A 57,671-nucleotide genomic window follows, 5' to 3' on the forward strand; every position below is an offset into this window, starting at 1 on the left:
CAAAGCTGACGCCGTAAAACAGCATGAACCACCACGCATCGGGCTCTTTCAGGATGCTCAGATATTGCTCAAGCTTTTTGGGCGCGGGCTGATCCGGCGCATCCTTGGCAAAGAGCATGTAGATGACAAAGGCGATGATCAGCGGAATGGTCGCCAGACCAAACACAGTCGACCAGCCAAACATCTTGGCCAGGGACGGCGCAAACAAGGACGCGAACACGGTGCCGGAATTGCCGGCCCCGGCGATACCCAGCGCAATGCCCTGATACTGCGGCGGATACCAGCGCGACGCCAGCGGCAGGGCCACAGCAAACGACGATCCGGCAACCCCCAGCACAACGCCAAGTGCCAGAATGCCTTCATAGCTGCTGACATTCAAAAGCCAGGCCAGCAATAGGCCGGAAATCACGATCATCTGGCTGATGGCGCCGGTCATTTTCGGGCCGATACGGTCAACCAGCACACCATTGACCATGCGCAATAATGCACCGGTCAGGATCGGCACGGCAACCATAAAGCCTTTTTCGGCAGGTGTCAGGCCCAGATCGGCGGCAATCTGCACACCGAGGGCGCCCAGCAATACCCAGACCATGAAGCTCATGTCGAAATAGAGAAAGGCGGAAAACAGGGTCGGGGCGTGCCCGGCCTTAAGGAACTCTTTGGATATCATGACGAACCTGCGATGACATGACGTGCGTAAGCACGCGTGTGGGGGAATGTAAGGTTGAGTTACGACTGTCCGGTTCGTCCCGGAACACTGACCCTCGTTGGCCAGTTCCCCAATCGCTGTTATCTCTATCCATAAGCGATATGGCCCCCTCGCGTCAAGATGGCCTGATTTTTTTGTCACACAAGCGTCATTTGGTGAACCGTACCCTCTTGCGCAACGCAGCATTTTTAGCATAGCCCTAAGGGGCGATTCACGCCTCCCCGAAGTGCCGCCGATGAATGTTCTGATTATCGATCCCGATGATGCCCGCGCGGCCCTTGTGGCCGAAGGCATACGCGCGGACACGGCTCATCAGGACGCCACCATCCATCACTGGCCGCGGTTCGAACTGGCGCGCCTTAAGGACATCAACCCGGAGATGGTGATCATCGCCTGCGAGAGTCCTGATCGCGATACGCTTGATGCGCTCCAGATCGCCCATGAGCAGGCCCCGCGACCGGTGGCTATGTTCGTTGACCGCTCAGACGCCAACACGACGGCTGAGGCACTGGAGGCAGGCGTCGCCGCCTACATCGTCGATGGCTATTCACCGAACCGGGTCGCCTCGATCCTGACGGTCGCGACCCATCGCTTTAACCTGATGCAGACCCTTCGCAATGATCTGACCAAGGCTAAGGCCGACCTAGCCGCGCGCAAGAGCATCGACCGCGCCAAGGGAGTTTTGATGACCTCACGCGGGATCAGCGAAGACGACGCCTATAAGATTTTGCGCAAGCATGCCATGGATACCGGCCGGCCGATGGCGGCCGTCGCCGCCGATATTCTGGCTATATCCGGCCTTTTGAAACCGGGAGAAGGATAATGGTTCTAAGCCTGAAGATCGGTTTCAGCCCGCTCAACGACTCAGCCCTTGTGCTGCTGGGCGAGGCGCTGGGTTATTACACCGCCGAAGGACTGGATGTAACGCTCAGCCGCGAAGCCAACTGGTCGAACATTCGCGACAAGATGTCTTACGGCCTGCTCGATGCGGCCCATGTGCTGGCGCCCATGCCATTGTCGCGCGGGCTGGGCCTTGGGCCTACTTTGGGCAAGATCATCGCCCCGATGGCGCTGGGCGCCAATGGCAACAGCGTGGTGGTATCGTCACGTCTGATGAACGCGCTGATCCACGACGATAAAACGAGATTGCTGGATACTGCCCGCGCCCTTCGTGATGAGATTTCCAGGCGCCGTGCGGTCGGTGCACCCAAGGTCGTTCTGGCCATGCCCTTTGCCTATTCGCCCCACCATTTCGTGCTGCGTCACTGGGTGGCCGCCGGCGGCATTGATCCTGACCGTCAGGTGCAGTGGGTGGTTTTGCCGCCGTCGCGGATGGCCGATGCCCTGCGCGACGGGGTGATCGACGGCTTCTGCTCCGGCTCACCCTGGCCGCAGATGGCACAGCTTAATGGCGACGGGCAGGTACTGTTTTCCGACCCCGATTTCTGGACGCTCAAGCCCGAAAAGGTGTTAGGGGTGCGTGAACCGTGGGCCAATGAGAACCCTGATGGCGTGATTGCCCTGGTGCGCGCCTTGCTGAGGTCAGCACAGTGGGCAAAGGATGCCAGCACGTCCGATCTGGCTCAAATTCTGGCGCAACCGGGCTATGTCGGGGCACCGCTGGAGGCCATTGAGTTGGCCCTATCAACCGAAGGGGCCGGCCTGCTGCTTGACCCGCAAACCACGACCTTCCCGTGGATCAGTCATGCCAAATGGTTCATGGGGCAGTTCGTCCGCTGGGGGCTTACGACGCCGGAGCATGACTTTGACACCATTGCCCGCCAGATCTACCGGCCCGACCTGTGGCGACAGGCAGCAGCGTCTCTGGGGCTCGATATTCCTGCCACCGATGAAAAAACCGAAGGCGGTGAGCCCGTGCCGTGGACGCTGAACGCCACACCTAACCCCATTTTAATGCCCGCAAATGAGCTGTTTGACGGTGGTATTTTCCGCAGCGCCTGAGCGATTAAGTCGGTAATTTCAAACGTAACCATTTTCCCCGCGCGCCCGTAAAGGCCCCAAAGCCTTTGAAACGGCGGTTTTGATGACCCTTTCGTGACATTTTTGCTGCACCGCATCGTCCCATATGAAAAATATTTCGCAAATGCACGAATTCCCATTGACGAAATACAAATTCGGGATGAGGCTCTAAGTATAGCCAAGGACGGCTAAAGCGTTTTTATTCGCCAAGGGCGGCGTTTAAACCTCCACCATAAAGACATCGACGTCTCAAGTTTTTATCGCACCGGTTTTCGATGCGAAAAATTCTTGAGGCGTTTTTTTTTGCTCACACATTGGGGATATTGAAAGTGGCAAAACTTAAGCCTACCGGAAAACTGCGCCTTTTTTTCTGCGCAACCACTGCATTGACATGCAGCATCATCTCAAATTCATCTTTCGCCCAAGAGACAGTTGCTGAAGCTTTACAGGCGTCAAAGCCTATACTCGAATCCCGCCTGAGATTTGAGAACGTGACGCAAGCTGGCCTGCGTGAAACCGGCGCCTTAACGTGGCGCAACCGCGTCGGTTTTCAGTCCGGTGAGTTCAAGGGTCTGAAACTGCTGGCCGAAATTGAAGATGTTCGCGCCCTTGATGGCGACTATAACTCAAACCTGAACGGCAAAACCGCCTATGCGGTCGTGGCCGATCCGGAAGTGACTGAAATTAACCGCCTGCAACTGATCTGGACGCCGTCAGCCTTTACAACCGTAACCGTTGGCCGTCAGCGCATCGCCCTTGATGATCAACGCTTTATCGGCTCGGTCGGCTGGCGTCAGGATGAGCAGACCTTTGATGCCGCCCGCATCGACACGGCTGTTGGTAAGCTGAAACTGACCTATGCCTATATCACCGGCGTTAACCGGATCCTCGCCGAAGCCCGCGACTGGGATTCACAATCCCATGTCCTGAATGCCACCTACTCGATATCTGAAGCCTTGAAAGTTCAGGCGTTTGACTACGCGCTTGAGTTCGATAATGCCGCGGCCAACTCGACCAATACTTACGGGGTACGTGCCACCGGCAGCCTGTGGGCATCGATGTTCAAGCTGGCCTATGCCGCCCAGTACGCCGAACAAAAGGATTACGCCAACAATCCGGCTGACTTTAAACTGGCGCAGTATTCGGCTGATTTCAGCGCGACCTACGACATCTTTACCGCCAAATTGAACTACGAAGTGCTTGAGGGCAACGGCACGCAGGGCTTCATCACGCCACTGGCCACTGTCCATGCGTTTCAGGGCTGGTCGGATGTCTTCTCGGCCAACGGCGGCAACAAAACCCACGTTAACGGCATCAAGGACATGAATTTCAGCCTGATCGCGGCCACCCACACCAAGGTGCCGTGGCTGATCAACCCGACCTTTACCGTCATTTACCGCGACCTTGAGACCGAACGTACCGGTCAGGCACTGGGCACCGAATGGGATGCGCTGGCCACAGCCGGCCTGACCAAAAACCTCAGCCTGATGCTGAAATATGCTGACTTTGAGCGCGCCAATACGGCGGCCCCCGCCTCCCGCACCAAGGTGTGGGTCGGCCTTGAATATAAACTTTAACCGCGAAGACTTTGAAGGACTTAACCACCATGACCGATATTAAATCCAAAGCTGTCGCGGCCGAAATCCAGCCCTCACGCCGCACGCTGTTGACGGGCGCGGCGCTTACGCTGGCCGCCGCCAAGCTGGCCCTGCCCTCAGGGGCCTGGGCCGCCGGAAAGGGGCCGGAAGTCGCCTCGGCCCGCCTGGGCTTTATAGCGCTTACCGACGCCTCCCCGCTCATCATCGCCAAGGAGCGCGGCCTGTTCGCCAAGTACGGCATGCCCGATGTTGAGGTACTGAAACAGGCCTCATGGGGCGCCACCCGCGACAATATCGTGCTGGGTTCAAAGGGCGGCGGCATAGACGGGGCCCATATCCTGTCACCGATGCCGTACCAGTTTACGCTCGGCGTGGGTGCGCGCCCGACGCCGATGTATATTCTGGCCCGCCTCAACACCAACGGTCAGGCGATCAGCGTCGGCAACGACCTGAAGAGCGTCTCCGTTGGCCTGAATGCGGCAGGCCTCAAGGCCAAGTTCGCCCAGATGAAAGCCGCCGGTAATATGGCCAAGGTCGCCATGACCTATCGCGGCGGCACCCATGACCTGTGGGTGCGTTACTGGCTGGCAGCAGCAGGCGTGAACCCCGACACCGACTGCTCGACCATCGTCATTCCGCCGCCTCAGATGGTCGCCAATATGAAGGCCGGAACCCAGGATGCCTTCTGCGTCGGCGAGCCGTGGAACGGCCAACTGGTCAATCAAAAGATCGGCTATACCGCCACCACGACGTCTGAAATCTGGATGAACCATCCGGAAAAGGCGCTGGGGATGCGTGCCGATTGGGTTGATAAATATCCTAACGCCGCCAAGGCCTTGATCGCCGCCTGCATGGAAGCGGCCCAATGGTGCGACGCCAACCGTCAGGCCATGTGCGCTATCGCGGCCGGTCGTCAGTACATCAACGTACCGATCAACGACATCGTCCCGCGCCTACAAGGCAAGATCAATTACGGCGATGGTCGCAATGTCACCGGCTCTCCACACCTGATGAAGTTCTGGGCCGATTTCGCCGCCTTCCCGTTTAAGTCGCACGACGCCTGGTTCGTCACCGAGAACAAGCGCTGGGGCATCATCGATGATGCCGTGAATACGCAGGCGCTGGTGAATAAGGTCAACCGTGCCGACCTGTGGCGCGAAGTCGCCAAACAGTACGGCATCAAAACGCCAGCTTCCGATTCACGCGGTGTTGAGAAATTCTTCGACGGCAAGGTCTTCGATCCGGCCAACCCTGCCGCCTACCTCAACAGCCAACCGATCAAGAAGCTCAGCTAATCCCCCTCTCCCTGCGTGCGGGGAGAGGGCGGGGTGAGGGGCATTTTGATCGCAGGACTTGCCCCTCATCCGGCCTCGTTCCACTCGGCCACCTTCTCCCCGCTCTCGGGGAGAAGGGATAAAAACAAAGGTTTTACTCATGCCATTCGAAGTGCAGAAAATGCCTGATCCAGCGTCCACCTCTACACACCCGACCGCCGCCGCCCGCGCAACCATCCGTGATCCGATCGCGGTGGCCCAGCAAAAGCAGATCAACGCCGCCAAACTGCGTAAGTTTGCGGATAAGGTCGCGACCTGGCTGATGCCGGCCCTGACCATCGCCGCGTTCCTGCTGATCTGGGAGGTCATCTCCAATGCCTTTCCGGGCGGGTTACCCGCGCCGTCAATGGTGTTGCTGGAATCGCAGGAACTGATTTTCAACCCGTTCTATGATCGCGGCGGGGTCGATAAGGGCCTGTTCTGGCATGTGATGACCTCACTCAGCCGGGTCGGGATCGGCTTTGGTCTGGCGGCCATTGCGGGCGTGCTTCTGGGTGCGTTCATCGGTACGGTCGATCTGGCCCGTAAGGGTCTTGATCCGATCTTTCAGGTCTTTCGCACCGTGCCGCCGCTGGCCTGGCTGCCGATTTCGCTGGCGGCCCTGCGTGAAGCGGAACCTTCGGCCCTGTTTGTGATCTTCATCACCTCGATCTGGCCGATTGTGATCAATACCGCGGTCGGCGTGCGCAATATCCCGCAGGACTATCTCAATGTCGCCAAGGTGTTGCGCCTGCATCCGGTCGAGTTCTTTTTTCAGATCATGCTGCCGGCCGCCACCCCGCATATCTTTACGGGTCTGCGCATCGGGGTCGGCATGAGCTGGCTGGCCATCGTCGCCTCGGAAATGCTGCTGGGCGGGGTCGGCATCGGCTTCTTCATCTGGGATCAGTACAATTCGTCACGCATGTCCGACATCATCGTCGCCCTGATGTGGGTTGGCATGGTCGGGTTTATTCTCGACCGTCTGGTGGCCATGATCGGTCAATATGTGTCGCGTGGCACGACGGCGGATTAACGCAGTTAGAACCTCCCCTCTTGCCAAAAGTTTGGGAAGGGGAGGATACCCCCGCAGGGGGTGGTGGGGTAACCACCCGTTCGGTTTGCAGCCGAGTGGGAAATTAACCCCCTCTTGAGGCGCAGATTAAATCTTTGCCTCAAGCTCCCCCTACATCAGGGGGAGTTCTCAAGAAAACAGGAGCCCTCCTCATGCAAAAACCCATTCTTTCCCTTGAAAACATCTATGTCGATTTTGAGCGCGACGGGGTCATTTCCCATGTGCTCGATAATGTGTCCTTAAGCGTTAAGGCCGGCGAGTTTATCTCGATCATCGGCCATTCCGGCTGCGGGAAATCGACCCTGCTCAACGTGGTGGCGGGGCTCGTGCCCGTCACGATGGGGGCCGCGTTGCTTGAGAATAAAGAAATCACCGGCCCCGGCCCGGAGCGCGCGGTGGTATTCCAGAACCATTCCCTGCTGCCGTGGATGACGGTCTATGAAAACGTCAAGCTGGCCGTCAACAAACTCTATGGCCACACTGAGAGCATGAAAAAGGTTCATGAGCGCGTCATGAATAATCTCGATCTGGTCAAGATGACCCATGCCAAGGATAAGCGTCCCGGCGAGATTTCCGGCGGCATGAAACAGCGCGTCGGCATTGCCCGCGCGCTCAGCATGGAGCCCAAGGTGCTGCTGCTGGATGAACCGTTCGGTGCACTTGATGCCCTGACCCGCGGCCATCTTCAGGATACGGTCATGGAACTGCACGACCGCATCAAGGCTACCGTCCTGATGATTACCCACGATGTCGATGAAGCCGTGCTGCTGGCAGATCGGGTGGTGATGATGTCGAATGGCCCCAAGGCCACGATCGGTAAGATTGTTGACGTCACCTCACCGCGTCCGCGCGTCCGCCGCGAACTTTATGATGACCGCAGCTTTATGTCCTGCCGTCAGGAGATCGTCAGCTTCCTTGAGGAACATGACCGTGTGGTCAAGTTCGAGCCGGTACCTGCATAATATTTATACCTCCCCGGCTTGCCGGGGGGGGCCATGAGCGGAGCGAATGGTGGTGGGGGCTCTTTGCTGTTTTTACCTGACAAGTCCAAGCGACTTGCTCGCTGGCTTCCCCCCTCCGTCACGCCTCCGGCGCGCCACCTCCCCCAGCAAGCTGGGGGAGTATAATTAATTCACCTAATCTTTGAACACCTCACCCCAGCCTATCGAGCAAACTGCGCATCAGTTCCGGGGTGATTTGCAGCCCGCTGCCCAGCACCAGCAGCAGAACAATAAACAGGATCAGCGTCGTCAACTGCCAGAAACGCTGCGGATAGCGCTCAAAATAGCGCTGCTTAAGCGAAGTCGGGGCCGCCGCATAGGCCCCGCTTTCCAGCTTGAATGCCATCTCGAACCCATCCTGAAAGCGCTCGGTGGCATCAGGGGCCAGAGCCTGCACGATCAGGCTTTCCAGCCAGGCCGGCAGGTCTTTACGCTTTTTCAGCAATGAATCCGGACGGGTCAGGTTAGGTTTGGTGAACGGCTCCGATTCGCCATAAGGAAACGCCCCGCCGGAGAACATGCGGTAGATGGTAACGCCGAGCGCGAAAATATCGGATTGTTCATTACCCCATTCGCCGTCGAACATTTCCGGCGACATGTAGTTGGCCGTGCCCGGTGGAATAATGCCTATAGGCTGATCCAGCAGCGGCAAGCGTGCAAAGCCGAGATCGAGCAGTTTCAGACCACCGTCCTTCAGCAAAATAATATTATCGGGCTTAACATCGCGGTGGATGACGCCTGCGCGGTGCAGAGACCCCAGCGCCTTGGCGAGTTTAATGGCGATATCGAGCCCTTCGGACAGGGACACCACTGGCTTGCGCGACAGGCGTTTTTCCAGGGTTTCGCCCTCATAATAGGGCTGCGCCACATAGAGGCAGGTCTGACGCTTGGGCGGGAGCAACAGCACCGAACCGATCCAGATATGCTGCACACGGCTGGCCACCCAGGTCTCACGCACAAAGGCCTGCCGGGCCGAGGTATCGGCCTGAAGATTGTGGGGCTTGGGGAACTTGAGGATGACCGTGCGCGGCTCATTCAGATCACGGGCGCGGAAGACGCGGCTGTAGATGCCGTCCGACAACATGGCCTCTAATTTGAAACCATCAACCTCTTCGCCCACTTCCGGCGGGTCGCGCATGGGCAGGCGGGCTATAAAGGCATCAAGGTCTTTGACGGTCGCGGGCGGCAACTCGAAAATATCGATGACCAGCGCGGTCGTATTGTCATCCCCGCCCAGTTCCATCGCCAGATCGATCAGTTTTTTGGCCGTCTCATCCGGAGATAAGCGCTGCGCCAGAATATTACCGATCTGGGTATCGTTGAGCTTACCATGCACGCCGTCCGAGCAGAGCAAGAGCCGGTCATGAGGCATGACATCGTGGACACGGTAGTCAATCCGAACCGCTTCATCAAACCCGATAGCGCGGGTGATGAAGTTCGAGGTTTCCGCTCCGTCGGGCTTATGGTCGCGCGTCAAAAGCCCCATCGCCCCTTCGCGCAGACGATATAGGCGGGTGTCGCCGATATGAAAGCTGTGCAGCCTGCGCCCCTTGATGACAATGCCGGTAAAGACACAGGCCATGCCTTTCAGGTTTTCGTCCTTGATCCCTTGCAGGTGAATCCAGTGGTTGATGCTCTCCAGCGCCCGACCGGCGGTCTTTTGCGGCGACAGGGCCTCAGACTGGCTGAGATAGTCATCGATAAAGGAACGAACGGCCAGTTCGGCGGCCACACGCCCGCCCTTGCGGGAACCAACGCCGTCCGCCACGGCGGCGACCAAACCGTGGTGGGAGCGTGCATCAGCCAGACACGCCGCGGCGAAATCCTGATTTTCGGTGCGCCGGCCAATATGGCTGCTATAGCCTATGGCAGCCTTAAGACGTGTGGTGGCAACGACCATAGCGACATATCCCCCTGTCTTTTTTCAGTCCCTAAGACGCCGGGCACCGCCATCCGGCGGTTTGGCTCCTCACGTAAGTTCGGGCGGGCAGTCGCCCTTGCCAGATTTCGTGACTAGCCCTCACGTAATTTGGGCCCTCACGCAATCTGGAATTTGACGCCATCTAAACCGAAAACAACGCGCCGCACAATTTCAGTTTGACATTTTTGCAAAAGACAGGCGTAATAAAACCACAGACCAATGAGGGTCTAACGAAATTCGCCGTTTCCCGTCAATGATGACAGGTGATGGCTCCATAGGACAAAGATGTCCCGCAACCCGTAAAGGCTCCGCGCCCCAAGGGTTGCGGGATTTTTTTTGGCCAAAACGCAACCTTTCACCCCTTGAGGGCCGCCGTTATGGACAACAAACAACGCATCGTGGTGATCGGAGCCGGCATGGCCGGTGGCCGCATCGTCGAGGAAATCTTAAAGCGCGACTCGTCGAGCTTTGACATTTCGATCATCGGTGCCGAAGCCTGCGCCACCTATGACCGTATTCAGTTGTCGCCGGTTCTGGCCGGTGAGAAAAGCTTTGACGATATCGTCACCCACTCTCAGGAATGGTACGACTCCAACGGCGTTAAGACCCACTTCGGCTACTGGGTGCAACAGGTCGACCGTGAGGCCAAACAGGTCATCCTGCACGACGGTCAGGCCATCGGCTATGACTATCTGATCCTGTCGACCGGCTCCGATCCGATCCGCCTGCCCTTGCCCGGTTCTGACCTTCAGGGCGTAGTCGCCTTCCGCGATCTGCACGATGTCGATTTGATGCAAAAGGCTGCGGAGCGTGGCGGCGAAGCGGTTGTGATCGGTGGCGGTCTGCTGGGGCTGGAGGCCGCCTACGGTCTGGCCAAGCGCGGTATGAAATCGACCGTTATTCACCTTGTCGATGTGCTGATGGAACGGCAACTCGATGAGGCCGCAGGCCGCCTGCTGGAAAAAGCCCTGCTGGAGCGTGGTGTGATCTCGGTCCTCAGCGCCCAGTCCGAAGCCATTGTCGGGGAAACCCATGTCGAGGGACTGAAACTCAAAGACGGCCGCATCATTCCGGCCTCATTGCTGGTTATGGCCGTCGGCATCCGCCCGCACGTTGAACCGGCTAAATCAGCGGGTCTTACGGTCGAGCGCGGCATTGTGGTCGATGACCAGATGCGCACCTCAGACCCCAGCATCTTCGCGGTTGGTGAATGCGTGCAGCATCGCGGCGCCTGCTACGGCCTTGTGGCCCCGATCTGGGATATGTGCCGCACCTTGGCCGATGTGCTGACGGGCAAGAACCCGGACGCCGCCTATTACGGCTCAGAGCTTGCCACCCGCCTTAAGGTTTCCGGCGTCGATCTCTATTCCGCCGGTCAGTTCAATGGCGGCGAAGGCTGCGAGGACATCGTCTTCCGCGATCCGGGCCGCGGCGTCTATAAGCGCGTGGTCGTTAAAGACAATAAGCTGGTCGGCACCGTCCTGTTCGGTGAAGCGGCTGACGGGGCGTGGTATTTCGACCTGATCAAGAAGGGCGAAACCATAGAGGGTATCCGCGACACCCTGATCTTCGGTCAGGCGGTGACGGAGGCCCTGGCCGGCGTGGACCCTAATGCCGCCGTTGCAGCATGGCCCGACGACACAGAAGTGTGCGGCTGCAACGGCGTTACCAAGGGTACAGTGGTTGAAGCGATCTGTGGAGGCGCAGACAATCTCGATAAGGTGCGCGGCTGCACGAAGGCTTCGGCGTCGTGCGGGTCATGTACCGGCATTGTCGAGCAACTGCTGAAGGTGACGCTGGGTGATGCGTTTAAGGCCCAGACCGGCCCCAAGCCGATGTGCAAATGCACCGAGCACGGCCACCAGCATGTCCGCAAAGCGATCGTGGAACAAGAACTGAAAACCATCCCCGACGTCATGCAGGCCATGAAGTGGTCGACGCCCGATGGCTGTTCCTCATGTCGTCCGGCGCTGAACTATTACCTGCTGTGCGCCTGGCCGCGCGAATATCACGATGATCCGCGCTCACGCTTCGTCAATGAACGCAACCACGCCAACATCCAGAAAGACGGCACCTATTCGGTCGTGCCGCGCATGTGGGGGGGCGTGACCTCCGCCAAGGAACTGCGCGCCATCGCCGATGTCTGCGATAAGTTCGATGTGCCGATGGTCAAGGTCACCGGCGGTCAGCGGCTTGATTTGTTTGGTATCAAAAAGGCCGACCTGCCTGCCGTTTGGGCCGATCTCAATGCCGCAGGCATGGTCTCCGGCCACGCCTATGCCAAGGCGTTGCGGACGGTGAAGACCTGCGTTGGCTCCGAATGGTGCCGGTTCGGGACGCAGGATTCAACCGGGCTAGGCATCAAGCTGGAGCAGGATACCTGGGGCTCATGGATGCCGCACAAGTTCAAGATGGCCGTGTCGGGTTGCCCGCGCAACTGCGCCGAAGCCACCATCAAGGACTATGGCGTGATCTGTGTTGACTCTGGCTATGAACTGCATGTCGGCGGCAATGCCGGTATCCATCTGCGCGGCACCGATTTGCTGTGCAAGGTGGCCACCGAAGCCGAAGCGCGCGACTATTCGATGGCCTTTGTTCAGCTTTACCGCGAAGACGCGTGGTATCTGGAACGCACCGCCCCGTGGATCGAACGCGTCGGGCTGGAGTTCGTCAAGACGCAGTTGTTTGACGAAGAAACGCGGGCTGACCTCAAGGCCCGTTTCCTGGAATCCCAAGCCGTGTTTCAGGTTGATCCGTGGGCGGAACATGCCCCGAAATCAGAACCGGCCAAGGTCTTTTCGCCACTGGCTGACCTGCGCGAAGGCGTCGATCAAGGCGCTCTCAAGGAGAATGTGTGATGAACGCCAATGTTACACTTAACTGGATCGATGTGGGTGCAGCCATTGATGTGCCCTATCAGGGTGCGCGCCGCGTCGATACCGACCTTGGGGCTATCGCGGTCTTTCGTACGGTTGATAACGAATACTACGCCGTGATGGACAAATGCCCGCATAAGGGCGGGCCTTTGTCCGAAGGCATAGTTCACGGCCGCCATATCGCCTGCCCGCTGCATAACTGGTCGTTCAGCCTGCAAACCGGCGAAGCGGTTGGTGCCGATGCCGGTAAGGGCTGCACCCCGACCGTTCCGCTCAAAATCGAGAATGAGCGGATATTGTTGGGGATGCGCTGATGAGAACTCCCCCTGCGGGGCCGCCCGCGCGGTGCAGGGGGAGCTGTCTGTGAGCGAAGCGAACGACAGAGGGGGTAAACCCCACCTTCCGGTCTGATAATCAGACCTCCCCATGACTGACAAACGATTCACTGGATCGTTTGTTGGCGTCAAACCCCTCCATCAGGGGAGGTTCTGAGAGGATAAAATGACCACCTTTCCCCAATCGACAACCTGCCCCTACTGCGGCGTCGGCTGCGGGGTTAAGGCGGTCGTAAATAATCGTCAGATGACGGTGACCGGCGATGAAACCCATCCCGCCAACCAGGGCCGGTTGTGCTCCAAAGGCACGGCACTCGGCAACACCTTTGGCCTTGAGGGCCGGTTGCTGGAGCCGCGTATTCGCCGCAATGGGCAGATGGAAACGGCGACATGGGATGAGGCGCTTACGACAGTTGCCGCCAAATTTGCGCAGGTTATCCGCGACCACGGCCCCGATGCGGTGGCGTTTTATGTCTCAGGACAGTTGCTGACCGAGGATTATTACGCCGTCAACAAACTGGCCAAGGGCTATATCGGTACGGCCAATGTCGACACCAACTCACGGCTGTGCATGTCGTCCGCTGTTGCCGCCCATAAGCAAGCGTTCGGGGCCGATCTGGTGCCCGGCACCTATGACGACCTGACCGAGGCCGACATGCTGGTATTCTCAGGTCACAACGCCGCCTGGACCCATCCGGTGCTGTACCGCCGGATAGAGACGCGGGAAAACCAGTTCCGCGTCTGCATCGATCCTAAGCGTACCGATACGGCTAAGGCGGCCGATCTGCACCTGATGATCAGACCGCAAACCGATATCCGCCTGTGGAACGGATTGTGTGCGCATCTGATTGCCCGCGATGCACTCGATCATGATTTCATTGATCAGCATACGGAGGGCTATTCGCGCCTGATGGCGGCGTTGAGCACCGACGATCAGAGCCTTGATGCCATAGCCGACGACTGCGGCATTTCGGTTGCTGATCTTAAGCGCTTTTACGACGGCTTTTTGCACACGCCCAAGGTGGTCAGCCTGTTTTCGATGGGTTCAAACCAGTCATCGCAGGGCGTGCATAAGGGGCTCAGCCTGATCAATGCCCACCTGCTGTCGGGTAAGATCGGTAAACCGGGCGCGGCACCGTTTTCGATCACCGGTCAGCCCAACGCAATGGGCGGCCGCGAAGTTGGTGGCCTCGCCAACATGCTGGCTGCCCATATGGATTTTGATGAGGCGTCCAAATCCCTTGTCCAGCGTTACTGGGGATCGCCAACCATCGCCCCCAAGGCCGGACTGAAAGCCGTCGATATGTTCGAGGCGGTGCGCACGGGCAAGGTCAAAGCGATCTGGATCATGGCGACCAACCCGATGGTGTCCATGCCCGACACTAATAAGATTCATGAGGCCCTGTCGGGCTGCGAACTGGTGGTGGTGTCGGACGTCATCGCCCGCACCGATACGATGGACATGGCCCATGTTCAGCTTCCCGCAGCCGCGTGGGGCGAAAAGGACGGCACGGTCACCAACTCTGAGCGCGTTATATCCCGTCAGCGCAATCTGGTGCCTCTGCCGGGTGACGTGCGCCCTGACTGGGCGATTATCGCTGAGGTCGCCCGCCGCATGAATACTGACTGGGTGTCGGCATTTAATTGGGCAGGGCCGGATGAGGTCTTTGCCGAACATGCCGGCCTGACCGCCTTTGAAAATGATGGCAAACGCTTCCTTGATCTGGGCGGCCTCACCGGCATGTCCAAGGCCGAATATGACGCCCTCCAGCCGGTGCGTTGGCCGTTCAAATCCGATGGCCTGCCCTCAGATCGTCTGTTCGCCGATGGTCAGTTCAACACCCCCAACGGCCGCGCTCGTCTGATCGCGCCGATTGTACGCTGCCCCGCCAATCAGACCACACCCGAATTTCCATTCCACCTCAATTCGGCCCGCGTGCGCGATCACTGGCACACCCTGACCCGCACGGCCTTAGCGCCGGAACTGAACCGCCACCTGACCGAGCCACTGCTCGATATCCACCCCAAAGACGCCCGTCGCCTGCACATCAAGGACGGACGGCTGGTGGTCGTGACGACGGCCTGGGGTGAGGCCATCCTGAAAGCCCGCGTGACCGATGATGTGCGCGAGGGATGCTTATCGGTGCCGATGCACTGGACGAAGCAGTTCGCACCGTTTGGCCGCTCGAACCAGCTTATCAATCCGGCGGTTGATCCCATATCAGGTCAGCCGGAATTCAAGCACACCCCGGCCAATGTGCGCGCCTATAACGAAGCCTGGCACGGCTTTGTCATGGCGCCGCGCGACTTTGACGGTGAGTTGCCGATTTGGCCTGATGACACCATCTGGCGGCGTACCACCCATGCCCATGCCGACTGCTTTGAAATTGCCGGGATTGCTCCGGTCGATATCGCATCGGTTGAGGCCAATCTGATCCTTGAGGATGCGACCACCGGCCTGACGCGGCGGGTGCGGGTTGAGGATGGGCGAATTACACGGGCGATATTCCTGGCCCCGATCCATAAAAAGCTGCCCCCGCGCGACTGGCTGCTGGAACGCTTTGGCGATGCCGAACTGAACCCTGCCGACCGCGCCGCCCTGCTGATCGGGCGGCTGCCGGGGATGCAGGACAAAGGCCGGATCATCTGCGCCTGCCGGTCTGTCGGCGAAAAAGTCATTCTGGCGGCCATCGAAGACGGCGCAAAAACCGTCGATGAGATCGGTGAAATCACCACCGCTGGCACGTCATGCGGGTCGTGCAAGGGCGAACTGAAACAATGCCTGCTGAAACACGCCATCAAAAAGGAGCCGGTTCATGCGTAAAGCCCTTAGAACCTCCCCTGTTGTAGGGGAGGGTGGATGCGAGCGTAGGGAAGCAGACGGGTGGGGTAATACCCCCCTCCGGCCTTTCTTAGACACTAACGCTTCGCTATTTGAGTGCTGGCCGGTTTCCCCCCTGCATCAGGGGGGATTCTAATGACCGGTTTTGTATCCTTAGTCGGCGCAGGCCCCGGCGATGCCGATCACCTGACGCTGGGGGCGCTGAAAGCCCTGCAATCAGCGCAAGCCGTGCTTTATGATGCCCTCGTCAGCGAAGACATCATCGCCTTGGCCCCCGCCAAATGCGTCAAGATCTGCGTCGGAAAGCGCGGTGATCGTCTGTCTGTGCCGCAGGATAAAACCAATGCCCTGATGGTTCGGCTGGCGAAAAAAGGCCTGCATGTGGTGCGCCTCAAAGGCGGCGACCCGTCAGTATTTGGTCGCGTCGAAGAAGAACGCGACTACCTTGAGGCCCACAATATTGCGCACAAGACCCTGCCCGGCGTGACCGCAGCCTCAGCCGCAGCGGCGCAGTTTGCCTTTCCGCTCACCCATCGCGGTGAGGCCCGTTCGGTCACGTTTCTGACCGGCCGCACCAAGGACGGTTCGATCGACCTGAAGGAAACCGCCGTCTGCGATCCGCAAACCTCATTAGTGTTTTACATGTCGTCGCATAATGCGGCTCATATCGAGGCGCGCTTGATCGCGGCGGGCCGTAGCGCCAACACCCCCATTGTCATCGTCGAAAATGCCGGACGGGCTCATGCCCGCGCCTTAAAATCCACTCTAAGCCAACTGGCCACACAGGTATCTGACGCCGCCTATGAAGGCCCCGTCCTGATCGGTGTCGGTGAGGCTTTCCGCTTTGCGCGGCTGGACGCATCCGCTACACTTAACGCATGTCAGAAACTTCAGATGCAAGCGCAGACAGCATGATTTTGGGGGTGGTCCTGGCGGGGGGAAAGGGCCAGCGGATGGGCGGCAATAAGCCGTTTGCCATCTATGACCACGCGCCCCTGATCAGCCATGCCATAGCCGCCCTTACCCCGCAGGTATCGCAGCTTCTGGTCAATGCCGGTGAACCAATATCGCCAGTCGCGACGCAGTTGCGCACCCTGAAAACACCGCTGATCTATGACGATCCGGCCATAACGAACCTTGGGCCCTTAAGCGGCATCCACACGGGGTTGAAAGCCGCCATCCGGCTCAAGGCCAAGTCGCTGATTAGCCTGCCGTGCGACATGCCCCATATTCCGGACACGATGGTCAAGTCGCTGATCACCGCCCAGATGGTGTCGGGCGCGGATATTGTCTATATCAAGGGCCAGCGCGACCACCCCTTATGCGCTTTGTGGCAACCGTCAGTGTTTGCGGCCCTTGATGGTGCCCTGCGTAGAGCCGATGGCGGACTGGGTGTGCTGCGATTTTTGAGCACTCAAAAGGTCAGCACGCTCACGCCGATCGATGAGCGCGCCTATACCAACATCAATACCTTGACAGATCTCGACTTACTGCGCGCGCTCTAATGGCAGGATTTGCACCAGATCACCGGCTTTAGAGGAAGGCGCATCAGCCAGACGACGCAGTAGGGCATTGGATTGTGCGAACACCGTCACCAGCGACGAATCCTGGTCACGCAGAGCCGTGACCTTAAGCTGGCCCTTATCGTCATGGCTCATCACCGCCCTGAGCCAGCTTTCACGCGGGCCATTGGCCGGGATTGCGGCGGTAAGTTTGGCGGCAAGCAGCGATCGCGGTTCATACCGTCCCAGAGCCGCCTCGATATAGGGCCGCAAAAATAGCTGCGCACAGACCATAGCCGAGGCCGGATTGCCGGGCAGACCGAGCACGCGCTGCCCGCCCTCAAGACTACCCAGCCAGGTCGGCTTACCCGGTTTGATATTGATACTGGCAAAATCGATCTGAAGTCCCATCTGTTCCAGCGCCGGTTTGACCAGATCGTAATCGCCGACACTGGCCCCGCCGATGGTCACGATCAGATCGGCTTTCACGTTTTTGAGCGCCTTGTGGATGGCTTTGATGCTATCTCCCGCCGCCCCGATAAATTTGGCCTTAGCCCCCCATTGTTCGATCAGCCCGATCAGGGCGTGGGAGCCGGATTCAAAAATCTGATCGGCTTTGGGCTTACCGCCCACTTGCACCAGTTCATCACCATTGGACAGGATGGCCACCACCGGTTTTTTGCGCACAATAACCTTATCGTACCCCGCCGCTGCGACCAGCGACAGCGACCACGGATCAAGGATTTGACCGGCCTCAAGCAGCACATCGCCCGCCTTGAAGTCACCACCGCGCGGACGGATATTATCGCTTTTCGAGGCCCAGCCATCGGGCTGGACGAAAATCAGATCACCCTGCTGATCGACATTTTCCTGAATGATAACGGCGTTTGCGGCTTCTGGTACCGGCGCGCCGGTAAAGATACGTAACGCCTCACCGGCAATCAGGTCGCCCTTGAAGCGCCGGCCGGCCAGACTGTCACCGACCACGGTCAGAGGCTCATTTTGCAGGGTTTCATCGCTAATCAGATCAACCACCGCATAGCCATCCATGGCCGAGGCATTGAACGGCGGCTGATCGCGGGTGGCGAGCACATCTTCGGCCAGCACCCGGCCGCGCGCTTTTTCCAGCTTGACCTTTTGGGTGCGCGGTTTCGGCGCCACCATACGCATAAAGTCGGCAGCCTGATCGACGGTTATCCCTTTGAGCGCGGCCATTAGCGTTCCTTTAATCTGGGCATGAGTTCGACCATGTTGCACGGCCCGTGACGGCTATCCAGTTGCCAGCGGATGACCTTGTCCCAGCCGTCCTTACACGCGCCGTTAGACCCCGGCAGGCAGAACACAAACACCCCGTCAATCAGTCCCGCCAGAGCCCGCGATTGCAGGGTCGATAGGCCGACCGTCTGAAAACTGACCATATGGAAAATAGTCGAAAAGCCTTCAATACGTTTATCGAACAGCGGCTCAACCGCTTCGGGCGTGACATCGCGACCGGTAATGCCGGTGCCACCGGTGGTGATGATGACCTCGATCTCTTTCGACTTGATCCAGTTGCGGATAATGGTGCGGATATGGTCAATATCGTCGCGCACAATATTGCGCGCCGCCAGATGATGCCCCGCCTCGGTGATCCGCCGCGCCAGTACATCGCCGGAGGTGTCATTTTCCGCCGTGCGGGTGTCGGATACGGTGAGCACCGCGATATTGACGGATTTGAACGGGCGGTCTTCATGGATACGACCCGCCCCGATATAGGCGCGGTCAGTGTCGGTAAGGGGCAGCAATCTATCCTCCGGTGACGGACATGGTACGGTTACCTACGCCGCGCACGGTACCCGATTCGATCAGGAATTCATGGCGGCGGGGTTTGTGGTTGAGGGCCTCGGCATAGGCGGCATCAAGGCCAGCATCGGTCGGATCAGCCCGTAACGCAGCCGCCAGATCGACATGATCGTCCTGACCCAGACACATATAAAGCTTACCCGTTGCAGTCACCCGCACCCGGTTGCAATCATCGCAGAAATTGTGGCTGAGCGGCGTGATCAGCCCCAGCTTGCCGCCGGTTTCCGCCACACGGAAATAACGTGCGGGCCCGGCTGTTTTTTCCGTTAGCGGCGCAAGGCTCCAGAACGATGACAGGTCGGCCACAACATCGCGCAAAGACACAAACTGATCTTCACGGCCGGCAATATCGTCCCCCAGCGGCATGGTCTCAATCAGCGAGACATCGATACCGCGCCCGTGCGCCCAGCTTATGATTTCCGGTATTTCCGAACGGTTATCGCGGGCCAGGGCCACGACATTAAGCTTGATTTTGATACCCCCGCCTTGCGCCGCCTCGATCCCTTCGATGACCCTGGCAATATCGCCGCCGCGCGTAATACGCCGGAACACATCAGGTTTCAGGCTATCCATCGACACATTTATGCGTTTGATGTTCGCCGCCACCAGATCGGGCACCGCATCTTTCAGCAAGGTGCCATTGGTCGTTAACGTCAGCTCTTTCAGGCGCCCAGTTTCGACATGCGCGCCGATGCGCTTGAGGAAACCCAATATACCCTTGCGCACCAGCGGCTCGCCGCCGGTAATGCGCAAGGTTTTCACCCCCTGATCCATCAGAAACAGGCTTAAGCGCTCCAGTTCCTCATAGGACAGAAGTGCTGATTTGGGCAGAAAGGTCTGGCGCTCACTCATGCAGTAGGTGCAGCGCAGGTCGCACCGATCCGTCACCGAAATCCGCACATAGGAAATGCGGCGGCCATGAACATCGGCGCGGGGCACAAGTGGCGGAATCTGGGGTAAAAACGTCATAATAAACCTGCCGCTCAGGCTACACCAAAAGCCTGATGAAGAACAGAAAAACCGCGCAATCGTGACTGTAAATTCGTTATATTTGCCTGTAGGGTTACAAACGCCCTGTAAGGAAACCCTATGATCCGCGTTCTGTTTTTCGGAAAGATATCCGACCTGATCGGTCAGCGCGAAATCACTGTGCCGCATGAACCCGGCTCAAGTCTGCACCGGCTGCGCGATACGGTATTCAACGACCTTATGGCCGCGCAGGCCCTGAAAGCTTGCGATATTCACATGAGCGTCAACCAAACCAAGGCGCGCGAAGACATCACCCTGAACGACACCGACGAAGTGGCTTTTTTCTCAGTTTTTTCAGGCGGTTAAATAGCGCCTTAAATCCTAAAACCAACCTGCCCACGCGTAAAGGTTTATTTATCTAAGCCTGCTAGAATTCCCGCAATCGAAGAATTCGTGAACGGACATTTCAGTCCGCCGTCCGCAGGTAGAGCCCTTGTCCCCGTCGCCTTTAACCCGTATTATTGATCTGTTCCGCGTTCAATCGGACAATCCGGCACTGGTGCGTGCTCAGTTTGAGGCCTTCACCAAACAGGCCCCCATTCTTTATTTCATCCTGACCACCAATGCGCTGACGGTCTCATATACCTTTTATGGCGAAGCGCCGATCTGGCTGGCCGTTTATATCCCCGTCACATTTGGCATGCTGTGCGCCCTGCGTCTCAAGGTCTGGTGGCAGAGGCGACACGCGCAATATGACGATGCGCAAATCTTAAAACAACTGCGACTGACCCATAAGCTGGCCGTAGGATTGGCGGTTGGTTTTACAGCCTGGAGTCTGGCGCTTTATCCCTACGGCGATCCCTATGCCCAGGGGCTTATTGCGTTTTTCATGGCCCTGACGGTCATTGGCTGCATTTTCTGCCTGATGCACGTGCGCTCGGCCGCACTTCTCGTGACCCTGATCGTCAACACGCCGTTCATCATCTTTTTTATGTTTGAAGGCCAGGCGGCCTTACGGGCGGTAGCGGTCAATCTGGCGCTGGTGTCGATCGCCATGATCTTTATTCTGATGGTCTATTATCGCGATTTTGCCAATCTGGTGCAGTCGCGCAAGGATCTGATCGTCAAGCAGGAAGAGACCGAACGCTTAAGCGATGATAATTTCCGCATTGCCAATCTCGACAGCCTGACTGACCTGCCGAACCGTAGGCGTTTCTTCGCGGCGCTTAACCTGACGTTTGAAATCTGCCACAAAAGCGGGGACCGCTTTGCCATCGGCATTGTCGATCTGGATGGGTTCAAGCCTGTCAATGATACCTATGGCCACGCGACCGGCGACCGGGTGCTGGTTGAGGCAGGGCGTCGTCTGCAAAGCCTGTGCGGATCAAATGTCATCCTGTCGCGACTGGGTGGTGATGAGTTTGGGCTGGTTGTCACCGGCAACCCCAGCGACGAAGACCTGATGACGCTGGGGCAAAAGCTGGGCGACATCGTACGCCTGCCGTACAATGTTGGCGCCTCGCACGCGTTGATATCGGCCTGTATTGGTTTTGCCACATTCCCGGATTCGGCCAATACGCCCGACGGCTTGTTTGAGCGGGCCGACTATGCGCTCTATTATGCCAAACGCCATCTGCGCGGGCAAACCGTACTGTTCTCGCAGGCCCATGAGAAACTGATCCATGAACACAGCGTGGTTGAGCAGGCCCTGCAAGCCGCCGATCTGCAATGCGAACTGTCCGTGGTCTACCAGCCGATCGTTGATGCCCGCACCGGCCGTATCGCCGCCTTTGAGGCCCTGGCCCGCTGGCAAAGCCCGTTTCTGGGCGCCATTGGCCCTGACCGGTTTATTCCGATTGCCGAGCGCGCCGGCTTGATCCGACCGATGACGAAGGTGCTCATTCAAAAGGCCCTTAAGGCCGCCGCATCCTGGCCAGATCATGTCCGCATTTCGATCAACCTGTCAGCGCAGGATATCTCCGTCGCCGAAGGGGTGGTGCAGATTATCGCCTGCGTCAACCAGAGCGGGGTTGATCCTAAACGTATTGATTTTGAAATCACCGAAACCTCAATCACCAGCGATTTCGCCCAGGCCCGACGGGCGATTGATGCCCTTAAGGCATTAGGATGCGGGATTTCACTGGATGATTTCGGCACCGGCTACTCCTCGCTCAGCCACGTCCACCGTCTGCCGCTCGATAAGATCAAGGTCGACAAGAGTTTTATCTCCGACATCGACACCAATCCGGCCAGCCTGAAGATCGTGCGCTCGCTGATCGTGCTGTGTCAGGACATGGGGCTTACCTGCGTCATCGAAGGTGTAGAGACCGAAACCCAGTTTGAAATCCTGACCGAGCTGGGCGGCGACTATATTCAGGGCTGGTATTTCTCAAAGCCGATGTCCGGTGATCTGGTCTTACGCTACATGGAACAGGACCAGCCCGCCCGCCGCCAAAATGCCTAATCGCTATAGTATTGCGTTAAGAGCGTTCAAACAGGCCACACCCAGATCGGCACTGGCCTGCGGCGACCAGCCCTGTTCAGGATCAGACGCATCAAGGCTGTCCTTAAATGGCATTTCCAGCGTCATCCCGACACAGCCATAGCGGCGCGGAATGGCGCGCGCGCAGATGGTCGGGGCCTCATCACCGCCGAAATTGGGCGGATACCCATAGGTGGTCTGAAACGCCGATGAGGCTTTCAGTAGGGCGGCATAATAGTCCTGACAGCCGTTCTTTTGCGCCGCGCTTGATTTCACATCAATATCGCAGCCATCGATAAAGACATGCGGAATGGCTTCATCACCATGCACATCCATCATGAAATCTACGCCGGTATCATCCATCGCCTTGAGCACCGCCGCCACTTCCGGCGCGTTTTCAGGCGGAATGTGCCATTGCCGGTTTAGATCAAGTCCCGCCGCATTGGCACGCAGATTGCCGTGGAATGCGCCATCGATATTGACCAGCGGCACCAGATAGACCGTGGCTTTTGACAGCAGTTCCGTCACCGCCGGATCGTCCGTCCTCATCAGGTGCGCCACGGCCCCTTCCATCCACCAGCTTGCCATCGTCTCGCCGGAATGCTGCCGCCCCAGAAACCACACTTTTTTGCGGCCACTGCCGAACCGCAGACGGGAAATGGGCCGCCCCTCGGTCGAATGACCGATGATGTCGAGTTTGGCCCCCGTTCCGGCTGCCCGGTGCAGCAGTTCCTCATGGCGGTTCAGGCTATATGGCGCGAAATAGGCAAACCACACGACCGGCGTTTGCGGCGTATAGGTGATGATCAGGTCACCGTTGTCATAGCGGGTATCGCACTGGTGCCAAACCTGCCCATCTTCTGAGGCGCGGGCGCGGTAATTATCCCAGCCATCGGGGTATGAGCATTGATCAACGTCTTTGAGGGTCAGGGTCAAACCTTGACCCACAGCCCCCTCTACCCGGAAATAAAACCACTGGCTCCAGCCCGCGCGGCTGTCTTTTCGGATGCGCAGTTCGGCCTGAGCGCCGTCTACTGCCACGACCTCTATGTTACCGCCATCGAAATCAGAAGACACTGCCAAAGCCATTATTATCTACCTTCCGCTGGTTACAACCTTAGTCGTTGCCGTGATCACAATTGCCGTGTAGCGTGAACCCAACAAAGCCTTAATTCAAGTCATGCTGCATACACCAGGTACACATCGCTTCGAAGATTTTATTGCGGATACGGCACGCGCCGCAACGGCGGATGATCTGTTTGGCACCTTCACCAGCGCCATGCAAAGGTTTGGCTATGATCTGATTAATTTTTCGGTACCGCGCGATCTGGATATACCGGCCGAATTTAATCGCACAGGTTTGCTGATCAACTATCCCGAAGACTGGCAAAAGCACTACGACGAAAAAGGACTGGCGCGCTACGATCCTGTGCTGAGGGCCGCAGCTACCCATCACTGGGGATTTTTGTGGTCGGATCTGGAAAAACAGCAGTCACTGGATAAGACTCAGATAAATCTGATGCGTCTGGCCGAAGATGCCGGTCTAAACAATGGTATTGGCATTCCATTTAAAGGTCGGCGGGCCCAGATTGCTGGGGTTGCTCTGGCCAGTACTGAACGCACAGACGCCTGCCTGAAAGATCTGGACTTGATCAGCGCCTATTGCACCCAGTTTTACGCCGCCTACAAACGCCTGTACGCACGATCGGATATACAGACATTTGCGGTACTGACCCCTAAGGAAGAAGAGGTTTTACTGTGGGTGGCGGCCGGCAAAACCGATGAAGACATCGCGTCCATTCTGACCATCAGCCGCAATACGGTCGATACCCATATGCGCCACATCTTTCGCAAACTTGAGGTCACCAATCGCGTTCAGGCGGTCGTCAAAGCCGTCATGGCCGGCATAATTCATCCCTGACCTGGCCATTATACATAGGGGCATCACGTATTCTCGTGATGCCCACGCATAGATTTTTCGATTAGCCTGATATCTGCGGTTTCGAGGGCGGGGGCTTTCGTTCGAGCGTTTTCTTGTCAGGTGGCAGCACCTGACAGATCAGAAAGAGCGACCAAACAAAGAGTCAGAGCAAATTTCAATATGATCGAAAATTGCTCTGAATACGGGTTAAGGGAATGTACGCATGAGCCAGACAGATACGGGTGTATTTTCACTGGAAGATCTCGATAGCCGCGAGCAAACCATTCATAATGTGATTGCAGCGCTTGATTACATCAAATCGATCGCCGAGGCAGAGGGCGAAACTGAGGTGGCTGAACTGATTGGCGCTACCTTTACGATCTGTCTCAACACCTATTCTCTGGCCAAGCGGATGCAGTTGCGTGAGCAGATAGAACAGGACATGGGGCTAAAAGCACACATCCCAGGCCGCCGCAATTAAAGCGGTTTCCAGTGTACGCCCGATCAACAAAATTTTATGGGTAAGAAATAATTTTAAGTTTAGTTTTAAGTATAAAAGAAACCCGTCAGGCGTGTGCGTCCTGACGGGTGCCTTATATTGTGGCCAGTTTGGGCGCAAGCCTTGGCCTATTGAGGGAGGTCGATAGGTCAAAGTCGCCGGACAAGACCAAGTTAAGACCGATTTCAGATTTAGGCAACCAATCGCTTTACAAATTATTTACAATCCCATCCCAAATGACACTTTGCTAGACGGTAAAAAGATGCTGTGGCCCAATATCCTTTACGGTCGCGCACCCGCTCAAGGCCATAACCACTTCCAGCTCCTCGTGCAGAGTGCGCAGAGCATGGGCTACCCCTAAGGCTCCGGCGGTAGCCAGAGCGTGCATAATGGGCCGCCCGATCATAACCGCCGCAGCCCCAAGTGCCAGAGCCTTAAATACATCGCTGCCGCGCCGGATACCGCCATCGATAAGCACCGGCCCGCGCCCTTGGGCGGCGGCGACTATGGCGGGCAGAACCTCAATCGTTGCGGGCAGTCCGTCCAGTATACGCCCGCCATGATTGGATATAACCACACCCGTCGCACCGGCCTCAAATGCCCTCACCGCATCGTTAGGCGTCAGTATGCCCTTAAGCATAACTGGCAGTCGGGTTTGGCCCACCAGCCATTCCATGTCGTCCCAGGTCGGTGCCTGTGCCATCAAACCATCAAAGACCACACTCTGGTTCGCCGTAAGGGGCTGTAAGGGCGCTGACGGCGGCGTGACATTAACTGCCCGCACGTCGTCCGGCAGCCTAAACCCTGCCCGCTGCTCACGATTACGCAAACCAGCCAGAGGCGCATCAACGGTAACCATTACCCCTGCAAACCCAAGGGCTTCAGCGCGCCGCACCATCTCAAGCACCGCCCCGCGATCCGGTTGCAGATAGAGTTGCAGCCACAAGGGCCCGGTCGCCTTGGCCGCAATCTCTTCAAACGATACAGAGGCCAGTGAGCTTATGACCATGCCCGCCCCGATCGCACCTGCCCCCAGAGCGGTGGCAGCTTCACCTTCCGGATGAAAGAGCCGGTGATAGGCCATTGGCGCCACAAATATCGGATGCGGTAAGGTTCGCCCCAGCAGTTCCAACCGGGTATGGCCGCCCGCCACATTGCCCAGTACATGGCCCGCCAGTTTGATGCGCTGATAGGCCTGTGCATTATCGGCAAGGGTCAGTTCATCGCCCGCACCGCTCATCAGATAGACCCAGGCATTGTCATCCAGCCGCGCGCGCGCATAGCGCTCATAGTCGCTCAAGCTGACAATATCGCGAGGGATTGAGGTCAGTATAGTCACAGGCCAGCCCTCATAAGTCGGCCCATTGCCGCAGCAAATTATGATAGTGGGCGGTCAGGGTCACCACTTCAGGACTGTCGCCCACCTTTTGGCGCAGCTTAAGAATGGTCATATCCAGATCGAACAGCATCTGGCGGCGGCTATCATCCCTGACCATACTCTGCACCCACAGAAATGACGCCAGCCGTACCCCGCGGGTTACCGGCTCAACCCTGTGAAGAGATGTCGATGGATAAAGGATCGCATCACCAGCGCTGAGTTTGACCTCATGGGCGCCGTAAGTGTCTTCGATAATCAGTTCACCGCCATCGTAGTCTTCGGGATCATTCAGAAACACGGTGCAGGACACATCGGTCCGCACACTGATGTTTTTCAACGGGTCGTAATGTATGGCGCTGTCGACATGGTTGCCGTAGTGACCACCACCTTCATAGGCATTAAAGCGCGGCGTCAGAATGATATGCGGTAAAGCCGCCGACACAAACAACGGATGGGCTTTGAGCGCCGTGGTGACCATATCGGCCATAATCTGAGACTGGGGCGCATCGGCGGGTAGTTGGCGGTTCTGCTTGACCTGACTGGCCTGCGCCCCCGCGGTCGCCGCCCCGTCCTGCCACGATGCCTCAGTCAGCGCACGGCGAATATCGCCAAGCTGATCAGGGCTTAACACGTCAGGGATATGCAGCATCATGATGGTCGCCTCCTGATACCGTTTTACAGGTTTTCCCAATAAAAACAGCCCCCGTCATCACAACGGGGGCCGTTCTTTTTGTCGCAGCAGAGTGATTAAAACTTGTAGCTCAGGCTCAAAGTCGCCGCGCGGGGCTGGCCCATGGTCAGGCGTGCACCGGAGTTGTTAAGCGTAGAAATATAGTCTTCGTCGAACAAATTATAGACATTCAGACGCAGAGCTACATCGCGGTTGAAATCATAAGCTGCCATAGCATCCACTACCCAGTAGGCCGGGATTTCCGGCACGTTTGACGTGGCAATTACAGCCGCAGGATCAACGACACGCTTTTGGTCAGACGTATAACGCGCGCCGCCGCCAATGGTCAGCTTAGGCAGAACCTTATAGGTCGTCCATACCGTGCCAGTCAGATCCGGGGACCACCGGGCAGCCGCCCCATTGGCGTTATTGCCGGTCGAACCATCGGTGATTTCGGTTTCCATGGTCGCAATGCCGGCCATGATGCTCCATTTGTCATTGATCTTGCCAACAGCGCTCAGCTCCAGGCCTTCGACAATACGTTTCCCAAACTGCACCACACGCACGGCAGACGACGGATCGGAATCGATAGCGATTTCGTTCTCATGCTCAGTGCGATAGTAGGCCGCCGTCAGCGACAGGTGCTCATTCAGCAAATCCCACTTCGTGCCGAGTTCGTAGTTGAAGGTCTCCTGCGGATCCATGTTTGGGTTAGCCGTAGAGGTAGCGCTTTCGCTAAGCGTAAAGTTCGCGCCACCCGGAGGGGTGACCGAATTGGCGATCGACGCATAGATCGAGCCGTTCGGCAGAGGCTTATAGACCGCACCGACGTTCCAGCTAAATACCGTATCATCACCTTCAATGTGCGCGGCCAGCTTGGTTCCTACGGGAATGGTTTGAACGGCAGGTGCGGTAACTCGCCCCTGAACGGTTATGATGTCGGTTTCAGTCGAGTAGGTATCTGAACGGAAGCCGGCATTGATCAACCACTGGTCATTGAGTTTAATGGTATCGAACGCATAAAGCGAAAGCGTTGTCGTGCTACCCTCAGTCATAGCGCCTGTGCGTAAGAGAGCGGGCAAAACAACATTGGCGTTCGGATTATAAAGATTGGCAGCGGGAATGACGGGAACATCAGCCACAGGCGTCGTGGCTAGAGACGTCGCCAGAGTCAGAGTTTTCTGACGCTCATACATAACTTCGGCACCGGCTGAGAGATCGTGCTCAAGCCCGCCCAAGGTGAAGGACGTGACGATGCTGGTCTGGTTAGCCAGGATTTCATTTTCCTGATCCACGCCCTGACGGCTGCGCGCCAGAGTCCATGTAGACGGATTGGTCAGGACAGCCCCGGAGTTTGCTGGATTGATACCGTTAATCCCCGTAAGGACACGATCCATAGAGGTTTTACCGTAACGTGCCGTGTTGGTGACGAAAGTGTTTTCGTTCAGGTCATGCTCAAACTTGACCGTAAGCATGTTGGCTTCGGTCTTTTCGAAATCATTGACCGAACCGTAGAAGTTTTCGCGATCAACCTTGGCACCGGCCCGGATCGTTGCATCGGCATTATAGAAGCCTTCCAGACCGATGCTGGGGATGCCGCCATCAGGGACATTGTCCTGCTTCACGTGCTGGGCAAAAGCATAAAGGCGGGTGCGGGTGCCCAGACCAAAGGCGATGGATGGCGCGATGCCGTAACCAGAATTGTTGACTTCATCACGGCCTGGAACGTCGTTGTCCTGAGAGAAAGCGTTCAGACGGAAAGCGATAGTGTCACCCAGCTTGTGGTTGACATCGACCGCGCCGCGCAGGCCACCTTCGGAGGTGAGGTTGGCCTGAAGCGAGGACGCGTCCTGCAAGGTCGGCAGTTTGGACACCAGATTGATGTAGCCCGAAGACGACCCCCGGCCACCATCTGAACCGGACGGCCCCTTGGCGACTTCGATCTGTTCGATGTTAAAGGTGTCACGGGTTACGGCCCCCAGATCGCGGATACCATCAAGGAACAGCGAAGACTGCGTCGAGAAGCCGCGCATCTGGAACGTATCGCCCGACGACGTATTGCCGTTTTCACCCAGTTGCATGGTGATGCCCGGCGTATTGCGCAGAGCTTCCATCAGGGTCGTGGCGCCCTGTTCCTGAATGATGTTCTTGGTGATGACGGTCACGGTCTTGGGCGTATCGACCAGGGCTTGCGTGAACTTAGGTGACGTCAGTTCAGACTTATACTTATCGACCGTTGCCGTAACCGTGACTTCTTTCAGGGTCTTTTCTTCCGCCGCCTGAGCGTGAGCGATGAGGGGCATGGCCGGAATAGCGACGGCGGCGACAGTGGCCAGGTAGCGATTGACGCTGTGTTTACGGCTGCGAATTTTGGTCATGGGTTTTGGTTATCCGTGCTTATAAAATATCGAGAAACTATCAACCGCACCCCGCAGTTAATAATCATTCGCAAGCTCGATTAAACCTAATCCCGCCTTTTGCAAGCGCAAAATGTCCAGTTTTTGACTTTCATTATCAACCTGTAAAAATTGTGGCAAAAAACCAACACATTTCATGGCTGACACAATGTGCACACAACGAAAAGGGCCGCCCATCGAAATTGAGCAGCCCTTTACATATTAGATATGTCGCGTTTACCTACTGCGGCATGACCTCAAGGGTGACCGAATAGGACATGCGCAGCGGAGCCGCCGGGCCGCGCTGGCCACCGCCCATGCCCCCGGCCTGACCGCCAGCCGCAGGGCCCGCAGCAGGTGCATCGTCATCATCTTCTTCAGGACGCGGCGGGAAGCTGGTGTTGACCCAGTAAGCCCCGGCCAGTTCCCACTTGATCGAAAACTCACCATTGGCATCGGTTTTCAGCACCTGATCCTTCAGCGCGCCGCGATAGCGCACGCCACCGGGAACGATCTTGATCGACAGGCCAGACGTTGGCTTGCCGTCAACCAGCACGCGGAATTTGGCGGCCTCCCCCAGCACCAGATCGGTCGTCGGTTGCAGGGGCAGAATCTCAAGGCCCTTACCAATAGCCTTGATGTCGGTCGGCGCGCCTGATGTCACAAAGGTTTCAACGCGGCCAAAGTTGCGCGATACGGTCAAGCCTTCGGCATTTGCCGGTACTTCCTTGGCGAAGGTTTCTTCGGTGCCGCGGAAGTTGACGTCCTGACCGTCCTTTTTGTAGCGCGCCATGACCGAATTATTGACCGAGGCGATGCGGTAGGTGCCGGGCTTCAAAAGCTTGACATCAAAGGTCGCGCGCAGCTTGCCCGTAGAGACATTCTCAGCCTCAACCGCCGCCCCATCAGGGCCGGTGATTTGCAGGCCAGTCAGGCGCATGGCGTTATGGTCGGCATAGAACAGGCCGTTCGAGGACGCCGCATCAACCGTCACATAGGTCGGACGCTGCGGATTGGTCGAGACCTCAACCTGCGTGGCCGATGGCAGCAGCCACTGGCTGTGAGCGACGGCGCTGACCGGGCCGAGTGCGGCCAGAAGTGCCAGCGAACTGATAAGACCTTTGGTGAATTTCATGTCGTTAAGGTTCCCGATGAAGACTAAGATTTCAGATTAAAGCGAATGGGTACATTGACCCATGACTCGACGGCCTGCCCGTTGCGACGGGCGGGGGTAAACTTCCAGGTCTTTACGGCCTGTCTGGCGGCACCATCCAGACGCATAGAGCCGCTGGAGGTCTTGATCTGCACCTCACCTACGCCACCATCGGCGCGCACCATAAGCCTCAGCCAGACGACGCCCTGCTCGCGCATCTGCACGGACTTGGGCGGATAGGGCGGGGCCGGATTACGTGATAAGGCCTGATCGACATCGACCTCGACAAATCGCTCTGCAGCCGGCGCGGGCGCGGGGGATGGCGGGGCAGCCACCGGTGCGGCGGCCACCGTCTTAGGGGCCTCCACCGCCGCCATGACCAGAGGGGCGACATCCGATACCACAGGGGTTTCAACGGTGCGGGCCTTAATGGGCGATGTACTGACCGGCTGGGGTGTGGGCGGCGTCGGCGCGGGTTTGGGCTTATCCGGCTGGATCTGCGGCAGGTACATCTCGACCAGCATCGCCTCATCAAGGGCTGCCTGAGCGGGTGTCGCGACAAAGCGCATGGTCACAAAATAAAGCCCGATACCGGCATGAACGGCGATAGATAAGGCTACGGCAATGGCTATTGGTGATACCCGCGTGGTCTTAGCCGCCGACGGCTTAAGAGCACGTCCCGTTTCAGGTTTCTTATTCGGCCTAACATCTGGCTTAATATTTGGCGCGAACGCCGCCTGCACACCCATGCCCACTACCCGCAATGATATCCGGCAGGCTGGGTAGCACCTATGCAAATAATTCGCAAGTGCATGGGCAGTAAAATTAACGGTCTCGTGCTGTTTTTACCGCGTCAAAACGCCCCCCCGAAGAGGCAGACAGCATCATCAGGCCTTGGAGACAGGCCCGCTCGATTCACGGATGACCAGCTCATGCGGCGTAAGGTAGGTACTGACAAAACCCGACTGCGTGCTTTGCTGATCCCAGGCGTCGACCAGATGCACGACCTTACGGGCCATCTCAAGGTACGGCTGAGCGATGGTCGTCAGTTGCGGCCAGACAGCGGAGGCAATGGGCGCATCATCAAAACCGACCACCGACAGGTCACCGGGTATGCTGAGGCCCCGGCGATGGGCGACCATAGCGACCGCCGCCGCCGTTTCATCATTGGCGGCAAAGATCGCGGTCGGCGGCTCCGGCAAGGACAACAGCGTCTCGGCGGCCTCAATACCCTTTTTGAACATGAAATCACCGCTGGCGAACAGTTCTGACTTAGGCCGCGGCAACCCTCTGGCGTCATAGGCTTCGATAACACCCGAACGGCGCAGGATCGAGGCCGAGTGATCAGGGTGGCCGGTGATATGGCCGATGCGGGTATGCCCCAGCGAGAACAGATATTCGATGATCTGACGCGCCGCCGCCCGGTCATCCATCACGACCGACGGAAAATGCGGGTCATGGACGGACGGCGCAATCAGCACAGCCCGCGCCCCACGTTCGCGCAGCAATTCTTTGAGTGGCGCAAAATCACAAAGAGTCGGCAGCAAGATCAGGTCTCGCACCCGACCTTCGGTCAGGAAGCGGTCCACCCGTGCCTTCCAGTCCGGCATAACGCCTTCAAACAGCTCAACCGTCATATATTTACCCGCTTCCATGCAAGCGGTCAGCAGCGCCTGATGAAAACGGCTCTGGTAACCGGAAGCCGGATCTTCCAGCAGCAGACCGATCGAGGAAAACCCGCCCAGCCGCAACTGCCGCGCCGACGCATTGGGGCTGTAGTCCAGCGCTTTCATGGCCGCCTGTACCTGCTCACGCGTCGCAGCCTTTACCCGATCCGGCTCATTCAGAACCCGCGATACGGTCTTGGCGGACACGCCGGCCAGTTTTGAGACATCATAGATAGTGGTCATGGTCAGTCAGATTTACGGCATATGGGCTTGAGGCTGGATTTTTGGGCAGAGTCGCCCGTTCCAACATTATTTATGATGCAGTGAAGCCACACAATTCGCGCAATGTCCAGCCATTTGGTCTCGCTTTATGACATCGATGACATTTGTTATTGACAAAAATGAGGCGTTTTGTGAAATCAGCAGCACTTCATGACGAAAACCATCCGTCGGAAGGTCAAAAAGCACGACAAAAGTGCTATGACAGGGAAGATATTTTATGAATTATTCAATTTATTCAATACAAATCCCACTTCCTGCGAAAATGTCCGCAAGACATGATAACGTTACCATAAAAAGACAAAAACTTTGCGGTCAAGACAAAAAAGGGTTCGTAAGGTCAGGTTTCAAACACATGCAGTCAGTTTAAACCGCGTTCGAGAACAACTTACAGGGACGAAACTATGACAATCCAAACACGAAACCCCCGCCCATACGGGCGAACCTTAAGCCGCAAGCTCAGTCTAGCGCTGGGGGCGGGCGTATCTGTTGCCGCACTCAGCCTGGCTTTATCGACCGCAGCCACAGCTCAGGACGCAGCCCCCGCCGCCGAAAGTGACATCGAAACCGTCGTCGTGACCGGCGTGCGCGCCTCGCAACTGAAATCCGTCGGCATTAAGCGCAAGGAAGTCGCCATCGTCGATGCGATCTCTTCCGAAGATATCGGCAAGCTGCCCGACACCACCATCGCCGATTCGGTTCAGCGTATTCCGGGCGTGCAGATCCGCCGTGACGCCGGCGAAGGCTCGACCGTCGATATCCGCGGCCTGTCGCAGGTCATCACCCTGATGAATGGTGAGCAGTATCTGTCGGCGGGCAATCTGGGTTCAGCCCAGCCCAACCTGCTGGATGTGCCGTCGCAACTCATGAACTCGGTCGTGGTCTATAAATCAACCGAGCCGACCAATGCCCTGTCGGGGATTTCCGGCACTATCGACCTGCAAACCCGCCGCCCGTTCCAGTTCGGCCAGGGCCTGACTCTGGCCGGTGCGGTTGAAGGACAGCGCGGCGAAATGAGCGAAGGCGATGACTATGTCGCCAATGTGCTGGGGTCATGGCGCAATGACAATATCGGTATAATGGCGTCGGTCGCCCAATCCAATGTCAATCTGGCCAACAACTTCTCCGGCGTCGTGGGTCTGGCCGGCAACAACGACTGGGGTGGCTCTGCACCGCAGAACTTCATTTCTCCGCACGGTTTTGAAAGCTTCAGCCGCACCAATGAGCGCAAGCGTCTGGGTGCCAGTCTGGCGTTCGAGGCCCGCTTTGGCGAAGGCTACACCTTTGTGGCCGAAGGTTTCTATGCCAAGCTTGAGGACTATAACCGCGCCATCGGTATCAATATCTCCAACCGCTGGGACGGGGCTGTGTTCGGCACCTGGTCGCAACCGGATGTGTTTGAAAACACCGGCCTGACCGGTGCCAATGGCCGCCCGTGGCTGACGGTCGATGAATATGACATCAATGCCCATTGGGTAAACTCATTTACCGTCAACCGCACCAATACGTCCGAGTCTTACAACTATAATCTGGAACTCAAATACGATAACGGCGGCAAGTTCACCTATGAGGCCCGCCTGATTTCGGCCGACGCCAACCGCCTTAGCATGAACGGTCAGGTGCAGGGCGACCTGTCGAACTGGCAATACGCACCGGGCCGGTTCAACCTGTTCCGCAATGCTGATGACCGCACGCGCGGCACATTCTACCCGAAGGAAATCTGCGACACGTTCGATGCCTCGCGCCGCTCGAACAGCGTCACCGGCAATCAGGGCGGCTGCTATATCAATCCGAACCCGCAAGGTTATGGCGAGAACCCGCAGCTTCACTACGACATCTCCGGCGAAAGCCCGGTCTGGTCAGGCTTTGATACCCCGATCACGGGTGGCTTAGGCGCGGGCAAGACGCTTAAGGACTACATGGCCAACCTCGGCTCCTATGCCGTGGGTGCGTTCTCGTCCGAAGGCAATAACGAAGCCGAATCGACGCTTCAGGTCGCCCGTTTTGACGCCCATTACACCTTTGATGAAAAGGCCTTTGGCCTGTTCACCAAGGTTGACGGCGGCATCCGGTCCTCCAAGCGCGATGTCTCGATCACCCAGTTCCACCTGTTCTCCGACTTCTATGCCGGCAAGCAAAACCAGAACGGTGTCGTCCAGAGCGCTGGCTGTGCGGCCCAGTGGAAAGCCATCGATGTGGTGATGGACAATCCGCGCTGCGCCCGCGGCGAAATGGTGCCGTCAGCCACCAACCCCAGCGTCATGGTGTTCCAGCCCTATACGGTCAACCGTCCGACCCGTCTTGATCAGTACAATAACCCGATCTTTGTCACCGACCTCGGCGGCATTACGTCAGGCATCCCCGGCTTCTGGGCCGCTGATCCGCGTGACTTTGATGACGCGGCTTCGTTCATGAAGCGCGTCTTCGGCGGGGCCAACCGCGTCATCGTGCCGGGTCAGTCCTATGATGTCGATCTGACTGAAAACTCCGCCTATCTGGCCGGTGATTTTGAGGTCGGTGAAAAGATCCGCGGTAATGTTGGCGTGCGCGTCATCAATACCAAGATCGATGTCCGTCAGAACGTCACCGATCCGACCCAGTATCCGTATGGCGACACCAACGAAGACATCGGTGATGTCTACGACCAGAACCGCTATACGGACGTTCTGCCGTCGTTTAACATGATCTATGACTATTCGGACAAGCTGCGCTTCCGGTTCGCTGCGGCCAAGACCATGCAGCCGCTCGATCTCGGCTCCTACGGCGGCGGCCTGAAGATCAACACCGCCGACAATGGCTCCGGTGGTCGTATTGTTACCAGCGCTGAACGCAGCGGCAACCCTGGCCTCAACCCGTGGCGCGCCAAAAACTTCGACGCCGCCGCCGAATACTATCTCGGCCGGGCGTCAATGGTGAACGTGGCCCTGTTCTATATCGACATCGAAAGCTTCGTCACCGGCGGCTCGACCACCGGCCAGTTCCCGAACCCGGACGGTTCACCATCTTATGATGTACCGGTGTCGCTCAACATTCAGGGCGACGGCGGCAAGGTACAGGGCGTTGAAATCGGCGGCAAGTTTGCCTTCGATGACTTCCTTGACGGCGGCATTTTGTCGAACTTCGGGGTGGATACCAACTACACCTTCTCACCGTCGACGGAAAACCGTCGCGGGATTGATGGTGACAAGTTGCCGTTCGTCAATAACTCAGAGCATCAGTACAATCTGGTCGGCTGGTATCAGGACGAAAAGTTCCAGTTCCGTGTCGCCTATAACTACCGCTCCGACCGCGTGCAGGGTCTGGCGCGTCTGTCGAACGACGACATCCCGACCTATCAGGAAGAAACGTCCTACGTCGATATCAACGCGACCTATGACATCAATCCGAAGCTGTCGCTGTATCTCAACGGCTCCAACATCACCGGCGAGATCGAGAGCTATTATTACCAGTTCGCTGAGGGCAAGACCCAGTTTGCCTATCAAAACGAGTATGAGCCCCGCATCACCCTCGGCGTTCGCGCCAAGTGGTAAAGGGCTCTTCGATTTAGGATACGGTTATCTCGTAGTCCTAAGCCTTGGTGCGGCGCTTACGGCGTCGCGCCATCCTTCCCAACTGAACTGCGAAAGGGAGCCTCCCTCCCTTTTCGCAGCTTTTTGGGCCGCTTTTTATAGCCACTTTTTTGAGTTGATCCGCGCTGCAGTTGCGCCCATCCTCACCCCAAAATATAATCATCAGGAAACGCGTTATGGATAAGGCCATCAGCACCATTGTCATTGCCGGTGCCGGGACGGCGGGCTGGATGACGGCGGCCGCGCTTTCCAGACATTTCCAGAATACGCCGGTCAAAATCCGGCTGGTCGCGGCCTCAGAGATCGGCACCATTGGCGTCGGCGAGGCGACCATTCCGACCATCCGCACCTTTACCCAAAGCCTCGGCCTTGATGAAATGGAGATGATCCGCGCGACCCGCGCCACCATCAAACTGGCCATCGCCTTTAAGCACTGGAACCGGAAAGGCACGACCTTTTTTCACCCGTTTGGTGGTTACGGCGAAGACTTCGGCGACGTGGCATTTTTGCAGGTTTTAAGCCGCCTGCGGGCTGAAGGGCAGACGGCTGATCTGGATGACTATTGCCTAGGGGCCGCACTCGCCAAGGCTGGAAAATTCGCCATGCCGGCCGGACAGGCGCCGTTTTACGGTGCGTTCTTTGACTGGGCCTATCATCTGGATGCCGGACTTTATGCCGACTATCTGCGCACCTTTGCGATGGGTCTGGGGGTCGAGCATATCGATGCCCGCATTGACGCCGTTAATCTTGACCCCGACACAGGCCATATCCGGTCGCTAGGCCTCAACACCGGCACTACAGTCGAGGGCGATCTGTTTATTGACTGCACCGGTTTTCAGGCCCTGCTGATCGGTAAGGCGTTGGGCATAGGATACGAAGACTATGGCCAGTGGCTGTTCTGTGACCGCGCCTATGCGGTGCAGTCGGAAACCACCGGCCCGTCGCCCGCCCCCTATACCGAAGTCACCGCCCGTGACGCCGGCTGGCAGTGGGGTATCCCTCTGCAACACCGGCGCGGCAACGGCTATGTCTATGCCTCGAACTTCACTGACGATGAGACGGCGCTTAAGACCCTCACCGCCAATGTGCCGGGCAAGATGCTGTTTGAACCGCGTCAGATCAAATTCCGCCCCGGCAGGCGCACTCAGGCCTGGGCCAAGAACTGCGTGGCGATTGGCCTGTCGTCAGGCTTTCTGGAACCGCTGGAATCGACCTCCATCGCCCTCATTCAGACCGGCATAGAAAAGCTGAAACAACTGTTTCCGGATAAGGGTTTTCACCCTGCGTTGACCAATGAATACAACGACATGTCCCGCCGCGAATTTGAGCGGGTACGCGATTTTATCATCCTGCACTATTACGCCTCGGATCGCGACGACACCGCGTTCTGGCGGGCATGCAAGACGGTTCCTCTGCCCGACACCCTGCGCCATAAGATCGAGCTTTATAAGGCTCGCGGCCATTTTGTGCGCTATCGTTGGGAGATGTTCCACCCGCAAAGCTGGCTGGCGATTTATGATGGTTTCGGCTGGCGCCCGCAGGCCTATGATCCGGCCACTGATGGTTTAAAGCGCGACGATATGATCGAGGCCTGCAAACAAATGGCCGATTTTATCACGACCACCGTCGCCAAGGCCCCGTCTCATCAGGACTATCTCGACTACTGCAATCGTATGGCCCCGCCATCCAAAGTGAGCGCGTAACATGACTGACAATGCCATTAAAAAAATCGTCATAGTGGGCGGCGGCACCGCCGGATGGATGTGCGCGGCAATTCTGGGGCACTATCTGCCGAAGGAACGATTTGAAATCGCGCTCGTCGAATCCGAGCAGATCGGCACCATCGGGGTCGGAGAATCGACCGTGCCGCCGATCCTGGAACTGCTGCGCAATCTGAACATCAACGAACAGGACTTCATTCAGGCCACCCAAGGCTCATTCAAGCTCGGCATCCGCTTTGATGACTGGCACCAAAAGGGCGAGCAATATTTCCATCCGTTCGGAAATATCGGTGGGCCGGTCAGGGCGTCAAATGGTACAGCGCTTGATTTCTATCAGCTCTGGCTGCGCGCCAAACAGGCAGGCCATCCGTCCGGCCTTCAGGACTTTGCCCCCGCCGCGGTTATGGCCCATGCCGGTAAGTTCATGCTGCCGCAAAAGGCGCGCAATACCCCTATCGGTTCGGCGTCCATGTCGCTGCATATCGATGCCTCTCTGGCGGCCAAATTTCTGCGCGGCCATGCCGAGGCCAACGGTGTAATCCGTCATGAAGGCATTGTCGGTCAGGTCCATCAGCATGACACCGGCTTTATCCGCAGTGTCGAGCTTAAGGACGGGCGTGAGATCGCTGGTGATTTCTTTCTGGATTGTACCGGCTTTCGCGCCCTGCTGATCGGGCAGACGCTGAAAACCGGCTTTATCGACTGGTCCGATGAATTGCTGTGCGACCGCGCCGTGGCGGTGCAGACCGAAAATATTAACCCGCCCCATCCCTATACCTATGCGCAGGCGCAAAATGCCGGCTGGCGCTGGCGCATCCCGCTGCAACATCGCGCCGGCAATGGCTATGTCTTTTCGTCAAAGCACATTTCCGACGATGAGGCAGTGTCCTCCCTGATGGCGCAGGTTGAGGGCGAGGCCGTCACCAAACCGATGATCATCCCGTTCAAAACCGGGATGCGCGCGGAACTGTGGTCGAAAAACTGCGTCTCGGTCGGGCTGGCCTCAGGCTTTATCGAGCCACTGGAATCGACCGCTATTCACCTGATCTACCGGGCGATGGATTTTCTGCTGCGCTATTTTCCAGAGCGCGACTGCGATCCGGTTCTTATCCGTGAATATAACCGGCGTATGGCCACGGACTATACTGAGATCAAGGATTTCGTTGTCCTGCACTATTGCACGACGATGCGCGACGATACGCCGTTCTGGCGCGATGTGAAAAACGCCCCAGTGCCACAGACCCTGATGGAAAAGCTGGAACTGTTCCGCCTCAATGGCACCCTGCGCGAAGGGGTGGACGAGCTTTTCCGCGCCCCGTCCTGGCAATCGGTTATGGAAGGCATGGGGGTCAGGCCTCGCGCCTACCTCCCGCAAGCGGATCAGATCAGCCAGAGTGATCTGGAGGCAACCCTTGCTGCCGTGTCAAAGCAGTTACCGGCCTTTGTCGACACCCTGCCCACGCATGGTGAGTTTCTGCGCACCCACTGCCCGGCCCATCCGCCCAAATTGGTTGTGGCGTAGGCCATTTATACCTGCTATAGGATACCTCATCCCAAAGTCATATTACCCTTCCGTGTCGCCTGCGACCGGCTGAGATTGTACGCCTAAAGTGTACCTGTGCTGTAACGCCTGTGCCCACTCTCATCGCGTACCGTCCGGAGGGTTTTCATCATGACCGATAGTCTGAAATCTATGTCTAAATCTTCGCGCCGCACCGTGTTGATGGGCGGCACCGGCCTGATCGCCGCAACCAGCCTAGTCGGGGCCAGCCTGAGTGGCATCGCTGCGGCCCAATCCTCAACATCCAAACCGTCAGGAGCCAAATCCATGTCCACCAGCTACGTCAAAACCAAAGACGGCGTCGAAATCTTCTACAAAGACTGGGGCCCAAAGTCCGCTCAGCCGATCGTCTTCCATCATGGCTGGCCTCTGTCCGGGGATGACTGGGACGCCCAGATGCTGTTTTTCATGCACAAAGGCTTTCGTGTCATCGCTCATGACCGCCGCGGCCACGGCCGCTCCACCCAGGTCGGGGATGGTCACGATATGGACCATTACGCGGCGGATGTCTCGGCTGTGGTCGAGCATCTGGATCTGAAAAACGCCGTCCATGTCGGCCACTCCACCGGCGGCGGCGAAGCCCTGCACTATGTCGCCAAGTACGGCCAGCCCCAGGGCCGCACCGCCAAGCTGGTGCTGATCGGGGCAGTACCTCCGATCATGGTCAAGACGCCCGCTAATCCGGGCGGTTTGCCGATCGAAGTGTTTGACGGCTTCCGCAAGGCTTTGGCCGACAACCGCGCTCAGTTCTATCTCGATGTCGCCAGCGGGCCGTTCTATGGCTATAACCGTCCGGGTGCCGCCGCGTCTCAGGGCATTATCCAGAACTGGTGGCGGCAGGGCATGATGGGCGGCGCCAAGGCCCATTACGATGGCATCAAGGCGTTTTCGGAAACCGACTTTACCGAAGACCTCAAATTCGTCGATGTGCCGACCTTTGTCATGCACGGCGATGACGACCAGATCGTGCCGATTGCCGATTCCGCCCTGTTGTCGGCTAAGCTGCTGAAAAAAGGTACGCTCAAGGTCTATGAAAAGTTTGGCCACGGCATGTGCACCACCAATGCCGATGTCATCAATGCTGATCTGCTGGCGTTCATCAAAGGCTAAGCGCATTTAAAACCACACCCAGCCGCGCAGGTTCCCCTCTGCGCGGCTATTTTTTTCCACTACTTTTTTCTTTGGGTCGCCAGCACATTTCGGATCGAAAAGCTGGAGTGAATACGCTGCACGCCCGGCAGCTTAGACAGCACGTCGTTATGGATGCGCTCAAACTCATGAGCATTGTCGACATCGACCCGCAGCAGATAATCGGAATCTCCGGTCATCAAAAGACATTCGCGAATTTCCGGATGGCGGCGCACGGCACTTTCAAACCGTGAGAACGAGGCTTCGGTCTGTTTCTCCAGCGAAATGCGAATGATGACCGCGATCCCATCCTCGCCCAGACTATCGCCCACCAGCGCCGTGTAGCCGCGGATCACGCCGGATTGCTCAAGGATATTGATCCGCCGCAGGCAGGCCGAAGGTGACAAACCTACCGCCTTGGCCAGCGCCGCATTACTCATGCGGGCATTTTCCCTCAGATGACGGAGAATATTGCGATCAATCGCATCGAGAGCCTGCATCACAAAAACTCCACAATATTCGCAGATTATTTCAATATCCTGCTTAATTACGCATTTTCAGCGATAAAACAATCTGACATTCACCGATCATTGCCCTATCCTTACATCAGAAACCAAGTTCTGCCGGGCGATTGATGAGCCATCCCATTTCACAAACCCTGTCATCAGGCGCCGGAGGGTGCCTTCGCATAGACCTGCCTGCACTGGCGGATAATTACGCGCGCCTGAAGCAGCAAGCCCCGAACGCTGTGGCCGGTGCCGTGGTCAAGGCCAATGCCTATGGGCTTGGTGTCATTCCCGTTACGCAAACTCTATATGCCGCCGGATGCCGCGATTTCTTTGTGGCGCTGGCCCGTGAAGCGTTCGAATTGCGCCCACACCTGCCCACCGATGCGAAGCTTTATATTCTGAACGGCCTGCCAGCGGGGGCCGAAGGGCCTTGCGCCGCTCAGGATATTATTCCCGTTTTGAACTCGACGGAACAGATTACCCGCTGGGCCGAGCAGGCCCGTATTGAGGGCCGCACCCTGCCGTGCGCACTGCAGGTCGATACCGGCATGTCGCGCTTGGGTCTGTCGCCGGATGAGTTGGATGCCTTTCTGGCAAACCCGCCCAAGGGCTTCGACATCCGCCTGCTGATGAGCCATCTGGCCTGCGCCGATGAGCCGGACAATCCCGCTAACAGCTATCAACTCAAGGCCATGCAGCGGGCGATGGACCGCTTTCCAAATGTACCGGTAAGCTTTGCCAATTCCGGCGGGATTTTCCTGAACCCAGCCTATCATCATGACCTGATCCGCCCCGGTATTGCGCTTTATGGCGGCGCGCCCCATGACGGAAAACCCAACCCTATGAAGCCGGTCATCCGGCTCGATATCGCCGTCACCCAGACCCGCACCGTGCCTGCGGGCGCTCACATCGGTTATGGCGGCACTTTTGTATCTGATCGCGAAATGCGGCTGGCGACCCTGTCGGCCGGGTATGCCGACGGCCTGCCAAGGGCCTTGAGCAATCGCGGCGCGGCCTGGTTTGACGGCGTGCGCCTGCCGATCGTGGGCCGCGTCTCGATGGATAGCATTATTATCGACATCTCCGCCCTGAAACCGGACGCGGTACAGGCCGGCAGCTTTGTCGAACTGATCGGCCCGCATCAGTCGGTCGATGATCTGGCGCGCGATGCCGAGACCATTTCCTATGAAATCCTGACCCAGTTGGGGTCGCGCTATCATCGTCATTATATTCCGGTGAAACCATGAAAGTCGTTATCTTAGGCGCCGGTGTTATCGGCGTGACCTCGGCCTGGTATCTGGCCAAGGCCGGGCATGAGGTCACCGTCATCGACCGGCAATCCGGCCCGGCGCTTGAGACCTCCTTTGCCAATGCCGGTGAGATATCGCCGGGCTATTCCTCGCCGTGGGCGGCCCCCGGCATCCCGCAAAAAGCGCTGAAATGGCTGTTCATGAAGCGCGCCCCGCTGATCATTCAGCCGATGTTCGATATCGACACCCTGAAATGGATGGGGGCCATGTATCTGAATTGCAGCTACGATGCCTATCATACCAACAAAGGCCGGATGGTGCGCATTGCCGACTACAGCCGCGACTGCCTGATCGCGCTGCGCGGGGAAACCGGGATCGACTATGACCACCGCGAACTGGGCACCTTGCAGGTCTTTCGTACGCAGAAACAGATGGACGGGGTGGGCAAGGACACTGAGGTTCTCACTGAGGGCGGGGTGCCGTTTGAAGTGCTTGATCCCGCCGGATGTGCACGGATTGAGCCGGGGATTGATACCGCGAAAATCGTCGGGGGCTTACGTCTGCCGCAGGATGAAACCGGCGATTGTTTTATCTTTACCAATGCCTTAGCGACACGCTGTGAAGCTCTGGGGGTGAAGTTCGTCTTTGACACGCCTATGACGGGCCTGCGGCGTGAGGGTGCGCGGATCGTGGCACTTGAAACGTCCAAGGGCGACTATGAGGCTGATGCCTTTGTGTGCGCGCTCGGAAGCTACACACCGGCGTTTTTGAAGCCGCTGGGCCTTGATGTGCCGGTCTATCCGGTCAAGGGCTATTCGATCACCGTGCCGATCGTCAATGAGGCCCGCGCGCCCATGTCAACCGTGATGGATGAGACCTATAAGATCGCCATCACCCGTCTGGGGTCACGCATCCGGGTCGGCGGCATGGCCGAAATTGCCGGATTTTCCAAGGAATTGCCCGCCACACGCCAGGAGACGTTGACCTTTTCGGTTGAAGACCTGTTCGGTGGGGCAGGTGATCAGTCTCAGGCCAAATTCTGGTCAGGTTTGCGCCCCATGACGCCGGACGGCACGCCGGTAATCGGGGCGACACGCTATGCCAACCTGTGGCTCAATACCGGCCACGGCACGCTCGGCTGGACCATGTCGTGCGGTTCCGGGCGGGTACTGGCCGATCTGATCAGCGGCGTGAAGCCTGAGATCGAAACGCGAGATTTAAATCTTAGCCGCTACGGCTAAGCTTTAAGCTCTGACGACACTTTCCAAATATTGAGCCCGCCATCGACGGCGTGGGTGTCAATCTGCGCCAGTTCATCGGCGCTGAAATCGAGGCGATCAAGGGCCTTCAGCGAGTCTGATAATTGCTCGACATTACGCGCCCCGATCAGGGCCGAAGTCACGCGCGCATCACGCAGCACCCAGGCAATCGCCATCTGGGCCAGCGATTGTCCACGGCTTTGGGCAATGGCATCCAGTTGGCGGATACGCTCAAGATTTTCCGGTGTAATCAACCCTTGCCGGAACGATCCGGCCTTGGCCGCGCGGGCATCAGCGGGCACACCGTTCAAATATTTGCGCGTGAGAAAACCCTGCGCCAGCGGCGAAAAGGCGATGCAGCCCGTGCCGATATCCGCTAGCGTATCGAGCAGTCCCTCTTCGATCCAGCGGTTGAGCATGGAATAGGACGGCTGATGGATCAGCAGCGGCACATTCTCCGCCGCCAATATCGCCGCGGCCTTACGGGTCAGTTCCGGCGAATAGGAGGAAATCCCGACATAGAGTGCCTTACCTTGCTGGTGCAGGCTGATCAGGGCGCCCATCGTCTCTTCCAACGGCGTGTCCGGATCGACGCGGTGCGAATAAAAGATATCGACGTAATCGAGGCCCATGCGCTTAAGGCTCTGGTCGCACGACGCGATCAGGTACTTGCGCGACCCGCCGATGCCGCCGTAAGGCCCCGGCCACATGTCCCAGCCGGCCTTGGTTGAGACCACCATCTCATCACGATAGGGTTTGAAATCGGACGCCATGACCTTGCCGAAGTTTTCCTCGGCCGATCCCGGTGGCGGGCCATAGTTGTTGGCCAGATCGAAATGGGTAATGCCCGCATCAAAGGCATGGCGCAACACGGCACGACCGGTCTCGAACACATCCGTACCCCCGAAATTCTGCCACAGACCCAAAGATATGGCGGGCAGCCTCAAACCTGAGCGCCCGCAGCGGCGGTAAGGCATGTTGTCATAACGCTGAGCGGCGGGGGTGTAGGTCATTGATCGTCCTCTGCTGAGATTATTTTCGTCACGCGCCGATCCTCATCAAGCTTAAGCACCAGATCGGCCCGCGCAGGCATTTCGCTCAGGATATGCCTAGTCAGGCGCTCATAGGCAAGGACGAAGGTGGCGACCGCTTCGTCGCTCATGACGTGTTCGCCGGTGCGCCCTTCTCTTGCCAGTTTTTGTTTCAGGTCATGCTCCTGCTCGGTGCGCCAGCGCGTCACCACCTCAAAATCGGGCGCGGTCAGCAGCACCAACCGGTCGATATAGCCAAACAGGCGCGCATAGCTGCCCATCAGCGCCTGATTTACATAGCGCCGCCAGATACCGTCCGGATCATGTTCAGCCTCAAAATCATTCACCGGATCAATCAGGTCATCATAGCTTTGCGCCACAGCCCCGACGCACCAGCCTTCAAACATCACGACATCGACCGGCCCGGTCACCGGCGTCCATTTATCGGTCGGCAGGGGCTGATCGGCAGCCTTATCAAAACGCGGCAACAGGGTCGCGCGACCGGCTTTCAGGTTCTCCATCAGCCGCTCACCCAAAGGCGCATCATGGGTCATCGGCACACCGCGGGTGATAAACAAGGGATGGTAGCGGGCGGCAATATCGGCCCGTCTTTGGCGCGACAAATAGAGGTCATCCAGCGACAGTACCGCCGCCCTCACCCCCTCGCCTTCCAGCCGTTGCCGCACGGCCTCCGTAAGGGTCGATTTGCCGCAACCTTGCGCGCCGCAGATACCGACAATCAGTGGCTTAGCCGCATCGGCACGCCACGTCTGCAACGCTGAATAGACGGTATCGGCGGCCTTGGTCATGGGTTTGCCTTAAGATGTCTGACCGATAATATTATGATCATATCGCAAGCTTATCCCCGCCCCTGCAAAACAGCAAGCCAACCCAGCCCTGTAACAGCATACAGCATTATTATAAACGGCTCATTTTTTACTTATTAACTGAAGACCATCATAATAAAATCTGAAACAGGAGCTTTCAGACGTCATTATGAGCCATAGTAGTGTTCTGGTTCTAAATCCAAACCGGGCTGAGGGGCAGTATATTGCGACCATGCTGGATGACCAGAAATGGCCCGCTATCGTCAGCTTTGATACAGCCCGCGCCTTTGACCTGATGCAGTCCGAACGCTTCAAGCTTTTGATGTTTGAAGCCAATATCGACGGGGTCAACCTGATCGACCGGATTGATGAGATCAGGCGGCTGGCCCCCTCTACACCGCTGCTGATCGTGACTCATGACCAGTGGGGCCCCAAGGCGCTGGAGGCCCAGATCGCTGGCGCCAAAGCCGCCGGGGCGGAGTTTACCCTGACCAAACCGTTCAGCAAGGATCAGCTAAAAACCATCCTGGATGAGACAGCCAGCTATCACCGCGCGCGGCGCACTGAGCATCACATACTGGTCATCGAAGACGATGAATTGTTGCGTACCAAGGTCACGCTGGTGCTGCGTCAGGTCGGCTATACGGTCTCCGAAGCCGTCAATATGGAAGATGCCTTTTTCGACCATAATCTGAGCCTTCTGGACATGGTCATCACCTCGATCCTGATCCCCGGCATTGGCGGTATCGCCGGTATCGGCCAGATCCGCAAGGACTGGCCCCACGTCAAGGTGATCGCTATGTCGCAGGATGCCAACTCCAAAATCAGCGCCCTGCATGTGCTGGCCGCCGCCGAAGTCGCCGGCGCCAATGCTATTTTGCCCAAGCCTTTTGCCATACCGGATTTTCTGAAAATGGTCGCTTCGGTCTTAAAAACAGGCTCGGCGAAAGGATAAGGTAAAATATTAAATTCTATGGGTTATTTATAACCCCTGAAGGGCTGGCCTATTTCAATCTTACATCCCGGCACGCCAATTTAACCATTGGGAATTTACCAACGCTGCAGGTGCCGCAATGACAGATATGCAGATCGGCTGGATCGTAGCCATGGCCACCGGCGCCCTGATCGGGGCTATAGCGGGACTGATTACAATCTTGATCAAAGCTAACAGCAAGCTGTGGTTTAACGTGGTGTTGGGCGTATTCGGCGCCATCATGAGCTACACCGCTGGCTTCCTGCTGGGCATGGGCGGAGGCACCCTCAGCGCGGTTGTTATTGGTACGGCGGGTTCGGCTACCTTTTTAATGGGGCATCACCTGCTTCAAAACCGCCGTATCTGGGCGAAATGGTAGTAGTTCAGTGCGCGGTGGCTTTTAGCCCTATGATGGCCACCAGCAGCATGGCCAGAAACAGAATCCGCAATGGGGTTACGGCTTCCTGAAACAGGAAAATGCCCAATATCGCCGCCCCTAAAGCCCCGATCCCGACCCAGACCGCATAGGCCGTGCCGATTGGTAAAACGTCCGCCGCCTTGGCCAGCAGATACATGCTCAAGGCCAGCGTGATCAGGGTAAAGGCTGAGGGAATGGGTTTTGTGAAGCCCTCTGTGTACTTGAGACCAATAGCCCAGCACACCTCCAGAAGCCCAGCTATAATCAGATAAATCCACGGCAAAGACATTTGCGCATCCTTTCAAAGGTTGAAACAATGCGTCGTCTTGTCTTTCAGTATTTGGGTACTGCGCAGCAAGGCTACCGGGTACGGCGCGTCTCGTCCGGTGGGGGTTATATAACCACACGCCGCCTATGAGTAAAGACCGCGACTTGCCCTTAAGGCAGTCTGGTCAGACCGCATTGGGTAGGATAAGCCTTGTCCAAAAGGAGTTCCCCATGCACCCCTACCTTACGCTAATAGGCGCGATTATTGCCGAAGTGATCGCGACCTCGGCGCTTCAGGCCTCCCAGCAATTTACCAAACCGCTCTACAGCACCATAGTGTGCATAGGTTATGGTGCGGCTTTTTACCTGATGTCGCTGACCTTGAAGTCACTGCCGGTCGGCATTGTCTATGCGGTCTGGAGCGGATTGGGGATCGTGCTGATATCCCTCGTGGGCTGGCTGGCGTTCAAGCAAAAACTCGACCCGCCCGCCGTTATCGGCATCGCGCTGATCATCTCAGGCGTTGTGGTCATGCAGGTCTTTTCCAAGTCGGCGCACCACGCATGAGCAAGCCGTTTTTAGTCCGCAATATCAACCTCTACCCGCCGCTGCTGGGGGCCGGGATCAAGGTTACGCGCATGAGCGCAGACTATACCGAGATCGATGTTGCCATGAAGCTGACCTGGTGGAACCGCAACATTGTCGGCACCCAATTCGGCGGCTCGCTCTATGCCATGACCGATCCGTTTTTCATGCTGATGCTTATGATGCAACTGGGTAAGGACTATATCGTCTGGGACAAGGCGGCGTCGATCCGTTTTGTCCGACCAGGCCGGGGCCGGGTGCGTGCCCTGTTTCGCCTGAACCACGCGGACGCCATGCAGATCCGCGACATGGCCGACCTCAACGGCAAGACCGAGCCGGTGCTAAAAGTCGATATCCTCGACGACGACGGTCAGATCGTCGCCGAGGTCGATAAGACGCTTTACGTGCGCCGGAAGGCCCCTAAACCTTGACGGCCTCCCGCAATGATTTCGCCGCCGCCACCATATTGACCAGAGCGGGTTTGACTTCCTCCCATTTGCGGGTTTTCAGGCCGCAATCGGGATTAATCCACAGTTGCACATCATCCAAACGCTGACGCGCCAGAGACATCAGCTCGGTCATCTCACTCACCTCCGGCACGCGCGGGGAGTGGATGTCATAGACGCCCGGCCCGATCTCATTCGGGTACTTTTTCGATTTGAAGACATCAAGCAGTTCCATCTTGGAGCGCGAGGTCTCGATCGAGATGACATCAGCATCCATCTCTGCAACCGCGTCCATGATGTCGTTGAACTCCGAATAGCACATATGGGTGTGAATCTGAGTGTCATTGGACACGCCGGTCGAACATAGCCGAAACGCCTCTACCGCCCAGTCGAGATAGACCTGCCAGTCCGCGCGCCGCAGCGGCAGACCTTCGCGCAGAGCGGCCTCATCGATCTGGATCATCTTAGTACCTGCGTTTTCAAGATCAGACACCTCATCGCGGATGGCCAGCGCAATCTGACGGCAGCTTTCGGCGCGTGGTTGATCATCACGTACAAACGACCAGTTAAGGATGGTCACCGGCCCGGTCAGCATCCCCTTGACCGGCTTATCGGTCAGCGACTGCGCATATTGCCACCACGCTACCGTCATCGGCTTGGGGCGGGAGACATCGCCAAACAGTACCGGCGGGCGCACGCAGCGCGAGCCGTAAGACTGCACCCAGGCGTGTTTTGTGAAGGCAAAGCCGGATAACTGTTCGCCGAAATACTGCACCATGTCGTTGCGCTCGAACTCACCGTGGACCAGCACATCAAGCCCGATCTCTTCCTGCCAGCGGATGGCGCGTTCGGTCTCGGTTTTCAGAAAGGCATCATAATGCGCATCATCAATGGCACCTTTGGCGTGATCTGAACGGGCCTTGCGCACCTCAGAGGTTTGCGGAAATGATCCGATGGTCGTGGTCGGAAAGGCCGGCAGGTTAAACGCCTGACGTTGCAGATCGGCGCGAATGGCAAAGGCATTTTTGCGCTGGGCCTGATCGGGTGTCACGGCCGAAAGACGGGCCTTAACCGCGGCATCATGGACCTTGGGCGAGGCGGCACGGGCCGACGCGGCGTCAGCGGAGGCGGTCAGTTCAGCCGCGACATCCGCACCCGACAGCGCTTTAGACAGCACCGACAATTCGTCCATTTTTTGCAGCGAAAAGGCCAGCCAGGATTTCACATCGGCATCAAGTGCCGTCTCCAGATTAAGGTCGATCGGCACATGCAGCAGCGAGCAGGACGGCGCAATCTGAAGATTTCCGCGACCGTCGATCCCTTTCAGTCGTTCAAGCACGGCGGGCAAATTGGCGCGCCAGATATTGCGCCCATCGATAACGCCCAGCGACAGAAGCAAGTCTTTCGGGGCCTTGGCCAGCACGATTTCCAATTGTTCCGGTGCGCGCACCAGATCGACATGCAGGCCTGCAACCGGTAGATTTACCGCCGTATCCAGATTATCGCCCAAGCCACCGAAATAACTGGCCAGCAGGATGCTGATCTGCGGCACCTCTTTGGCGAATACGGCATAGGCCTTTTGCAGCGCCGCCGTCGTCTCAGAGTCACCATCCAGAACTAGCACCGGTTCATCGATTTGCACCCAATCGGCCCCGGCATCGGACAGTTTTTTCAGCACCTCGACATAGACCGGGATTAGCCGATCAATCAACAACAGGGGGTTAGCCACGCCCTTGCCCAGCTTAAGATAGGTTACCGGCCCGACCAGAACCGGACGGGTATGATAGCCCAGCGCCTTGGCCTCTAAAAATTCCTCAACGGCTTTCAGTGAGGTCAGTTTGAAGGTCTGATCCTCGTTAAATTCGGGCACCATGTAATGATAGTTTGTGTCGAACCACTTGGTCATTTCCTGCGCCAGGACACCTTGGCCCGTGGCGTGCACATGGCCATGTTCGCAGGTCTCGACATGACCTTTTTGTGCCCCTCTGGCCATCGCAAAATAGGTATCAAGATCAGCCGCCTCGCCATAGATCGCCGGAATGGCCCCCACCATCAGGCTGGTGTCCAGCACCTGATCATAGAAGGAAAAATCATTCGACGGGATGATATCGACCCCACGCGCCTTTTGCCGCGCCCAGTTGACGGCGCGCAAATCTTTGGCGGTTTGAAGGAGAGTTAGTTGATCGGACTTACCCGACCAGTAGGATTCGAGGGCGAATTTCAGTTCGCGCTTAAGGCCGATACGCGGGGTGCCTAATGTGGCGACGGGGATAAGGGATGACACGGTAACCTCTGTGCTGTGAGCGTAAGGTTCTGGCCATGCGTCTGCGCGCCCGGCGCTTGCGGGTGAAAGACGCACCGCCTGAGCCCTCCGCTCCGGGTGAATATGAGGTCGCTGGCAGGTCTCCTGGCTCACGGGTCAGGGCTTAAGTCCGCCTTCTCAGGGGATAACCCCCAATGGCTTTCGGATATCGGCTCACCGTTCACAGTTGCGGGGGCAGCGCCGGAGTTGAACCGGCTTCCCTCTTAGCCGCGCCGGTTTGGCAACCGGCGCAGAACCACGACAGGCACAGCTATAGAGTTCACAAATTCAAGAGTCAATAAAGATATAAACATATCTTTATATGATTATATCAATCTCAAATTTCGATTAACCGTGCACGCGCTTTATGTGTCAGTAAAGATCGCGACGATAGCGTCCGTCAGCCAGAGCCTGAATTACCCAGGCATCGCCCATGATCGTACGCAGGGCCTTATCGACCCCCTGCCCCATCGACAGCCCGCCGCAGACCATGACCGCGCCATTGTCCGCCAGATAGGCGCGGATACGATCGGGTGCTGCGGCGATGGCATCCTGTACATAGATGCGTTTACCACTATCGGGCCGCGAAAAACATAGGGTCAGGTCGCTTAACTCACCGGCCTGCACACGCGCCGTCAAGGCCTTACACAGGGCGCCATCGCGGATCGGGTGGCGCTCACCATAAACGACCCAGTTGGCCTTACGGCCCGACAACACCCGCGCATCGATATGGGCATTGAGCCCCGCCAGACCCGAGCCCGCCGCGATCAGCAGCAGCGGCCCGTCACCCTCAGGGGTATGGAAATTCTTATGGGATTTTGTGCGTAACAGAACCGTCTGATCCACACCCAGATCATGGGTCAACAGCCCCGATCCCAGACCGCGTGAACCATCATCCTTGATCACTTCGCGCACATAAAGCTCGACCACACCCTGTGTCGGCAAAGACGCCAGCGAATAGTCGCGGACATGGCCATCCACCGTCATGATCTCGGCCAGATCACCCGCCTGCCAGTCAGGCAATATACCGCTCTGCGGCTCAAGCACCACGCGGTAAAGCTTTGAGGCGTCACTATCGGGGTTAAGGCATTCTCGCGCTTTCAGTTGCCACGCACCGTAAGCCGCCTTCGGATCAAACGCCTCCGATTTGGCCCCCAGATCCGACAGGTTTTCATACCACCTGTTCAGCGCCGCCGGATCAAGATCATCAACCTCGATCACCTCAAAATAGGGTTTGGCCCCACTGGCTCGCAGCCAGTCATGCAGCCTGCGACCGAACGCACAAAAATCGGCGTAAGACTTATCGCCTAGCGCCAGCACCGCATAGTCAAGGTGACTAAGAACCGCGCCATCGCTCATGACTTTGGCCTCGAACCCCAGCACACTGTCCGGCGCATCGCCATCACCGGTCGTCGACGCCACACACAGGACGTGTTGAGCGCTCTCCAGATCACTTAGCTTCAGGTCGGCCATATCGACAATACGCGCTGACTGCCCGCCATCGACCAACCGCTTCAAGGTCGCCGTCGCAATCTCTTCGGCTTGTCCGGTCTGGGAGGCGTAAACCACCAGCCACGGCGTCGCCCCCGCTGCCGCCTCACGCTTAAGCCGCGCTTTTTTCTGCTCGCCCGCCCAGATCACCGCGCACATGATCAGATAGAGTGCGGTTGAGCCCAGCACCCAGGCCCATGTGACCGGATCGCCCTGCACCTCGGCTATGATCTGCGACAGTCCCATATCTTACTCATCAGTCCCATATGCCGCCATTAGCGGGCTTAAGCGTTCAATTATATGCTCACCGTCACGCACCATGATCAGAGCGGCGACGCCGTGCTGCGCACAAAAGGCCATCGCCCGATCAGCCCCCATCACCATCAGGGCGGTGGCCAGCGCATCGGCGCGCCAGCAGTCTTTGTCCATCACCACCGCCCCCGCCATGCGGTTATCAAGCGGACAACCCGTGATCGGATCAATGGTGTGGGCATAGGATTTATCATCATGCACAAAATAACGCCGCCAGTCGCCGGACACCGCCACCGCATGATCACATAAGGCTATCAGATTACGCCCGACTCCGGCACCCGGCACCCGGTCAATTTCCACCCACCACGGCTGACCGTCCGGCCGCGCCCCGATTCCTTTCAGTTCACCGCCGATCTCAACCAGAGCCGATATGACGCCAAACTCATTACGCAACAGATCGACCACACAATCGACGGCATAGCCCTTGGCGATGGCATTGAGATCAAGCCGCAGACTTTCGGGATGGATCAATCCATCGTCCTGCACCACCAGATCACGCCAGTCGGAGGCCCGCGCCTTCAATCCGTCCCGCACCGGCTCAGGCGGCAGGCCGGTATCAACTACGCGCGATCCAAACCCCCAGGTCTCAACCGCCTCCAGCAGACAGGGGTCAAATGCCCCGTCGGTCAGTTGTGCGACCTCGACCGCCTTAGCCACAACATCAAGCAACATAGGCGGCAAGGTTACATGCTGCCACGAGCCCGCAGCGTTGAACCGGCACAGATCGGACTGGGGCTTATAGGGCGACATCTGATGGTCGATCTCGCTAAGGCAAGCCTCAATCCGCGTTTGAGCGTCAGCTACATCGCCCAGCCCCAGCACCGCCTTGACCTGCCATGACGTGCCAAACGCTTGCCCGCTCAGGGTCGTTATGACCGCATCGGCAGGGGGCTTTTGCGGCACATCGACGGGAGGGATAAAGATGCGCACATCCTCAGGCGCGGCGGCAAACATGGCTCTTACGGCTTATAGGTGTAGCTGATGGCCCCCAGCTCGCTGGCCCCCTTACCCGAACCGTTCGACGCCTTGGTCAGGTTGAGCGGCACGCGCACGATTTCAAGACCACCGGCTTCGCGCGAAGCTTCGATGACAAGGTTATACTGACCCGGCTTGATGCCTTTCAGGCCATTGGCTTGCGTGAAATTGACCGTCTGACGGCCCGGTGCCTTGGTGGCCGAAGCCAGACCGTCCGGCATGGCGGTCAAGGAGCGCCCGCTCTTGCGCCACCAGGCGCGCATGTCCTTAAGCCACTTCTTGCCGCCCTCGTCCTTCATCTTGACGTCGTACCAGACAAACAGATTTCCGGCATGGGTGCCATCGGCGGTTTCAATCCAGCCGGCCACATAGGGCTTATGATATTCAGCTACGCTCAAGCGCGGCACTTCGACGGTGACGGCAAGCTCAGCGGCAGATGCGCCCGCCGTGGCCCCCATACCCCCAGCCACGGCAAGCGCTGCCCCCCAACCCGAAACCTGAGTAACTTTAAACATAATCAAACCCTCATCAAACAGCCCGCGTCCCGCGAAAGCCGTCGGTTAATGAAAACTCCGGTAAATTCATTACCCGAGCGTTTTTTGACGCGCATTTATATCCGAAAACCGCTGCACACTTTTCGGAATGCGCTCTAGTGAACAAAGACCATAAACAGGATGAACGGGGCCAGAACCCCAAACCCGATCAATGGCCAGGTGATGGCGCGGGACTTGGCATAGACCCACAAAAGCCCGAACCCGGTCAGGCAGAAGATCACGCAAAACAGCGCGATAATATCGATAAACCACGACCAGGCCGGGCCGGAATTACGGCCTTTATGCAGATCGTTCAGAATGGCGATGACGCCGCGATCGGTGCGCTCATAGGTCATAAGGCCGGTGTCGCGCTCGATCGACACCCAGGAATCGACGCCGGGTTTAGGCATGGGAATATAGATTTCGCCCTCGCTGACCTCAGCCTCATAACCTTCGACGTCAATGCCGGAGGCTTCGAGGATCATGTGAACCGCAGGCACCGGCAGATCGGCCTTATCCTGCGCGCCATCAAGCGCACCCAACTGGGCGGCGGTCAGGGTGACTTCCTTAGTGTCGATCTTGGGCTTGGATTCGATGTCTGTGGCGTGATTGAGCGTGTAGCCGGTCACCGAAAACAGAAACATCGCCATCAGACAGACTGCCGAGCTGATCCAGTGCCATTGACGCAACTGATTGCGCCAGAAGGACGCGCCTAAGCCAGAAAAAGACGACATTGACGAAAAGTAACCCGCAAACCCGAATTGAGAATTATTCTTAATAACATGGGGTTTTTATGATCACAAGCTTTGCATTGCAATATTTTAACGGAAAAATACCGGTTTCTGCCCCAGCGTATCGTCACGAACACCCGCTGGCATGACTTGACGGGCCGCACCCAGGGTTTAGGAAGGCGACAAAGGAAAGCTGCCATGTCCAAGACCACACCCGCCACCGCCGCCCTAACCAAGGCAGGGATTAGATTTGAATTGTTCCCCTATGATTATGATCCGAACGCCCCGCGCGTCGGGTTACAGGCGGCGCAAGCGCTCGGCAAGGCACCGGAACAGGTCTTCAAAACCCTGATGGCCGAGGTCGACGGTAAGCCGGTGTGCGTGGTGGTGCCGTCCGATTGCGAAGTCAGCATGAAGAAACTGGCGGCCACCTTCGGCGGCAAATCGGCCAACATGATGAAGCCTGCGGATGCCGAACGCCTGACCAGTTTCAAGGTTGGCGGCATCAGCCCGTTTGGCCAGAGAAAATCCGTGCCAACCGCGATCGATGAGACCGCCACCCTGTTTGATCAGGTGCTGATCAATGGCGGGCAGCGCGGGTTGCTGGTAGGCTTATCGCCAGACGACGCGGTGCGGATAACGGATGCGAAACTGGCGGATCTGACGGCATAAAAGGCGTAATTGCTATTTGCCCTTGGTGCCCAGGCGTTTGGCATTGGCAGTGGCGCGGCGATGAATGGGCTTAAGGCCGCGATTCACAAGTGTCGCCGTTGTGTGGCTCAGATTAGACGCACTGACCGCACTGTCGGTCAGGGTCTGCATCAGCTTGGCCTGACGGGTCATCATCTGCTCAGGCGTTTGACTGAACGCCAGTGACATAAAATCGCTGGTGCCGGTCATCATGTGCTTAAACGTCTCGGTGCCGATCTGCTGGTTCAGGCCCATCATGTAGCGGGTCATGGCGAACATCGATTCGTGCGCCGCCTCGACCTTTTCCTGCGACATCAGGTTAAACTCGGCTTGATCCGCCGCACTGGGGATCGGATCAGAGTTCATCATCTGCGTGGTGCGATGGTTGATGACATGGGCTGACGCCATCATCATCTCGGTGGTCTTAAAGGCCAGATCCGTCCACGCAGTGAACGGGTTAGCCGGGGCACGCAAAGGCTTCATTTGCTTTTTTATCTTTCAACTCACATGCCGGATCAGACCTGCGGAATTAACATACCACGCCCAACCGCCGGACGCGCAGCTATTTTATCCATGTAAGCCTGAACATGGTTAAAACCGTCTAAAAGATTATCCGCCTTATATCCGGCCTTAAGGCCCGCGAGCCACGGAAAGATAGCCATATCGGCGATCGAATAGTCATCGCCCCCAACATAAACCGCTTCCGACAGACGCTTATCGAGCACACCCAGCAGGCGGCGCACTTCACCGGTGTAGCGCTCAATGGCATAGGGGATTTTCTCCGGCGCATAGACGGTGAAATGGCCAAACTGGCCGAACATCGGCCCCATGCCCCCCACCTGCCAGTTGAGCCACTCCAGAACCTTATAGCGCTCTGGCCCCGACGTGGGCAGGAACTTTCCCGTCTTTTCCGCCAGATAGACCAGAATCGCGCCCGACTCGAATACGCTTAAATTCCCCGCGTCTTCGTCAACAATGGCCGGGATTTTGTTGTTGGGGGAGATGTTGAGAAAGTCCGGCGCGAACTGCTCATTTTTAGAGATATCGATCGGAAACACCGTGTAGGGCAGGCCAAATTCTTCGAGGGCTATGGAAATTTTGCGGCCATTGGGCGTGCGCCAGGTATAGAGGTTGATCATCGCGGGGCTCCGGTACATTTTTAGTGGTCGCTCGCATCTATCCATCAACGGATATAAGTTGATGGGAAAACGCTCCGAAGCCCAAACATGGGACGCCTGCGCGGTAACGGCAAGCGCAATGCGTGAATTAAAGCCAGATCGCCTTGGTTTTATTCAGCCAGACCTGGCGCTGGTCAAGACCGTGGCGCGCCGGACCGTTGATCAGGCGAGTGACTTCGGCAATGTCATCAGCGTCCGCCGCTAAGTTTATATTACGCGTCAGCCAGAACCGCGCCGCCGCCTGTGCCGCAGGGCCTGCCTGCCCCAGCAGTTCGGGATGGGCGATGACCGGCAGGCCGGAATAGGCTTCGACTTCGCGGTAATTATTCTTACCCGTGATCATCATGAAGCCGCGCCCACGATAGCGGTAACCGTCACCGGAGGCTTCGTTGCCGTTGCCCAGCCGGTTAGCATAGATGCAGTTGCCGATGGCGACCGGCCCCTTGGCGATCAGGGCCTGCGCGTGGGCAAGGCCTTTGACATTGCCAAAGGTTTTATCGAGATAGGCGGCATTTTTATAGTTGGTGCTCTCGACCAGTGCCGAAAATCCAGCACTTTCGTGGGCGATCTGGGCCATGAAATGCACCAGCCGTTGCGCCGTATCAATCTCGGCATCGGCCAGCACATCATTGATCGCGTCGGCATAGCTTAAGGCCCGGTCAGGCCGGATTTTCGGCACCATGGCGATCAAATGCGCCTGAACAACATCCACCATGTTTCAGCCCCTAGCTGTCTTCTCTTAACTATCTTCTCTGGGTCGATCATGCGGATCGATAGCCGCCAAAGCTTCCTGATCCTCTGGCTTTGAGACTAGGCGCGCGGTAATCAGGGGGGATGAGGCTGAGGATACATAGCCGCCGGAATAGTTGACCACAGCGGCCGCAGGCGGTGACGGCGGATCATTAGGGTTGATCAGATTCCAGATATTGGGCGAGCCGGTCGAGGTCGCATCCTTGGGCTTTTGGGTCGAGCGGATCACCATCAGGCGATTTAGGATATCAAACCAGAATGGCGCCCCAAGCGTGATAGCAAACGCCGTCATCAGCCAGCCCAGCATGATGGTCATCAGGCCAATGCTGTTACGCAGGAAATTGCCGCCGAATACCAAGGCATCCTCGGCATCCATACGCACATCCAGCAGCTTGACCAGATAATTAAACTGAGTGCCGAACCAGCCTTGCACGCCGGTCGTGTTCACGGGGGTTTCTGCCGGGGTATCTGCGGCGTCTTCCGGTACGGCGATGTTGAAGAACCGCTCCATCGACCCCAGCGTATTGTCATTCCAGCCCAGAGGCAGGCCGAGCGTATCGATATAGTCTTTTTCGGTTTTCAGGCTTTGCCAGGTCTTGGCCATATCGGCATTGGGTGCCGGTTCTGCCAGAACCGCCGGCGGGGCGACCAGAGCCGGCACGGCTGCGGTCGAGACATCGGCAGCGACCTGAGACGACGGCAGGGCGTCAATCGTGATCGGCCGGGGTTCGGTCTGGACGCGGCTGTGTTCGATATA

General features: G+C 57.6%; 51 protein-coding genes and 2 riboswitches (2 of these 53 running past the window's edge). Of the genes, 26 read left to right on the forward strand and 25 right to left on the reverse strand.

Annotation, left to right across the window (positions count from 1 at the left end; translation table 11 throughout):
• Positions 1-670, reverse strand: partial view of a nitrate/nitrite transporter gene (locus PQU98_RS09510; RefSeq protein ID WP_272744707.1) — the 5' portion only. 542 nt of this gene lie to the left of the window's left edge; 670 of the gene's 1,212 nt are visible here — the first part of the coding sequence; it begins with the start codon at positions 668-670; its stop codon lies beyond the left edge, outside the window.
• Between the two features lie 274 nt (positions 671-944).
• On the opposite strand from PQU98_RS09510, the gene PQU98_RS09515 reads away from it, so the two are divergent.
• The 6 genes from PQU98_RS09515 to PQU98_RS09540 all read left to right on the forward strand — a co-directional run bounded on the left by PQU98_RS09515 (position 945) and on the right by PQU98_RS09540 (position 7,637).
• Positions 945-1,532: an ANTAR domain-containing response regulator gene (locus PQU98_RS09515; RefSeq protein ID WP_272744708.1), complete on the forward strand. Its 588-nt coding sequence runs from the start codon at positions 945-947 to the stop codon at positions 1,530-1,532.
• The gene (locus PQU98_RS09520) at positions 1,532-2,671 is read left to right on the forward strand and encodes an ABC transporter substrate-binding protein (RefSeq protein ID WP_272744709.1); all 1,140 of its coding nucleotides are present in this window, start codon (positions 1,532-1,534) and stop codon (positions 2,669-2,671) included. Before PQU98_RS09515 ends, PQU98_RS09520 begins: the two co-directional genes overlap by 1 nt.
• A 509-nt stretch (positions 2,672-3,180) precedes the next feature.
• A complete protein-coding gene (locus PQU98_RS09525) occupies positions 3,181-4,266 on the forward strand; it encodes an alginate export family protein (protein ID WP_272744710.1) in 1,086 nt (361 codons plus the stop codon).
• Between the two features lie 29 nt (positions 4,267-4,295).
• Positions 4,296-5,582, forward strand: a complete 1,287-nt coding sequence (locus PQU98_RS09530; RefSeq protein WP_272744711.1) for a CmpA/NrtA family ABC transporter substrate-binding protein — start codon at positions 4,296-4,298, stop codon at positions 5,580-5,582.
• 139 nt (positions 5,583-5,721) lie between these two features.
• The gene (gene ntrB, locus PQU98_RS09535) at positions 5,722-6,636 is read left to right on the forward strand and encodes a nitrate ABC transporter permease (RefSeq protein ID WP_272744712.1); all 915 of its coding nucleotides are present in this window, start codon (positions 5,722-5,724) and stop codon (positions 6,634-6,636) included.
• Positions 6,637-6,827: 191 nt separating this feature from the next.
• The gene (locus tag PQU98_RS09540; RefSeq protein WP_272744713.1) at positions 6,828-7,637 is read left to right on the forward strand and encodes an ABC transporter ATP-binding protein; all 810 of its coding nucleotides are present in this window, start codon (positions 6,828-6,830) and stop codon (positions 7,635-7,637) included.
• A gap of 190 nt (positions 7,638-7,827) precedes the next feature.
• Here the strand turns inward: PQU98_RS09540 and PQU98_RS09545 are convergent, their stop codons facing one another.
• Complete coding sequence (locus tag PQU98_RS09545) at positions 7,828-9,576, reverse strand: bifunctional protein-serine/threonine kinase/phosphatase (RefSeq protein ID WP_272744714.1); 1,749 nt, start codon at positions 9,574-9,576, stop codon at positions 7,828-7,830.
• 398 nt (positions 9,577-9,974) lie between these two features.
• Here PQU98_RS09545 and nirB point away from each other — a divergent pair, with 398 nt between their 5' ends.
• From nirB to mobA, 5 genes are all read left to right on the forward strand, one after another.
• Positions 9,975-12,455: a nitrite reductase large subunit NirB gene (nirB, locus tag PQU98_RS09550; RefSeq protein ID WP_272744715.1), complete on the forward strand. Its 2,481-nt coding sequence runs from the start codon at positions 9,975-9,977 to the stop codon at positions 12,453-12,455.
• Positions 12,455-12,787 (forward strand): nitrite reductase small subunit NirD, encoded by a 333-nt coding sequence (gene nirD, locus PQU98_RS09555; protein ID WP_272744716.1) that lies wholly within the window; start codon positions 12,455-12,457, stop codon positions 12,785-12,787. Before nirB ends, nirD begins: the two co-directional genes overlap by 1 nt.
• Before the next feature lie 187 nt (positions 12,788-12,974).
• A complete protein-coding gene (locus tag PQU98_RS09560) occupies positions 12,975-15,632 on the forward strand; it encodes a nitrate reductase (RefSeq protein WP_272744717.1) in 2,658 nt (885 codons plus the stop codon).
• A gap of 153 nt (positions 15,633-15,785) precedes the next feature.
• Entirely contained in the window at positions 15,786-16,565 is a 780-nt protein-coding gene (cobA, locus tag PQU98_RS09565) for a uroporphyrinogen-III C-methyltransferase (RefSeq protein WP_272744718.1), read from the forward strand.
• Positions 16,562-17,155, forward strand: coding sequence for a molybdenum cofactor guanylyltransferase (gene mobA, locus PQU98_RS09570; protein ID WP_272744719.1), 594 nt, complete (start codon positions 16,562-16,564; stop codon positions 17,153-17,155). Before cobA ends, mobA begins: the two co-directional genes overlap by 4 nt.
• Here the strand turns inward: mobA and PQU98_RS09575 are convergent.
• The 3 genes from PQU98_RS09575 to moaA are packed head-to-tail and all read right to left on the reverse strand — an operon-like array spanning position 17,138 to position 19,963.
• The gene (locus PQU98_RS09575) at positions 17,138-18,367 is read right to left on the reverse strand and encodes a molybdopterin molybdotransferase MoeA (protein WP_272744720.1); all 1,230 of its coding nucleotides are present in this window, start codon (positions 18,365-18,367) and stop codon (positions 17,138-17,140) included. The genes mobA and PQU98_RS09575 overlap by 18 nt on opposite strands.
• On the reverse strand, positions 18,367-18,933 hold the full coding sequence (moaB, locus tag PQU98_RS09580; protein WP_272745485.1) for a molybdenum cofactor biosynthesis protein B: 567 nt from the start codon (positions 18,931-18,933) through the stop codon (positions 18,367-18,369). The genes PQU98_RS09575 and moaB overlap by 1 nt, the downstream gene beginning before the upstream one ends.
• Positions 18,934-18,937: 4 nt before the next feature.
• Positions 18,938-19,963, reverse strand: a complete 1,026-nt coding sequence (gene moaA, locus PQU98_RS09585; protein ID WP_272744721.1) for a GTP 3',8-cyclase MoaA — start codon at positions 19,961-19,963, stop codon at positions 18,938-18,940.
• Positions 19,964-20,083: 120 nt separating this feature from the next.
• Between moaA and PQU98_RS09590 the strand changes: the two genes are divergently transcribed.
• Together PQU98_RS09590 and PQU98_RS09595 are read left to right on the forward strand one after the other, a co-directional pair.
• Positions 20,084-20,329: a MoaD/ThiS family protein gene (locus PQU98_RS09590; RefSeq protein WP_272744722.1), complete on the forward strand. Its 246-nt coding sequence runs from the start codon at positions 20,084-20,086 to the stop codon at positions 20,327-20,329.
• Positions 20,330-20,456: 127 nt separating this feature from the next.
• Positions 20,457-22,427 carry a putative bifunctional diguanylate cyclase/phosphodiesterase gene (locus PQU98_RS09595; RefSeq protein WP_272744723.1) on the forward strand — a complete coding sequence of 657 codons (1,971 nt, stop codon included), beginning with the start codon at positions 20,457-20,459 and terminating at the stop codon, positions 22,425-22,427.
• A 3-nt stretch (positions 22,428-22,430) separates the two neighbouring features.
• On the opposite strand, the gene PQU98_RS09600 is transcribed toward PQU98_RS09595, so the two are convergent.
• Positions 22,431-23,534 carry a M14 family metallopeptidase gene (locus tag PQU98_RS09600; RefSeq protein ID WP_272744724.1) on the reverse strand — a complete coding sequence of 368 codons (1,104 nt, stop codon included), beginning with the start codon at positions 23,532-23,534 and terminating at the stop codon, positions 22,431-22,433.
• Between the two features lie 91 nt (positions 23,535-23,625).
• Here PQU98_RS09600 and PQU98_RS09605 point away from each other — a divergent pair, with 91 nt between their 5' ends.
• Positions 23,626-24,366, forward strand: a complete 741-nt coding sequence (locus PQU98_RS09605; RefSeq protein ID WP_272744725.1) for a helix-turn-helix transcriptional regulator — start codon at positions 23,626-23,628, stop codon at positions 24,364-24,366.
• Between the two features lie 223 nt (positions 24,367-24,589).
• Positions 24,590-24,847 (forward strand): hypothetical protein, encoded by a 258-nt coding sequence (locus PQU98_RS09610; RefSeq protein WP_272744726.1) that lies wholly within the window; start codon positions 24,590-24,592, stop codon positions 24,845-24,847.
• Positions 24,848-25,112: 265 nt separating this feature from the next.
• Here the strand turns inward: PQU98_RS09610 and PQU98_RS09615 are convergent, their stop codons facing one another.
• The 6 genes from PQU98_RS09615 to PQU98_RS09640 all read right to left on the reverse strand — a co-directional run bounded on the left by PQU98_RS09615 (position 25,113) and on the right by PQU98_RS09640 (position 32,372).
• Positions 25,113-26,204 (reverse strand): alpha-hydroxy acid oxidase, encoded by a 1,092-nt coding sequence (locus PQU98_RS09615; protein WP_272744727.1) that lies wholly within the window; start codon positions 26,202-26,204, stop codon positions 25,113-25,115.
• A gap of 10 nt (positions 26,205-26,214) precedes the next feature.
• Positions 26,215-26,895 carry a Fe2+-dependent dioxygenase gene (locus PQU98_RS09620; protein ID WP_272744728.1) on the reverse strand — a complete coding sequence of 227 codons (681 nt, stop codon included), beginning with the start codon at positions 26,893-26,895 and terminating at the stop codon, positions 26,215-26,217.
• Positions 26,896-26,990: 95 nt separating this feature from the next.
• Positions 26,991-29,291 carry a catecholate siderophore receptor Fiu gene (locus PQU98_RS09625; RefSeq protein ID WP_272744729.1) on the reverse strand — a complete coding sequence of 767 codons (2,301 nt, stop codon included), beginning with the start codon at positions 29,289-29,291 and terminating at the stop codon, positions 26,991-26,993.
• Between the two features lie 259 nt (positions 29,292-29,550).
• Positions 29,551-30,444, reverse strand: coding sequence for a DUF4198 domain-containing protein (locus tag PQU98_RS09630; protein ID WP_272744730.1), 894 nt, complete (start codon positions 30,442-30,444; stop codon positions 29,551-29,553).
• Positions 30,445-30,467: 23 nt separating this feature from the next.
• Positions 30,468-31,211 carry an energy transducer TonB gene (locus PQU98_RS09635; protein WP_272744731.1) on the reverse strand — a complete coding sequence of 248 codons (744 nt, stop codon included), beginning with the start codon at positions 31,209-31,211 and terminating at the stop codon, positions 30,468-30,470.
• A gap of 138 nt (positions 31,212-31,349) precedes the next feature.
• On the reverse strand, positions 31,350-32,372 hold the full coding sequence (locus tag PQU98_RS09640; RefSeq protein ID WP_272744732.1) for a LacI family DNA-binding transcriptional regulator: 1,023 nt from the start codon (positions 32,370-32,372) through the stop codon (positions 31,350-31,352).
• A gap of 440 nt (positions 32,373-32,812) precedes the next feature.
• On the opposite strand from PQU98_RS09640, the gene PQU98_RS09645 reads away from it, so the two are divergent.
• The 4 genes from PQU98_RS09645 (at position 32,813) to PQU98_RS09660 (ending at position 40,369) form a co-directional block, all read left to right on the forward strand.
• The gene (locus tag PQU98_RS09645) at positions 32,813-35,938 is read left to right on the forward strand and encodes a TonB-dependent receptor (RefSeq protein WP_272744733.1); all 3,126 of its coding nucleotides are present in this window, start codon (positions 32,813-32,815) and stop codon (positions 35,936-35,938) included.
• Positions 35,939-36,153: 215 nt separating this feature from the next.
• Positions 36,154-37,680, forward strand: a complete 1,527-nt coding sequence (locus tag PQU98_RS09650; RefSeq protein WP_272744734.1) for a tryptophan halogenase family protein — start codon at positions 36,154-36,156, stop codon at positions 37,678-37,680.
• A gap of 1 nt (position 37,681) precedes the next feature.
• Positions 37,682-39,220 (forward strand): tryptophan halogenase family protein, encoded by a 1,539-nt coding sequence (locus tag PQU98_RS09655; protein WP_272744735.1) that lies wholly within the window; start codon positions 37,682-37,684, stop codon positions 39,218-39,220.
• Between the two features lie 306 nt (positions 39,221-39,526).
• A complete protein-coding gene (locus PQU98_RS09660; protein ID WP_272745486.1) occupies positions 39,527-40,369 on the forward strand; it encodes an alpha/beta fold hydrolase in 843 nt (280 codons plus the stop codon).
• Between the two features lie 59 nt (positions 40,370-40,428).
• On the opposite strand, the gene PQU98_RS09665 is transcribed toward PQU98_RS09660, so the two are convergent.
• The gene (locus PQU98_RS09665) at positions 40,429-40,887 is read right to left on the reverse strand and encodes an Lrp/AsnC family transcriptional regulator (RefSeq protein WP_272744736.1); all 459 of its coding nucleotides are present in this window, start codon (positions 40,885-40,887) and stop codon (positions 40,429-40,431) included.
• A 134-nt stretch (positions 40,888-41,021) separates the two neighbouring features.
• On the opposite strand from PQU98_RS09665, the gene alr reads away from it, so the two are divergent.
• A complete protein-coding gene (gene alr, locus PQU98_RS09670) occupies positions 41,022-42,143 on the forward strand; it encodes an alanine racemase (RefSeq protein WP_272744737.1) in 1,122 nt (373 codons plus the stop codon).
• Positions 42,140-43,387 carry a D-amino acid dehydrogenase gene (locus tag PQU98_RS09675; RefSeq protein WP_272744738.1) on the forward strand — a complete coding sequence of 416 codons (1,248 nt, stop codon included), beginning with the start codon at positions 42,140-42,142 and terminating at the stop codon, positions 43,385-43,387. Before alr ends, PQU98_RS09675 begins: the two co-directional genes overlap by 4 nt.
• Here PQU98_RS09675 and mgrA read toward each other — a convergent pair.
• Both mgrA and PQU98_RS09685 read right to left on the reverse strand, forming a co-directional pair.
• Entirely contained in the window at positions 43,384-44,418 is a 1,035-nt protein-coding gene (gene mgrA / locus PQU98_RS09680; RefSeq protein ID WP_303649535.1) for an L-glyceraldehyde 3-phosphate reductase, read from the reverse strand. The two genes, PQU98_RS09675 and mgrA, sit on opposite strands and share 4 nt — an antisense overlap.
• The gene (locus PQU98_RS09685) at positions 44,415-45,245 is read right to left on the reverse strand and encodes a kinase (protein ID WP_272744739.1); all 831 of its coding nucleotides are present in this window, start codon (positions 45,243-45,245) and stop codon (positions 44,415-44,417) included. The genes mgrA and PQU98_RS09685 overlap by 4 nt, the downstream gene beginning before the upstream one ends.
• Positions 45,246-45,432: 187 nt before the next feature.
• On the opposite strand from PQU98_RS09685, the gene PQU98_RS09690 reads away from it, so the two are divergent.
• Positions 45,433-46,218 (forward strand): response regulator, encoded by a 786-nt coding sequence (locus tag PQU98_RS09690; RefSeq protein WP_272744740.1) that lies wholly within the window; start codon positions 45,433-45,435, stop codon positions 46,216-46,218.
• A 118-nt stretch (positions 46,219-46,336) separates the two neighbouring features.
• Positions 46,337-46,615: a hypothetical protein gene (locus tag PQU98_RS09695; protein ID WP_272744741.1), complete on the forward strand. Its 279-nt coding sequence runs from the start codon at positions 46,337-46,339 to the stop codon at positions 46,613-46,615.
• A 4-nt stretch (positions 46,616-46,619) separates the two neighbouring features.
• Here PQU98_RS09695 and PQU98_RS09700 read toward each other — a convergent pair whose 3' ends face one another.
• Positions 46,620-46,943, reverse strand: coding sequence for a DMT family transporter (locus PQU98_RS09700; RefSeq protein WP_303649536.1), 324 nt, complete (start codon positions 46,941-46,943; stop codon positions 46,620-46,622).
• Positions 46,944-46,969: 26 nt separating this feature from the next.
• Positions 46,970-47,064, reverse strand: a riboswitch (guanidine-III (ykkC-III) riboswitch).
• A gap of 88 nt (positions 47,065-47,152) precedes the next feature.
• Between PQU98_RS09700 and PQU98_RS09705 the strand changes: the two genes are divergently transcribed.
• Both PQU98_RS09705 and PQU98_RS09710 read left to right on the forward strand, forming a co-directional pair.
• On the forward strand, positions 47,153-47,488 hold the full coding sequence (locus PQU98_RS09705) for a DMT family transporter (protein WP_272744742.1): 336 nt from the start codon (positions 47,153-47,155) through the stop codon (positions 47,486-47,488).
• Positions 47,485-47,937, forward strand: coding sequence for a DUF4442 domain-containing protein (locus tag PQU98_RS09710; protein ID WP_272744743.1), 453 nt, complete (start codon positions 47,485-47,487; stop codon positions 47,935-47,937). The genes PQU98_RS09705 and PQU98_RS09710 overlap by 4 nt, the downstream gene beginning before the upstream one ends.
• On the opposite strand, the gene metE is transcribed toward PQU98_RS09710, so the two are convergent.
• The 5 genes from metE to PQU98_RS09735 all read right to left on the reverse strand — a co-directional run bounded on the left by metE (position 47,927) and on the right by PQU98_RS09735 (position 54,299).
• Complete coding sequence (gene metE / locus PQU98_RS09715; RefSeq protein WP_272744744.1) at positions 47,927-50,236, reverse strand: 5-methyltetrahydropteroyltriglutamate--homocysteine S-methyltransferase; 2,310 nt, start codon at positions 50,234-50,236, stop codon at positions 47,927-47,929. The two genes, PQU98_RS09710 and metE, sit on opposite strands and share 11 nt — an antisense overlap.
• A 96-nt stretch (positions 50,237-50,332) precedes the next feature.
• Positions 50,333-50,530: riboswitch (cobalamin riboswitch) on the reverse strand.
• A gap of 96 nt (positions 50,531-50,626) precedes the next feature.
• Positions 50,627-51,991 (reverse strand): NADPH cytochrome P450 oxidoreductase family protein, encoded by a 1,365-nt coding sequence (locus tag PQU98_RS09720; RefSeq protein WP_272744745.1) that lies wholly within the window; start codon positions 51,989-51,991, stop codon positions 50,627-50,629.
• A gap of 3 nt (positions 51,992-51,994) precedes the next feature.
• Positions 51,995-53,011, reverse strand: a complete 1,017-nt coding sequence (locus PQU98_RS09725) for an FAD:protein FMN transferase (RefSeq protein ID WP_272744746.1) — start codon at positions 53,009-53,011, stop codon at positions 51,995-51,997.
• Between the two features lie 5 nt (positions 53,012-53,016).
• Positions 53,017-53,547, reverse strand: a complete 531-nt coding sequence (locus PQU98_RS09730) for a DUF2271 domain-containing protein (protein ID WP_272744747.1) — start codon at positions 53,545-53,547, stop codon at positions 53,017-53,019.
• Between the two features lie 134 nt (positions 53,548-53,681).
• Positions 53,682-54,299, reverse strand: coding sequence for a PepSY-associated TM helix domain-containing protein (locus PQU98_RS09735; RefSeq protein WP_272744748.1), 618 nt, complete (start codon positions 54,297-54,299; stop codon positions 53,682-53,684).
• Positions 54,300-54,494: 195 nt separating this feature from the next.
• Here PQU98_RS09735 and ybaK point away from each other — a divergent pair, with 195 nt between their 5' ends.
• Complete coding sequence (ybaK, locus tag PQU98_RS09740) at positions 54,495-54,968, forward strand: Cys-tRNA(Pro) deacylase (RefSeq protein WP_272744749.1); 474 nt, start codon at positions 54,495-54,497, stop codon at positions 54,966-54,968.
• Between the two features lie 12 nt (positions 54,969-54,980).
• Here ybaK and PQU98_RS09745 read toward each other — a convergent pair whose 3' ends face one another.
• From PQU98_RS09745 to PQU98_RS09760, 4 genes are all read right to left on the reverse strand, one after another.
• On the reverse strand, positions 54,981-55,469 hold the full coding sequence (locus PQU98_RS09745) for a polyhydroxyalkanoate granule-associated phasin (protein ID WP_272744750.1): 489 nt from the start codon (positions 55,467-55,469) through the stop codon (positions 54,981-54,983).
• Between the two features lie 32 nt (positions 55,470-55,501).
• The gene (locus PQU98_RS09750; RefSeq protein ID WP_272744751.1) at positions 55,502-56,125 is read right to left on the reverse strand and encodes a glutathione S-transferase C-terminal domain-containing protein; all 624 of its coding nucleotides are present in this window, start codon (positions 56,123-56,125) and stop codon (positions 55,502-55,504) included.
• A gap of 127 nt (positions 56,126-56,252) precedes the next feature.
• The gene (locus PQU98_RS09755; protein WP_272744752.1) at positions 56,253-56,879 is read right to left on the reverse strand and encodes a glycoside hydrolase family 19 protein; all 627 of its coding nucleotides are present in this window, start codon (positions 56,877-56,879) and stop codon (positions 56,253-56,255) included.
• Positions 56,880-56,903: 24 nt separating this feature from the next.
• Positions 56,904-57,671 carry the 3' portion of a hypothetical protein gene (locus PQU98_RS09760; RefSeq protein ID WP_272744753.1) on the reverse strand. Its footprint extends 672 nt past the window's final position, so 768 of the gene's 1,440 nt are visible here — the last part of the coding sequence; its start codon lies off the right edge, out of view; it ends in the stop codon at positions 56,904-56,906.

Origin of the sequence: Asticcacaulis machinosus, from assembly GCF_028550435.1 — a bacterium.
GTDB lineage: Bacteria > Pseudomonadota > Alphaproteobacteria > Caulobacterales > Caulobacteraceae > Asticcacaulis > Asticcacaulis machinosus.

Coding starts and splice junctions, on each gene's coding strand:
- PQU98_RS09630 (WP_272744730.1), bottom strand. CDS start 30,444: ATGAAATTCACCAAAGGTCTTATCAGTTCGCTGGCACTTCTGGCCGCA.
- ybaK (WP_272744749.1), top strand. CDS start 54,495: ATGTCCAAGACCACACCCGCCACCGCCGCCCTAACCAAGGCAGGGATT.
- PQU98_RS09605 (WP_272744725.1), top strand. CDS start 23,626: ATGCTGCATACACCAGGTACACATCGCTTCGAAGATTTTATTGCGGAT.
- PQU98_RS09655 (WP_272744735.1), top strand. CDS start 37,682: ATGACTGACAATGCCATTAAAAAAATCGTCATAGTGGGCGGCGGCACC.
- PQU98_RS09610 (WP_272744726.1), top strand. CDS start 24,590: ATGAGCCAGACAGATACGGGTGTATTTTCACTGGAAGATCTCGATAGC.
- PQU98_RS09640 (WP_272744732.1), bottom strand. CDS start 32,372: ATGACCACTATCTATGATGTCTCAAAACTGGCCGGCGTGTCCGCCAAG.
- PQU98_RS09705 (WP_272744742.1), top strand. CDS start 47,153: ATGCACCCCTACCTTACGCTAATAGGCGCGATTATTGCCGAAGTGATC.
- moaA (WP_272744721.1), bottom strand. CDS start 19,963: ATGACGTTTTTACCCCAGATTCCGCCACTTGTGCCCCGCGCCGATGTT.
- PQU98_RS09530 (WP_272744711.1), top strand. CDS start 4,296: ATGACCGATATTAAATCCAAAGCTGTCGCGGCCGAAATCCAGCCCTCA.
- PQU98_RS09685 (WP_272744739.1), bottom strand. CDS start 45,245: ATGACCAAGGCCGCCGATACCGTCTATTCAGCGTTGCAGACGTGGCGT.
- PQU98_RS09520 (WP_272744709.1), top strand. CDS start 1,532: ATGGTTCTAAGCCTGAAGATCGGTTTCAGCCCGCTCAACGACTCAGCC.
- PQU98_RS09710 (WP_272744743.1), top strand. CDS start 47,485: ATGAGCAAGCCGTTTTTAGTCCGCAATATCAACCTCTACCCGCCGCTG.
- PQU98_RS09745 (WP_272744750.1), bottom strand. CDS start 55,469: ATGAAGCCTTTGCGTGCCCCGGCTAACCCGTTCACTGCGTGGACGGAT.
- nirB (WP_272744715.1), top strand. CDS start 9,975: ATGGACAACAAACAACGCATCGTGGTGATCGGAGCCGGCATGGCCGGT.
- PQU98_RS09720 (WP_272744745.1), bottom strand. CDS start 51,991: ATGGGACTGTCGCAGATCATAGCCGAGGTGCAGGGCGATCCGGTCACA.
- PQU98_RS09645 (WP_272744733.1), top strand. CDS start 32,813: ATGACAATCCAAACACGAAACCCCCGCCCATACGGGCGAACCTTAAGC.
- PQU98_RS09660 (WP_272745486.1), top strand. CDS start 39,527: ATGTCCACCAGCTACGTCAAAACCAAAGACGGCGTCGAAATCTTCTAC.
- PQU98_RS09725 (WP_272744746.1), bottom strand. CDS start 53,011: ATGTTTGCCGCCGCGCCTGAGGATGTGCGCATCTTTATCCCTCCCGTC.
- cobA (WP_272744718.1), top strand. CDS start 15,786: ATGACCGGTTTTGTATCCTTAGTCGGCGCAGGCCCCGGCGATGCCGAT.
- PQU98_RS09665 (WP_272744736.1), bottom strand. CDS start 40,887: ATGCAGGCTCTCGATGCGATTGATCGCAATATTCTCCGTCATCTGAGG.
- PQU98_RS09650 (WP_272744734.1), top strand. CDS start 36,154: ATGGATAAGGCCATCAGCACCATTGTCATTGCCGGTGCCGGGACGGCG.
- PQU98_RS09540 (WP_272744713.1), top strand. CDS start 6,828: ATGCAAAAACCCATTCTTTCCCTTGAAAACATCTATGTCGATTTTGAG.
- PQU98_RS09755 (WP_272744752.1), bottom strand. CDS start 56,879: ATGGTGGATGTTGTTCAGGCGCATTTGATCGCCATGGTGCCGAAAATC.
- PQU98_RS09575 (WP_272744720.1), bottom strand. CDS start 18,367: ATGGCCGCGCTCAAAGGGATAACCGTCGATCAGGCTGCCGACTTTATG.
- PQU98_RS09625 (WP_272744729.1), bottom strand. CDS start 29,291: ATGACCAAAATTCGCAGCCGTAAACACAGCGTCAATCGCTACCTGGCC.
- PQU98_RS09700 (WP_303649536.1), bottom strand. CDS start 46,943: ATGTCTTTGCCGTGGATTTATCTGATTATAGCTGGGCTTCTGGAGGTG.
- PQU98_RS09730 (WP_272744747.1), bottom strand. CDS start 53,547: ATGTTTAAAGTTACTCAGGTTTCGGGTTGGGGGGCAGCGCTTGCCGTG.
- PQU98_RS09620 (WP_272744728.1), bottom strand. CDS start 26,895: ATGATGCTGCATATCCCTGACGTGTTAAGCCCTGATCAGCTTGGCGAT.
- ntrB (WP_272744712.1), top strand. CDS start 5,722: ATGCCATTCGAAGTGCAGAAAATGCCTGATCCAGCGTCCACCTCTACA.
- PQU98_RS09590 (WP_272744722.1), top strand. CDS start 20,084: ATGATCCGCGTTCTGTTTTTCGGAAAGATATCCGACCTGATCGGTCAG.
- PQU98_RS09545 (WP_272744714.1), bottom strand. CDS start 9,576: ATGGTCGTTGCCACCACACGTCTTAAGGCTGCCATAGGCTATAGCAGC.
- PQU98_RS09750 (WP_272744751.1), bottom strand. CDS start 56,125: ATGATCAACCTCTATACCTGGCGCACGCCCAATGGCCGCAAAATTTCC.
- alr (WP_272744737.1), top strand. CDS start 41,022: ATGAGCCATCCCATTTCACAAACCCTGTCATCAGGCGCCGGAGGGTGC.
- PQU98_RS09695 (WP_272744741.1), top strand. CDS start 46,337: ATGACAGATATGCAGATCGGCTGGATCGTAGCCATGGCCACCGGCGCC.
- PQU98_RS09600 (WP_272744724.1), bottom strand. CDS start 23,534: ATGGCTTTGGCAGTGTCTTCTGATTTCGATGGCGGTAACATAGAGGTC.
- mgrA (WP_303649535.1), bottom strand. CDS start 44,418: ATGACCTACACCCCCGCCGCTCAGCGTTATGACAACATGCCTTACCGC.
- PQU98_RS09690 (WP_272744740.1), top strand. CDS start 45,433: ATGAGCCATAGTAGTGTTCTGGTTCTAAATCCAAACCGGGCTGAGGGG.
- PQU98_RS09560 (WP_272744717.1), top strand. CDS start 12,975: ATGACCACCTTTCCCCAATCGACAACCTGCCCCTACTGCGGCGTCGGC.
- PQU98_RS09675 (WP_272744738.1), top strand. CDS start 42,140: ATGAAAGTCGTTATCTTAGGCGCCGGTGTTATCGGCGTGACCTCGGCC.
- mobA (WP_272744719.1), top strand. CDS start 16,562: ATGATTTTGGGGGTGGTCCTGGCGGGGGGAAAGGGCCAGCGGATGGGC.
- PQU98_RS09635 (WP_272744731.1), bottom strand. CDS start 31,211: ATGGGTGTGCAGGCGGCGTTCGCGCCAAATATTAAGCCAGATGTTAGG.
- PQU98_RS09735 (WP_272744748.1), bottom strand. CDS start 54,299: ATGTCGTCTTTTTCTGGCTTAGGCGCGTCCTTCTGGCGCAATCAGTTG.
- PQU98_RS09515 (WP_272744708.1), top strand. CDS start 945: ATGAATGTTCTGATTATCGATCCCGATGATGCCCGCGCGGCCCTTGTG.
- nirD (WP_272744716.1), top strand. CDS start 12,455: ATGAACGCCAATGTTACACTTAACTGGATCGATGTGGGTGCAGCCATT.